This is a genomic window from Desulfovibrio sp. 86, from assembly GCF_902702915.1.
Taxonomy (GTDB): domain Bacteria; phylum Desulfobacterota; class Desulfovibrionia; order Desulfovibrionales; family Desulfovibrionaceae; genus Desulfovibrio.
The window spans coordinates 576,715-633,452 of sequence record NZ_LR738849.1; the positions used below are offsets into that span (position 1 = coordinate 576,715).

At 59.4% G+C, this 56,738-nt stretch carries 55 protein-coding genes and 1 tRNA gene (2 of these 56 only partly in view); 48 read left to right on the forward strand and 8 right to left on the reverse strand.

Annotated elements, in window-relative coordinates:
- The 10 genes from DESU86_RS02405 to DESU86_RS02450 form a co-directional block, all read left to right on the forward strand.
- On the forward strand, positions 1-31 hold the final stretch of the coding sequence (locus DESU86_RS02405) for an MBL fold metallo-hydrolase (RefSeq protein WP_179979588.1). Its footprint begins 596 nt before the window's first position; the window shows 31 of its 627 coding nt (coding positions 597-627); its start codon lies beyond the left edge, outside the window; its stop codon occupies positions 29-31.
- The gene (locus DESU86_RS02410; protein ID WP_179979589.1) at positions 28-723 is read left to right on the forward strand and encodes a flavodoxin family protein; all 696 of its coding nucleotides are present in this window, start codon (positions 28-30) and stop codon (positions 721-723) included. Before DESU86_RS02405 ends, DESU86_RS02410 begins: the two co-directional genes overlap by 4 nt.
- Positions 724-799: 76 nt before the next feature.
- The gene (locus DESU86_RS02415; RefSeq protein WP_179979590.1) at positions 800-1,663 is read left to right on the forward strand and encodes a ComF family protein; all 864 of its coding nucleotides are present in this window, start codon (positions 800-802) and stop codon (positions 1,661-1,663) included.
- A gap of 289 nt (positions 1,664-1,952) precedes the next feature.
- A complete protein-coding gene (locus tag DESU86_RS02420; protein ID WP_179979591.1) occupies positions 1,953-3,098 on the forward strand; it encodes a DUF4198 domain-containing protein in 1,146 nt (381 codons plus the stop codon).
- A gap of 219 nt (positions 3,099-3,317) precedes the next feature.
- The gene (locus DESU86_RS02425; RefSeq protein ID WP_179979592.1) at positions 3,318-4,244 is read left to right on the forward strand and encodes a Tim44 domain-containing protein; all 927 of its coding nucleotides are present in this window, start codon (positions 3,318-3,320) and stop codon (positions 4,242-4,244) included.
- 92 nt (positions 4,245-4,336) lie between these two features.
- Positions 4,337-4,732: a PaaI family thioesterase gene (locus DESU86_RS02430; protein WP_179979593.1), complete on the forward strand. Its 396-nt coding sequence runs from the start codon at positions 4,337-4,339 to the stop codon at positions 4,730-4,732.
- Positions 4,733-4,871: 139 nt separating this feature from the next.
- On the forward strand, positions 4,872-5,138 hold the full coding sequence (locus tag DESU86_RS02435) for a DksA/TraR family C4-type zinc finger protein (protein WP_179979594.1): 267 nt from the start codon (positions 4,872-4,874) through the stop codon (positions 5,136-5,138).
- Positions 5,139-5,236: 98 nt separating this feature from the next.
- Positions 5,237-6,631: a bifunctional folylpolyglutamate synthase/dihydrofolate synthase gene (locus DESU86_RS02440; protein WP_179979595.1), complete on the forward strand. Its 1,395-nt coding sequence runs from the start codon at positions 5,237-5,239 to the stop codon at positions 6,629-6,631.
- Positions 6,624-8,054, forward strand: a complete 1,431-nt coding sequence (gene selA / locus DESU86_RS02445) for an L-seryl-tRNA(Sec) selenium transferase (RefSeq protein WP_179979596.1) — start codon at positions 6,624-6,626, stop codon at positions 8,052-8,054. Before DESU86_RS02440 ends, selA begins: the two co-directional genes overlap by 8 nt.
- Before the next feature lie 46 nt (positions 8,055-8,100).
- Positions 8,101-9,483, forward strand: coding sequence for an aminopeptidase (locus DESU86_RS02450; protein ID WP_179979597.1), 1,383 nt, complete (start codon positions 8,101-8,103; stop codon positions 9,481-9,483).
- 251 nt (positions 9,484-9,734) lie between these two features.
- Here DESU86_RS02450 and DESU86_RS02455 read toward each other — a convergent pair whose 3' ends face one another.
- A complete protein-coding gene (locus DESU86_RS02455) occupies positions 9,735-11,186 on the reverse strand; it encodes a GNAT family N-acetyltransferase (RefSeq protein WP_232088233.1) in 1,452 nt (483 codons plus the stop codon).
- A gap of 358 nt (positions 11,187-11,544) precedes the next feature.
- Positions 11,545-12,405 carry a PHP domain-containing protein gene (locus DESU86_RS02460; protein ID WP_179979598.1) on the reverse strand — a complete coding sequence of 287 codons (861 nt, stop codon included), beginning with the start codon at positions 12,403-12,405 and terminating at the stop codon, positions 11,545-11,547.
- A 126-nt stretch (positions 12,406-12,531) separates the two neighbouring features.
- On the opposite strand from DESU86_RS02460, the gene DESU86_RS02465 reads away from it, so the two are divergent.
- The 4 genes from DESU86_RS02465 to acs all read left to right on the forward strand — a co-directional run bounded on the left by DESU86_RS02465 (position 12,532) and on the right by acs (position 16,718).
- A complete protein-coding gene (locus DESU86_RS02465; RefSeq protein WP_179979599.1) occupies positions 12,532-12,753 on the forward strand; it encodes a Trm112 family protein in 222 nt (73 codons plus the stop codon).
- Entirely contained in the window at positions 12,753-13,307 is a 555-nt protein-coding gene (gene yfcE, locus DESU86_RS02470) for a phosphodiesterase (RefSeq protein ID WP_179979600.1), read from the forward strand. Before DESU86_RS02465 ends, yfcE begins: the two co-directional genes overlap by 1 nt.
- 33 nt (positions 13,308-13,340) lie before the next feature.
- A complete protein-coding gene (locus tag DESU86_RS02475; protein WP_179979601.1) occupies positions 13,341-14,180 on the forward strand; it encodes a Maf family protein in 840 nt (279 codons plus the stop codon).
- Positions 14,181-14,672: 492 nt separating this feature from the next.
- Positions 14,673-16,718 (forward strand): acetate--CoA ligase, encoded by a 2,046-nt coding sequence (gene acs / locus DESU86_RS02480; protein WP_179979602.1) that lies wholly within the window; start codon positions 14,673-14,675, stop codon positions 16,716-16,718.
- 239 nt (positions 16,719-16,957) lie between these two features.
- On the opposite strand, the gene DESU86_RS02485 is transcribed toward acs, so the two are convergent.
- Positions 16,958-17,530 (reverse strand): hypothetical protein, encoded by a 573-nt coding sequence (locus DESU86_RS02485; protein ID WP_179979603.1) that lies wholly within the window; start codon positions 17,528-17,530, stop codon positions 16,958-16,960.
- A 232-nt stretch (positions 17,531-17,762) separates the two neighbouring features.
- Here DESU86_RS02485 and DESU86_RS02490 point away from each other — a divergent pair, with 232 nt between their 5' ends.
- The 5 genes from DESU86_RS02490 to DESU86_RS02510 all read left to right on the forward strand — a co-directional run bounded on the left by DESU86_RS02490 (position 17,763) and on the right by DESU86_RS02510 (position 22,686).
- Entirely contained in the window at positions 17,763-18,011 is a 249-nt protein-coding gene (locus DESU86_RS02490) for a FeoA family protein (RefSeq protein WP_179979604.1), read from the forward strand.
- A gap of 139 nt (positions 18,012-18,150) precedes the next feature.
- Complete coding sequence (locus DESU86_RS02495) at positions 18,151-18,405, forward strand: hypothetical protein (protein ID WP_179979605.1); 255 nt, start codon at positions 18,151-18,153, stop codon at positions 18,403-18,405.
- A gap of 294 nt (positions 18,406-18,699) precedes the next feature.
- On the forward strand, positions 18,700-20,847 hold the full coding sequence (locus tag DESU86_RS02500; RefSeq protein WP_179979606.1) for a heavy metal translocating P-type ATPase: 2,148 nt from the start codon (positions 18,700-18,702) through the stop codon (positions 20,845-20,847).
- A complete protein-coding gene (locus DESU86_RS02505; protein ID WP_179979607.1) occupies positions 20,825-21,112 on the forward strand; it encodes an HMA2 domain-containing protein in 288 nt (95 codons plus the stop codon). The genes DESU86_RS02500 and DESU86_RS02505 overlap by 23 nt, the downstream gene beginning before the upstream one ends.
- Positions 21,113-21,582: 470 nt before the next feature.
- Positions 21,583-22,686, forward strand: a complete 1,104-nt coding sequence (locus DESU86_RS02510) for a glycosyltransferase (protein ID WP_179979608.1) — start codon at positions 21,583-21,585, stop codon at positions 22,684-22,686.
- Between the two features lie 100 nt (positions 22,687-22,786).
- On the opposite strand, the gene wbaP is transcribed toward DESU86_RS02510, so the two are convergent.
- A complete protein-coding gene (gene wbaP, locus DESU86_RS02515) occupies positions 22,787-24,136 on the reverse strand; it encodes an undecaprenyl-phosphate galactose phosphotransferase WbaP (RefSeq protein ID WP_179979609.1) in 1,350 nt (449 codons plus the stop codon).
- 477 nt (positions 24,137-24,613) lie between these two features.
- Here wbaP and DESU86_RS02520 point away from each other — a divergent pair, with 477 nt between their 5' ends.
- From DESU86_RS02520 to DESU86_RS02535, 4 genes are all read left to right on the forward strand, one after another.
- The gene (locus DESU86_RS02520) at positions 24,614-25,357 is read left to right on the forward strand and encodes an ABC transporter substrate-binding protein (protein ID WP_179979610.1); all 744 of its coding nucleotides are present in this window, start codon (positions 24,614-24,616) and stop codon (positions 25,355-25,357) included.
- 90 nt (positions 25,358-25,447) lie between these two features.
- Positions 25,448-26,140, forward strand: a complete 693-nt coding sequence (locus DESU86_RS02525) for an amino acid ABC transporter permease (protein WP_179979611.1) — start codon at positions 25,448-25,450, stop codon at positions 26,138-26,140.
- Positions 26,141-26,143: 3 nt separating this feature from the next.
- Positions 26,144-26,902, forward strand: coding sequence for an amino acid ABC transporter ATP-binding protein (locus DESU86_RS02530; RefSeq protein ID WP_179979612.1), 759 nt, complete (start codon positions 26,144-26,146; stop codon positions 26,900-26,902).
- Position 26,903: 1 nt separating this feature from the next.
- Positions 26,904-27,572: an amino acid ABC transporter permease gene (locus tag DESU86_RS02535; RefSeq protein ID WP_179979613.1), complete on the forward strand. Its 669-nt coding sequence runs from the start codon at positions 26,904-26,906 to the stop codon at positions 27,570-27,572.
- Positions 27,573-27,907: 335 nt separating this feature from the next.
- On the opposite strand, the gene ilvA is transcribed toward DESU86_RS02535, so the two are convergent.
- Entirely contained in the window at positions 27,908-29,446 is a 1,539-nt protein-coding gene (gene ilvA, locus DESU86_RS02540; RefSeq protein WP_179979614.1) for a threonine ammonia-lyase, biosynthetic, read from the reverse strand.
- A gap of 310 nt (positions 29,447-29,756) precedes the next feature.
- Here ilvA and DESU86_RS02545 point away from each other — a divergent pair, with 310 nt between their 5' ends.
- The 8 genes from DESU86_RS02545 to DESU86_RS02580 all read left to right on the forward strand — a co-directional run bounded on the left by DESU86_RS02545 (position 29,757) and on the right by DESU86_RS02580 (position 35,719).
- Positions 29,757-30,455 carry a class I SAM-dependent methyltransferase gene (locus DESU86_RS02545; protein ID WP_179979615.1) on the forward strand — a complete coding sequence of 233 codons (699 nt, stop codon included), beginning with the start codon at positions 29,757-29,759 and terminating at the stop codon, positions 30,453-30,455.
- Positions 30,456-30,516: 61 nt separating this feature from the next.
- Entirely contained in the window at positions 30,517-30,933 is a 417-nt protein-coding gene (gene nikR, locus DESU86_RS02550; protein ID WP_179979616.1) for a nickel-responsive transcriptional regulator NikR, read from the forward strand.
- Positions 30,933-31,709, forward strand: a complete 777-nt coding sequence (gene folE2, locus DESU86_RS02555) for a GTP cyclohydrolase FolE2 (RefSeq protein ID WP_179979617.1) — start codon at positions 30,933-30,935, stop codon at positions 31,707-31,709. The genes nikR and folE2 overlap by 1 nt, the downstream gene beginning before the upstream one ends.
- A gap of 238 nt (positions 31,710-31,947) precedes the next feature.
- A complete protein-coding gene (locus DESU86_RS02560) occupies positions 31,948-32,349 on the forward strand; it encodes a flagellar basal body rod C-terminal domain-containing protein (RefSeq protein ID WP_179979618.1) in 402 nt (133 codons plus the stop codon).
- Between the two features lie 143 nt (positions 32,350-32,492).
- A complete protein-coding gene (locus DESU86_RS02565) occupies positions 32,493-33,662 on the forward strand; it encodes a C40 family peptidase (RefSeq protein ID WP_179979619.1) in 1,170 nt (389 codons plus the stop codon).
- A gap of 203 nt (positions 33,663-33,865) precedes the next feature.
- Positions 33,866-34,840: a tRNA glutamyl-Q(34) synthetase GluQRS gene (gluQRS, locus tag DESU86_RS02570; protein WP_179979620.1), complete on the forward strand. Its 975-nt coding sequence runs from the start codon at positions 33,866-33,868 to the stop codon at positions 34,838-34,840.
- A gap of 224 nt (positions 34,841-35,064) precedes the next feature.
- Positions 35,065-35,445 carry a hypothetical protein gene (locus DESU86_RS02575; protein ID WP_179979621.1) on the forward strand — a complete coding sequence of 127 codons (381 nt, stop codon included), beginning with the start codon at positions 35,065-35,067 and terminating at the stop codon, positions 35,443-35,445.
- 198 nt (positions 35,446-35,643) lie between these two features.
- Positions 35,644-35,719: transfer RNA gene (locus DESU86_RS02580), tRNA-Thr, on the forward strand.
- A gap of 184 nt (positions 35,720-35,903) precedes the next feature.
- Here DESU86_RS02580 and DESU86_RS02585 read toward each other — a convergent pair.
- Positions 35,904-37,079, reverse strand: coding sequence for a hypothetical protein (locus DESU86_RS02585; RefSeq protein ID WP_179979622.1), 1,176 nt, complete (start codon positions 37,077-37,079; stop codon positions 35,904-35,906).
- Positions 37,080-37,418: 339 nt separating this feature from the next.
- Between DESU86_RS02585 and DESU86_RS02590 the strand changes: the two genes are divergently transcribed.
- The 8 genes from DESU86_RS02590 (at position 37,419) to DESU86_RS02625 (ending at position 44,832) form a co-directional block, all read left to right on the forward strand.
- On the forward strand, positions 37,419-38,063 hold the full coding sequence (locus DESU86_RS02590; protein WP_179979623.1) for a GntR family transcriptional regulator: 645 nt from the start codon (positions 37,419-37,421) through the stop codon (positions 38,061-38,063).
- Positions 38,060-38,332 (forward strand): hypothetical protein, encoded by a 273-nt coding sequence (locus DESU86_RS02595; RefSeq protein WP_179979624.1) that lies wholly within the window; start codon positions 38,060-38,062, stop codon positions 38,330-38,332. The genes DESU86_RS02590 and DESU86_RS02595 overlap by 4 nt, the downstream gene beginning before the upstream one ends.
- Before the next feature lie 10 nt (positions 38,333-38,342).
- The gene (locus DESU86_RS02600; RefSeq protein WP_179979625.1) at positions 38,343-39,746 is read left to right on the forward strand and encodes a hypothetical protein; all 1,404 of its coding nucleotides are present in this window, start codon (positions 38,343-38,345) and stop codon (positions 39,744-39,746) included.
- A gap of 10 nt (positions 39,747-39,756) precedes the next feature.
- Positions 39,757-40,905, forward strand: coding sequence for a twin-arginine translocation signal domain-containing protein (locus DESU86_RS02605; RefSeq protein ID WP_179979626.1), 1,149 nt, complete (start codon positions 39,757-39,759; stop codon positions 40,903-40,905).
- Between the two features lie 77 nt (positions 40,906-40,982).
- Positions 40,983-42,824 carry a CobW family GTP-binding protein gene (locus DESU86_RS02610; RefSeq protein ID WP_179979627.1) on the forward strand — a complete coding sequence of 614 codons (1,842 nt, stop codon included), beginning with the start codon at positions 40,983-40,985 and terminating at the stop codon, positions 42,822-42,824.
- Between the two features lie 256 nt (positions 42,825-43,080).
- On the forward strand, positions 43,081-43,677 hold the full coding sequence (locus DESU86_RS02615; protein ID WP_179979628.1) for a MotA/TolQ/ExbB proton channel family protein: 597 nt from the start codon (positions 43,081-43,083) through the stop codon (positions 43,675-43,677).
- A 214-nt stretch (positions 43,678-43,891) separates the two neighbouring features.
- Positions 43,892-44,320 carry an ExbD/TolR family protein gene (locus DESU86_RS02620; RefSeq protein ID WP_232088235.1) on the forward strand — a complete coding sequence of 143 codons (429 nt, stop codon included), beginning with the start codon at positions 43,892-43,894 and terminating at the stop codon, positions 44,318-44,320.
- The gene (locus DESU86_RS02625; protein ID WP_179979629.1) at positions 44,317-44,832 is read left to right on the forward strand and encodes a TonB family protein; all 516 of its coding nucleotides are present in this window, start codon (positions 44,317-44,319) and stop codon (positions 44,830-44,832) included. Before DESU86_RS02620 ends, DESU86_RS02625 begins: the two co-directional genes overlap by 4 nt.
- A gap of 117 nt (positions 44,833-44,949) precedes the next feature.
- Here the strand turns inward: DESU86_RS02625 and DESU86_RS02630 are convergent, their stop codons facing one another.
- The gene (locus tag DESU86_RS02630) at positions 44,950-45,912 is read right to left on the reverse strand and encodes a hypothetical protein (protein WP_179979630.1); all 963 of its coding nucleotides are present in this window, start codon (positions 45,910-45,912) and stop codon (positions 44,950-44,952) included.
- A gap of 334 nt (positions 45,913-46,246) precedes the next feature.
- On the opposite strand from DESU86_RS02630, the gene DESU86_RS02635 reads away from it, so the two are divergent.
- The 7 genes from DESU86_RS02635 to DESU86_RS02665 all read left to right on the forward strand — a co-directional run bounded on the left by DESU86_RS02635 (position 46,247) and on the right by DESU86_RS02665 (position 53,126).
- Positions 46,247-47,569, forward strand: coding sequence for a 2-hydroxycarboxylate transporter family protein (locus tag DESU86_RS02635; protein WP_179979631.1), 1,323 nt, complete (start codon positions 46,247-46,249; stop codon positions 47,567-47,569).
- A gap of 117 nt (positions 47,570-47,686) precedes the next feature.
- Complete coding sequence (locus DESU86_RS02640; RefSeq protein WP_179979632.1) at positions 47,687-48,775, forward strand: hypothetical protein; 1,089 nt, start codon at positions 47,687-47,689, stop codon at positions 48,773-48,775.
- A gap of 192 nt (positions 48,776-48,967) precedes the next feature.
- Positions 48,968-49,240, forward strand: a complete 273-nt coding sequence (citD, locus tag DESU86_RS02645; protein WP_179979633.1) for a citrate lyase acyl carrier protein — start codon at positions 48,968-48,970, stop codon at positions 49,238-49,240.
- Positions 49,240-50,094, forward strand: a complete 855-nt coding sequence (locus DESU86_RS02650) for an HpcH/HpaI aldolase/citrate lyase family protein (protein ID WP_179981691.1) — start codon at positions 49,240-49,242, stop codon at positions 50,092-50,094. The genes citD and DESU86_RS02650 overlap by 1 nt, the downstream gene beginning before the upstream one ends.
- A gap of 12 nt (positions 50,095-50,106) precedes the next feature.
- Positions 50,107-51,522 carry a citrate lyase subunit alpha gene (gene citF, locus DESU86_RS02655; protein WP_179979634.1) on the forward strand — a complete coding sequence of 472 codons (1,416 nt, stop codon included), beginning with the start codon at positions 50,107-50,109 and terminating at the stop codon, positions 51,520-51,522.
- 57 nt (positions 51,523-51,579) lie between these two features.
- Positions 51,580-52,131: a citrate lyase holo-[acyl-carrier protein] synthase gene (gene citX / locus DESU86_RS02660; RefSeq protein WP_179979635.1), complete on the forward strand. Its 552-nt coding sequence runs from the start codon at positions 51,580-51,582 to the stop codon at positions 52,129-52,131.
- A complete protein-coding gene (locus DESU86_RS02665) occupies positions 52,131-53,126 on the forward strand; it encodes a triphosphoribosyl-dephospho-CoA synthase (RefSeq protein WP_179979636.1) in 996 nt (331 codons plus the stop codon). The genes citX and DESU86_RS02665 overlap by 1 nt, the downstream gene beginning before the upstream one ends.
- A gap of 214 nt (positions 53,127-53,340) precedes the next feature.
- Here DESU86_RS02665 and DESU86_RS02670 read toward each other — a convergent pair whose 3' ends face one another.
- The gene (locus DESU86_RS02670) at positions 53,341-54,381 is read right to left on the reverse strand and encodes an IS481 family transposase (protein WP_072312028.1); all 1,041 of its coding nucleotides are present in this window, start codon (positions 54,379-54,381) and stop codon (positions 53,341-53,343) included.
- Positions 54,382-55,062: 681 nt separating this feature from the next.
- On the opposite strand from DESU86_RS02670, the gene DESU86_RS02675 reads away from it, so the two are divergent.
- The gene (locus DESU86_RS02675; RefSeq protein ID WP_179979637.1) at positions 55,063-56,337 is read left to right on the forward strand and encodes a molybdopterin molybdotransferase MoeA; all 1,275 of its coding nucleotides are present in this window, start codon (positions 55,063-55,065) and stop codon (positions 56,335-56,337) included.
- A gap of 38 nt (positions 56,338-56,375) precedes the next feature.
- Positions 56,376-56,738: the 5' portion of a molybdopterin biosynthesis protein gene (locus tag DESU86_RS02680; RefSeq protein ID WP_179979638.1), read on the forward strand. 1,656 nt of this gene lie beyond the right edge of the window; 363 of the gene's 2,019 nt are visible here — the first part of the coding sequence; it begins with the start codon at positions 56,376-56,378; its stop codon lies off the right edge, out of view.

Genomic DNA, 56,738 nt, shown 5'->3' on the forward strand with positions numbered 1-56,738 from the left:
TAATCCCTTTTGTGGCGAGTTCAGACCATGAGCAGACCACTAGCCCTTCTTTGCAGTCCGCACCCTGATGGCGTGTCGGACACTGTGGCCCGACTTGTGGCCGAAGGGGCAGCCGAAGCCGGGGCCGACTGGCAGATTGTGGCCTTGCGAGACTACGCGTTTGAGGGTTGTGTCGATTGTGGCGGCTGTAGCAGGCCGCCGCACAGGTGCACGCTGGCGGACCGGGATTACGGCGGCATGAAAGACAGGGCTGATGAAATATTTTCGCTTATTGAAGCCGCGCCCCTGCTCTTCATATCCGCGCCCATCTATTTCTATTCCCTGCCCGCGCATTTCAAGGCGCTCATTGACCGCTCCCAGCGTTTCTGGGCCGCCCAAAACCACGCCTCGGCAACCAAGCCCCTGCTTCCCCGTCCGCCAATCAAGCCCACACTGGTGAGCCTGGTGGCCGGAAGACCGCGCGGCAATCTGCTGTTCTCGGGCTCCCTGCTGACCCTGCGCTATTTTCTTTCCCCGCTGAACGCTACCATCAGCGAAACACGGCTGCTGCGCGGCCTCGAAAAGGTGAAAGACCTGGAAGAACGCCCCGCTGTCCGCGCCGCGCTGCATGCCTGGGGACACGATTGGGGGTGCAGGCTCATGGCGGGCAAGATACCGGGATATGATCCGGCCGCCAGCCCCGGCACGGAGTGCGCCAAGAACGGCCCGACTGCCGCGCGCTGACCGTGCCCATCCGGGGCACTGACCTTTTTGACCTGCCTGCTGACCAGACGGCAACTACAATTGTCAGGTAGCCCGGATGAATGTGCAGTTCGCCCACAAACTCTCCACAGCCGCCCGCTTTCTGGGACTTGCCCAGGCCCGGTGCTTTCACTGCCTGCGCCCTTTCAGCCCTGACGCCGAAAATTTTTCCGCCAGCACCACTTCGCCGCCTGCGGGGTTTTTTGACCCTGCCGCTTCCCTGTGCCCATCTTGCCGCGACCTGCTTGCCCCCTACAGAGGGCCACGCTGCCCATTGTGCGGTCTGCCCTCCCCCATGCCCAACGGTCTTCCCGCTCCTGTGCCAGTTGGCGGCTACGACTCTTCACGGGAAGCTTACCAAGGCAGCCTGTGCGGGCGTTGCCTTACAGACCCGCCGCCCTGGACGCGAGCCGCCTTTTACGGGCTGTACCGCCAATCCCTGCGCCATACGCTTTTGCGGCTCAAGTTTGACGGGCACCTCTATCTGGCCCCGCTGCTTGGCGCGTTTCTTCTGGAGGCCGCACACTGTCTGCCCGGTCCCGACGCCCTGCTGGCTGTGCCGCAGTATCCGGATCATCTGCGGCACAGGGGCTACAATCAGGCGCATGAGCTTGCGAAGGCCCTGCACGCGCAGACCGGCCTTGCGCTTGTTCCCGGCCTGCTCAGCCGCACCCGCCCTGGCCCTGCCCAGGTTGGCCTCAGTGCCCGCTCGCGGCCGGAAAACGTGCGCCACAGCTTTGCTGCCTCCCCTGGGGTTAAAGGGTTGCGCCTGTGGCTGGTGGACGACGTCATGACCACGGGCAGCACCCTCCGCGCGGCGGGTCTGGCGCTGCTCAAGGCAGGGGCCAGCAGTGTGGATGTGCTGGTGGTGGCCCGCACGCCCAAAGAAGATATGGACTTCACTGGCAACAGCGCGCCATAGAGCATTTTACCTTTGAAAAAGTGTAGATGCTCTAAAGCTGCACGAAAGTGCAGCGCGCCGCAACGTGCGTAGATTCAGCCGCAAATCACATTTTTCGGCTGAATGAAAACTCTGAAATGTGTTGCAGTTCAAAGTTAATCTGGTCCAGTGGCAAACGGGCCAAAAAGTCACAGGTCTGCCACATGACAATGTGAAAACGTTCTGCTATGTTCTCGCAAACAGGACGTTCCGCCCTGGCTTCGGCATACCCGGGGCTACAGGGCTCACATCCGGCATTGCAGGAGCCTTCATGCCGCGCCTTTCTTTTTCATACAGCCTGCCGCACGCGGTGGGCGCCATTGTGTCCACAGCCCTGTGGGCTTTTGTGTGCTGCGCCTTTACAGCGGTTTCAGCCAACGCCCAGGTAACTTTGCTGGTGCCGAGTCAGCCCAGCATCGAGGCTCCGGCCAAAACCGACAAGGCAGACGCTTCCAGCAAGCGTGACGACAAAAAGCAGGAGAGCAAACAGCCTGCGTCCAAACCGGAAAAAAGCGCTGACACCGGCAAGACCGCTACCAGCGCCCGCAAGCCGGAAGCAGGCGCGCCCACGGCCAAAGCCGCTCCCGCCGCCGAGCAGGGGGCCGTAAAAGCGCCCGCTGCGCAGGGAACTCAGTCACAGGGGACTCAGCCACAGGGGACTCAGCCAGTCGCGGAGGCCCCCGCGCCGCCGCCGCCCCCGGAGCTTCCCGTCATCGACGAGCAGGTTGATGTGCTCATCACCATGATGCGCCCCTTCCAGTATCAGAGCCTTGTCATGGATATGCCGCAACTGTTCGCTGTTTTGCGCTATGACAACGCCAGCCCGGTCAAGGACGGCCTCATTCAGCCAATACGCCGCGATCTTCTGGGCGATGTGGAAGAAATCGGCTACCTTGATCAGAAGGCCTGGGGAGCCAACGTAGAGCTGACCACTCCGGGCCTTTACCAGTTCATCATTGAAGGCCGCCCCTGGTGGGACGCCGCCCGTGGACAGTTTTTGCAGCACTACGTAAAGACCATGCTGCCCGTACACGGCGTGGAACGCGGGTGGGAGCAGCCCGTGGGCCAGGTGTTTGAAATCCAGGCCCTTACCCGTCCCTTCGGGCTTACCGCGCCCGCCATTTTCTCTGGCGTCGCCCTGCTGCACGGCAAGGCCCTGCCCAACGCTCCCGTGCGCATGGTGCGCATCAACACGGAAAAACGCCCCGTCCCCACGCCCTGGCATGAGGAGATGGAGGCCCGCACCGACAAGGCTGGCCAGTTCTCCTTCATACTCAATCAGCCCGGCTGGTGGTGCTGTATGGCAGTAACGCCTGGCGATCCCCTCAAAGGGCCGGATGGCCAGCCAAAACCCCTGAATCTGGGCGCGCTTTTCTGGCTGTATGTGGATGGCGCCGCCGATGCCCGCAAGCGCTGATCCAAGGCGGGGGTAAGGGCGGCACTTTTTCAAAAGCAAAATGCTCTCATGAAATTGCCCCATGCCTCCATACAAAATATTTTTTGACGTTTCACTGCAGGGCCGGGCGAAAATCCGGCCCCTTGCCTTTTTCGGCACAATGTTTATGGTAAGTAAGGCTGAACAGAATGTGCGACTATCGCACCCTGCAACCCAACAACCCCCTCCTGGGAGCTGTTCATGAAATTGAGTGCCTTTCTGACTATTGTCCTCTTTCTTTGCTGTTCCATCATGCTTGCCGTGCCCGACGCCACTGAAGCCGCCCGCCTGGGTGGCGGCAGTTCCTTTGGCAGCAAGCCCTTTATGAGCACCCCTGCGCCGCGACCCACCATGCGCCAGGACGCCCCGCAAGCTCCACGGTCGTCCATGAACCAGCCCCAGGCTGCGCCTCAGGCTTCCCGACCCGGCATGTTCGGCGGTATGGGCGGCCTTTTCGGCGGCCTCCTGGCCGGCACGCTGCTGGGCTCGTTGCTGGGCGGTCACGGTTTTGCCGGCGGCGGCTTTATGGATATCATCATCATTGGCCTTCTGGTCTTTTTTGGGCTCAAGCTCTTTGCCCGGTTTCGCGGTCAGCAGTCTCCAGCGGGCGCGAGCGCACGAAGCGGGCAAGACGGCGCGTATGACGACCGCATGCAGGGCATGCAGCGCGAATCCACAGGCAGCAATGGATGGGATGTGCTGCGCGGCGACGGCTCTGGCCCGTCATCGCAGACAGCCGCTGGTCCCAATATTCCCATGCCCGATGGATTTGATGCTGAAGAATTTCTGCGCGGAGCCAAGATGGCGTACACCCGGCTGCAAAACGCCTGGGACAAGCGCGACATGGACGACATCGCCCAGTTCACCAGCTCTGCCGTGCAGCACGCCGTGCGCGAGCAGATGGAAGCCGACCCCAAGCCAAGCAACACCGAACTCCTTTTGGTCAATGCCCAGCTGCTTGGTGTGGAAAATGAAGGCAATGAGCAGTACGCCCAGGTCTTCTTTGATGTGCTGATGCGCGAAAGTCCTGACCAGCAGGCTCCGTCCACCGTGCGCGAAGTATGGCATTTCATGCGCCCTGTGCAGGGCGGCAGCTGGAAACTGGACGGCATCCAGCAGGTAGAGTAACATAGGCAGTCCGCATTGGCGGAAATGCTCCAGCATACACTATGCCGGAAGCCCTTGGCTTCCGGCTTGTTTTTGGCAACCTTGGAGAACATATGAAAAATTATGTCGAAAAACACGACAAGCTGCTACGGCACCTGCAAATGACCATTGAAACCGCCACTCCGGATTACGCCAGAGTGACCATGCCCCTTACCGAAAACCACAAGAACGGCATGGGCTGCGCCCACGGCGGAGCCATTTTTTCGCTGGCCGACGTGGCGTTTGGGGCTGCGGCCAACGCGGGCAAGGATATGGGGGTGGTGAGCCTTTCGACCACCATCGAATTTCTGCGCCCCGGCACATGCGGCCCCCTGGCTGCCGAATCCTATGTGGTACGCAAGGGCCAGCGCATACAAAGCTTTACCGTAAAGGTTTTTGACGGCACTGGAGAGCTTATCGCCCAGTGCATGGCCTCCGGATACCAGACTGACATCTTGCTGCCAGACTGACATACGTCAGCGACAAGATGTTTTTTTCAGCCCGGCGGACTTCAAGGTTTGCCGGGCTGCTTCCTTTTCATGCCGCCCGGACTTATATTCACCATACTGGCTGCCGACAACGCGGCCAAAAAAACACCAGGAGGACGCCATGGCAAGCGGTTGGGCCGGAGACGGCGCGGTACAGGACCAGATTCAAGACTCCATCAATGACGAAGTCGCCCGCGCGCGGCGCAATCTTCCCAGCGGTGAAAGCCTGAGCCATTGCGAGGAGTGCGGGGAGTCCATCCCGCAGGCCCGGCGTGAGGCCCTGCCGGGCGTGCGCCTGTGCGTCGCCTGCCAGCAGGAGGCGGACAGGGAACAGCAGGCGGTTTCTCTTTACAACCGGCGCGGCAGCAAGGACAGCCAGCTGCGGTAGGCCTTCGCGCCCCCGGCGCTGCCCTGCCGCAAATTCGTGCGACAGGAACTGGCTATAGAACGCTGACAGCCGTCCGGCTTTAAGGTACCGTGCTGCCCATGAGACAGCACTTCAGTGATTTCACCCATATTGAACAGCATCTGGACAGTCTGGGACTTTTTCACATGGACATGGGCCTGGACCGCATGCGGCGCGCCCTGTCGGCCCTGGGCCTTGCCCGGCCCTCCTTTGTGACTGTGCAGGTGCTCGGCACCAATGGCAAAGGGTCCACCGCCTCCTTTCTTTCATCCCTGTGCGCTGCCCACGGCCTGCGCACGGGCCTGTATACCTCCCCACACTTTGTCAGCCCAACGGAGCGCATCCGCATTGACGGCAGGCCCTGGCCGCAGGAATTATGGACCAGCCAGGCCAACAAGGTCATGGATGCCGCCCCGGAGCTGACGTATTTTGAATTCCTTACCGTGCTCGCCTTGCTGGCCTTTGCCGAAGAGCGGGTAGATGTGGCCATTCTTGAGGCTGGGCTTGGCGGCAGCCACGACGCCACCACCGCCGTCAGCGCCGACGTGCTCTGCTTTGCCCCCATAGCGATGGATCACAAGGACGTGCTCGGCGACAGTCTTGCGGCCATCGCCACGGACAAGGCCGGGGCCATCCGTTCGGCGGCTCCCGTGTGCTCAACCTCTCAGTTCCCGCAAGCCGCGCGGGTCATTGAAGCCGCCGCGCGCAAGCACAAGGCTCCGCTGATCTGGGCTGACGCGGCCGACGCATCCCTGGAATTGGGACTCCCCGGGCCGCATCAGAAAAGCAACGCTGGCCTCGCGCTGGCCGCGTGGCATATCCTGGCCCCCATGCTCGGCAAAGACCCGCAGGACGCGCAGGCGCAAAAGCGCGGCCTTGCCCTGGCATTTATTCCCGGCCGCCTGCAGTACGTGCCCGCCACGAGCGCCATGCCGCCCTTTCTGCTGGACGGTGCGCATAACCCCCACGGCATGACCGCACTCATGGCGGCCATGCGGCAGGCAAACATACAGCCCGCCGCCATTGTGTTTTCCTGCCTGGGCGACAAGGACTGGCAGACAGCGGCCGCCATGCTGAAAAAGCAGGCTGGCGACGCCCCCATCTTCGTGCCCCCGCTGGACAACCCCAGAGCGGCCAACGCGCAAGACGTGGCACGCTTTTTCAACGCCACGCCTCCGGCAACCGCTCAGGCCATTCCTGACGCGCAGGGCGGCCCGACCAGCACGTCTCCCGGCGCTTCACCGCTGGCGCAGGCCCTGGCCCATGCCGCGGCAGTGGCGCGAGCCTGCCCGGGCTGCTCTGGCCGCCCGGTGCTGGTCACGGGTTCGCTCTATCTGCTGGCAGAATTTTTCAGCCTCTACCCCGCATACCTTTCGTCCCAGAACGCGATTCACCCGGACGTAATCCGCCAGGATGCAACTCATCAGGACGCAAATCATCAGGACGCAACTCAAGGGAGAACAGCCCATGAATAAACTCTTTCGCGCCATCCCTGCCGTGGACCTTTGCCTTGCGGCCCTTCACGAGGCCGACCCTCATCTGGCCGACGCCCCGCGCACCTTTGTGCGGGATCTTGTGACCGCATTCTGGGATCAGCAACGGCAGGCCATCCGGGAAGGCCAGTACGGCTCCGCCCATGAACTGGGGCTTGAAGCCCGCCTGCAAGACCTTGCGGCCTATGTGCGGGCGGGCCTGCGAAGCCGCTTCAGCGCGGCGCTCAACGCCACCGGGGTGGTGGTGCATACCAATATGGGCCGCTCGGTGCTGGCAAAAGAAGCGCGTGAGGCGGTCATCACCGCCGCCACAGGCTACTGCAACCTTGAACTGAACATGGCCACCGGCGGTCGCGGCAGCCGTCACGCCCTGGTGGAAGACCTGCTCTGCCGTCTCACAGGGGCCGAAGCGGCTCTTGTGGTCAACAACAATGCCGCCGCCGTGCTGCTTGTGCTGGACACCTTTTGCAAGGGCGGCGAAGTGGTGGTCTCGCGTGGCGAACTGGTGGAAATCGGCGGCAGCTTCCGCATCCCTGAAGTTATGGAAAAAAGCGGCGCAACCCTGCGCGAAGTGGGAGCCACCAACCGTACCCATCTGCGCGACTACAGGGCGGCCATCAATGAAAACACCCGCGCTCTCATGCGCGTGCACACGTCAAACTACCGCATTGTGGGCTTCCACTCCGCCGTGTCCCTGCCAGAGCTGGCAGACCTGGCAAAAGAGCATGGCCTGCCGCTTATTGAGGATCTGGGCAGCGGCAGCCTGACGGACTTTTCTACCGTTGGTCTGCCCAACGAACCCACGGTTCCTTCAGTGCTGGCCCAGGGCGCTGATATTGCCACATTTTCCGGCGACAAGGTGCTGGGCGGCCCGCAGGCCGGCATCATTACGGGCCGCAAAAGCATGGTGGACAAGCTCAAGAGCAATCCGCTCACCCGCGCCCTGCGCTGCGACAAGCTCTGCCTTGCCGCCCTTGAAGCCACCCTGCGCCTCTATCTTGACCCGGACAAGGCCCGGCAAAGCGTGCCCACCCTGCGCATGATCTGCCGCACCGCCGACGAACTCCACAAGGACGCCCGCTCCCTGGCAACCGCCTTGCGCAGGGGCCTCAATGCCAGCCCGCAAACGTCCTGCCACATAAGTCTGCAGGCCGATGTTTCCCGCGTGGGCGGCGGGGCCTTCCCCCAGTATGATTTGCCCACCACCCTGGTGTGCCTCAAGCCCGCCGCATGCAGTCCCACGGCGCTCAAGGCCGCCCTGCTGCGCACTGAACCGCCCCTCATAGGACGGCTGGAAGACGACAGCTTCTGCCTTGACCCCCGTACCCTGGATACTGCGGACAGGCCCGTGCTGCTGCGGGTATTGCGCGAGGCACTGGCCCTTGCCGCCACAGGTCTTATATAGGTATCAAGATTGATTGCCGCTTAGCGCGGCCATAAAGGAACACATCATGGAAAAAACGCTGACCTACAAGCCCAGAAACGCCTGGGAGGATGCGGACGCCAAAACCCGCAAGCAGATGGAATCTCTGGCTCTTCGCTATATGGACTTTATCACGCGCTGCAAAACCGAGCGTGAAACCGTGGAATACGTGCGCGAGCGCCTGGCCGCCCAGGGCTATGGCGAAGATTTCGGCGGCGACCGCGTCATGCGCCCCATGCGCGGCAAAGCCATTTTTGCCGCCCGTCGCGGCACGCTGCCTCTGGATCAGGGGCTTGCCCTTGTGGCTGCCCACGCCGACACGCCGCGCCTTGACTTCAAGCAGCGCCCCCTTATCGAGCAGCCCGGCGTGGCGCAGGCCAAAACCCACTATTACGGCGGCATACGCAAATACCAGTGGCTGGCGCGCCCCCTGGCGCTGCACGGCGTGATCATACGTGCCGATGGTTCACCGCTTGAGGTCACCATTGGCGAAAAGCCCGGCGAGCCTGTTTTCTGCATTGCGGACCTTTTGCCCCATCTGGCGCAAAAACAGGTGACGCAGACCGTCAGCGACGCCTTTGAGGGCGAAAAACTCAATATCATTCTGGGGCACAGCCCCAAGGCCGCCAAGGGCAAAAAAGACGAAGCGCCCAAGGAGCCCATCAAGGCCCAGCTGCTTGAAATCCTCAATAAAAAATACGGCATCACCGAAGAAGACCTTATCACTGCCGAGCTTCAGGCCGTGCCCGCCGGACCAGCGCGCTTTGTGGGTTTTGACAAGGCCCTGGTGGGCGGCTACGGGCAGGACGACCGCATCTGCGTGTTCGCAGCTCTTGAGGCCCTGCTGGAAGCCGAGGCCACCGGGCGCAGCATGGCGGTGATGTTCTGGGACAAGGAAGAAATCGGTTCGGACGGCGCAACCGGCGCGGCGTCGCGCTTTCTGCAGTACTGCATTGAAGACCTGACCCAGGCGTGGGCTCCGGGCCTGTCCGCGTCGCGCGTCTTTATGGAAACCCGTGCCCTTTCCGCCGACGTTCAGGCCGCTCTGGACCCGGATTTTCAGGAAGTGCACGAAAAGCAGAACGCCGCCCAGATGGGCTACGGGCCCTGCTTCTCCAAGTTCACGGGTTCGCGCGGCAAATACGGCGCCAGTGAAGCCGATGCCGAATTTTTCGGCGCGCTGCGCAACCTGTTCAACAGCAAGAACATCCCCTGGCAGGCGGCGGAACTGGGCCGCGTGGACCACGGCGGCGGCGGCACGGTGGCGCTCTTTCTGGCGGCCTACGGCATGCACGTCATTGACCTTGGCCCGGCCGTGCTTTCCATGCACAGCCCCTTTGAACTGGCAAGCTGCGCGGACCTGCACACCACGGTTCAGGCGTACCGGGCTTTTCTTGAGTCAAGCATCTAACTGACCAGGGCGGTTTTGTCGGGGCAGACAGACCTTGTGATACGGTGATGCCTGCTCCAGCTCTAGAGCATTTTCGCATTGTAAATATCTGTCCTCAATGCTTCCAAGCCGCCCGCGTCGGCGCGTAACAGCGCAAATAAATAGCGCATACGCCTCTGCGGCGGGCGTCTGCTTCCACATCCGCCAGAGCATTAGCAAAGTGAAATTGCTTTAAATGCAAAGAGGCGCGCCAATGGCGCGCCTCTTTGGCATCAAAAATAGTCTGAAAAATAGGGCCTGTCAGGGGGAATCAGCGCTTCCAGCGTTTTGAGCAGATGGTAGTCCATATCAATGCGGTCATTGTTATAGAGATAGGTTGGCCGCTTGTAGCCCATAAGCATGGTGGTCAGCGTCTGTATGTCCAGCGCTATGCGGTGGCCCGAATGGCATGTGGTCACCTGCTCGCAGACAGCCTCATCGTCCTCCCACCGCACGTGGAATATGCCGTTGTTCCACGGCGCAATGGGGTCTTTTACCTCAAAATCCAGCGTGAGTCTGGGGTCGCTGAACTGGAAGGGATAAAACTCCATAAAACGCTGCACATCCACAATGCGGGCCATGCCGTAAGGCTGTATGGTCTCGTCGATCTCGCTGTCCTCAAGCTGAAAAGCCATGGCCTCGCCCGTGTAGTTGGCTCCTTCCACCTTGGTGATCATCGAAAAATGCGCGGTGATGTAATTCCAGATGCCGTACTTGGCCTCCTGGTTCAGGTAGACCATCTCCTTGATGCTGAAAACTTCATTCTCAATGTAGTAGATCACATAACCCAAGGGCTTGCGGTCAGCGCTGTAGTACACCGCCGCCATGACGTCATCCGAATCCCAGCGCCAGTACTCCTCCCACTCCAGCGCGCCGCGTATGAGCGCGCCGTGTTCCTGCAGCGCAAAATATTTGTAAACCTTGTGCAGATCCTCATTTTCAATGTCCACACGCTCTATCTGCCCCTCCACCGGGTGCCGCGCCGGAAGCTGCGTATCCTTGATGGCGAAGGTCATCTTGTCCGACATGATTTCCCAGCCGTGCTTGCGGTAAAGCGGTATGGAATAGGGGCACAGGTAGGAGATGATCTGCTGCTGGCTGCGCATGTACTCAAGGCTTTTTGCCAGCAGTGAATGGATAAGCCCCCGGCCGGTATATTCCGGATAGGTCGCCACTCCGGTAATGCCGCCCATTTTGCAAATTTCGCCCTGGATGTTCACTTCCATAGGGTAGATGACCACTTGCGAAGCCAGCCTGCCCTTGTAAAACCAGCCCATGACGTGCGATGCCTCGAAAATGGGCTTCTTGGACTGCTTCATCTCCTTGTCGGACCAGCCGATGCGGGCCATTTCAGACGAGCTTACCTGAAAGGCATACCGCAGCAGGGCTTCAAACTGCTCAAAATCGTCCTTGCCAAGCTGGCGGAATTCAAAGGCGTCGTGAACGCCGTTGGACGGTTGTCGGTCCTCGTCCTTGTGCTCGCTGTTCACGGCTTCTCCTTCACCGCGTTCCTCTGCGGCCATGGCCGTCCGGCGGGCCTCAAGGCCACGTTCCCGGCGGTTCACGGGCACAAGCGGCGCGCCGTTGCATTTGTCTGGCGGCGTGCCTGCGGCGCGAAATGGGTGGGGTTCCAGTCGTGGACCATCAAGAGGCGGCAAATGCTGTTGCTTATGTAGAATGCGCATGCCTGTTTATTCCGGTAGCTGCTCGTAAAAGAAAAATGCCTGATTATGACCAGTACGCCCGGCGCGGATCGCGTGTCTGCGCCCTGGCGGCCCGCAGTGCGGGGCAGGGAGTAAAAGTACCCCCCACAAGGCCGCTGTACCGCGCTGGGCCGTTTTACGCAAGGCATGAAGCCGTGGTAAAATGAAGAAAAAATAGATAACGATACTGCATGGTTGAAAAATAGCCTTGTAGCGCGACACCATGAGGGAGCTTTTGCCGGCGCTTTGTCGGATGGCAAACTATGGGTAAAAATTGAAGAAAAGGCCAGGCAGTCACAAGAGGAAATAAAAAAATGGCACAGCTGCGCCGCAACCCCTATCAGACAGGCAGGCCCGCTGCCATTCGCCTTTGGCGCAGACTTTCCAGCACGTCCACGCCGACGCGAAGTTTGCCGTAACCCGTGCCAAGGCAAATGGACGGCTTGTTGTCGCCATGATAATCCGAACCGCCGCTGATGCCCAGGTCAAACCGTTTGGCCAGGGAGAGGCAGGCGCGAACGTCCGCTTCGGAATGCTCACTGTGCCACGCTTCAATGGCATTGAGTCCGCAGTCTTTCAGGCGCGCCACCTGCGTGTCCAGCCAGCCCGACGGGCCCTTCCACAGCATGGGGTGGGCCAGGCTGACAGTCGCGCCAAGATCGGCCAGAAGGCGCACGCTTTCTTCCGGTTCCAGCACTTCCTTGGGCAAATAGGCCTTGCCGTGGCAACCGAGATACTCCTTGAAAACTTCACGGGAGTTTTTGGCATATCCCTTACGCAACAGCACTTCGGCGATGTGGGGTCTGCCCACGCTTTCGCCCGTGGCCGTGGCAAGCACCTCTTCCATGGTGATGTCCAGCCCAAGCTCCTGAAGCTTGCGCACGATGCCCTCGTTGCGCTCCGCGCGTTTGCGACGCAGAAAAGCCAGTTTTTCCTGCAACTGTACGGGATTATCCGGGAGCCACAGCCCCAGGATGTGCAATTCTCCCAGTTCCGTAGCCGTGGATATTTCGCACCCGCGTATGAGTTCGACACCGTATTTGCGCCCGGCGTCAGCGGCTTCATCCAGACCAGAAAGCGTATCATGGTCAGTCACGGCCACGGCCTCAAGCCCCGCCTCGGCGGCCTTGGCCATGAGAAGCGCCGGAGAATCCGTGCCATCGGAAGCAGTAGTGTGCGTATGCAGATCAACCAGTTTCATGCGGTGTAAGCCTTACTAAAAATGAGTTTTTATTAGTAGCGCAAAATATCAATAGGGTGCAAGCCTTGAACTGCCCCCTGCATCTCTGTATACTCGTTGCCCATGACGATATAAGAGGAAGGATATATGCCCATCAACACTGACGAACTTTTGCGGATACTGGCCTGCCCCAAATGCCTGGGCAGCCTTGCCGCCATGGTAGAAAATAATACTGCGGCAGGTTTTGCCTGCGCGGCCTGTCAGGTTATCTACCCCATTCGGGAAGATATACCTGTCATGCTGGTGGAAGAAGCTGTGGATATGCCCACCTGGAACGCCCAGCATCCTCAGGCAAAGGAACGCGCCTGATGCGCATGCTTATTGCCTCCGATCTGCACGGTTCCATTGAAAGCCTGCGCTTTCTGGTGGAAAAGGCGCGGCAGATGGAACCCGATATGCTGGTGCTGCTGGGCGACCTTGTCTATCACGGCCCCCGCAATCCCCTGCCTCAAGGCTATGACACGAGGCTGGTGATGCGTGAAATGCCCGACCTCACCGTCCTGCCCTGCCCGGTTGCCGCCGTGCGCGGCAACTGCGACGCCGAGGTGGATCTGGGATTGCTGCCCTTTCCTGTGGTTAATACCACATGGCTTGAGGCCGATGGACTGCGCATCTTCGTAAGCCACGGCCACCACCTGCCCGAAAATCCGCCATGCCCCGGCTTCAAGCCTGGCACTGTCTTTCTGCGCGGGCATACCCATATTCCGCGCGGCGAAACTCTTGATGGCCTGCACTTCTGGAATCCCGGTTCCCTTTCGCTGCCCAAGAGCGGCTTTCCCCGCAGCTACGGGCTGTATGAAAACGGCCTCTTCCGCGTGCTGGACATGCAGGACAAAGAAGTTCTGCGCCACACCCCGGCCTGATCGCCCCGTGCCCGTGCCTGGCAGTACTCTCCTATGACCGCTCAACCCACATCACGGCAGCCGCTGTTCTCCCTGACTGACGGATTCAGACTGGTGCTGGCCTCCGGCTCCCCGCGCCGTCGCCTGTTCCTGTCCGAATGGGGCCTGCCCTTTGAACTGGCCCGCCCGGACGGGGCAGAGCCTTTGCCCCTGCCCGGCGAGCAACCCGACGCCTACACCCGCCGGGCGGCGGCGGCCAAGGCATACGCCGTTGCCGCCAGTCTGGACAGAACAGGCGCGCAAACTTCCGTATCCACGCAGGACAAGGCCATCATCCTTTCCGCCGACACGGTGGTGGCCGTGGATGGCGACATTCTGGGCAAGCCGCAGGACGCCGCCCACGCCCTCGCCATGCTGCAACGCCTCACAGGACGCGGCCATGAGGTCATCAGCGCCGTGTGCCTGCTCTTGCCCCCTCCGGCTGGCGCGGCTGAGAAAACATCCGGCAACGCATCGGGTAACGCATCCGGCAACATCCTTGGCAACATACTTGGCAACACATCTGGCGCCACACCAGGCAGTGTACCAGATACGGCGCACGGCACTGACAAAAATACCGCATGCCAGGGCTGTGGCGCAGAAGAACTGATTTTCAGCGACGTAAGCCGTGTGTACTTTCATCCCTGGCCGGAAAGCGTTTTGCGGGCCTACGTGGATACGGGCGAACCCCACGACAAGGCCGGAGCCTACGCCATTCAGGGGCAGGGGGCTTTTCTGGTGGACAGGATAGAAGGGTCGTGGAGCACCGTGGTGGGGCTGCCCGTCACGCAACTGGCCCACCTGCTGCTGAACCGGGGCTTCATGAGGCCCTGCGCCTCCTCCCGTTTGCCCTAGAGCAGATTTGCTTTGAGAATGTGCATTCTCAAAGTTTAAGGCACGCTCACTACGGCGTTTAACCGCGCAGATAAACTGCGCGTTCCATAAGTATCCTCACCATGCCCCGGGTCTTCGGTGTTGCCCAGACCGCCGCATGCCGACGTCAGGTCAAAATCCCTGCCTCCCAAAAAACCTTCCCAGGCACGCAAAAAATGGGCAAACAGCCCATTTTTGCCCTCAGTTCTGCCTGTCGCCATAAAATTTAAGAAATTTCTATATTTTTTTACACCTTGATTGTGAAAATTTTCTTCAATTGTAATGGCGTTACAATCCGCGCTGCGTGGTGGAATCCACCCATTTTTTATGCTCTTGACCTTTTTTTCACAACTATGACTGAAAGCACAAACAAGAATCTGCCTCTTGACTGTTATTTAAAATCTCTTTACTCGAGTACCATGGCCAATTCTCAACTTTTCAATTTACAGTTTAGACAGGATGGAGGTCTGGATCATGTCTCAGGAACGGATCACGACACTGTTGAATGAAAATCGCAGCTATCTTCCACCAGAGCACGGCAAAACTTCTGCCTGGGTATGCGGCCCAGAAGAATACGATGCACTGTGCCGCCGTGCCGTGGAAGACCCCAGTGACTTTTGGGGTGCTCGAGCTTCGCAGTTAGTCCATTGGTTCAAGCGCTGGGACAAAGTGCTAGAAGCAGATGAAGTAAACCACAAATACAGGTGGTTTACTGGAGGCAAACTCAATGCCTCGTTCAACTGCATTGACAGGCACCTTATTTCAGGCCGGCGCAACAAGGCAGCCCTCATTTGGCAGGGCGAGAAAGAAACGGACGTTCGCTGCTATACCTACCAGATGCTCTATACCGAGGTCTGCCGGGTGGCTCATGCCCTGAGTTCACTGCGCATCCGCAAGGGCGATCACGTGGCCCTGTATATGCCAATGATCCCGGAGCTGTTTATCGCCATGCTGGCCTGCGCCCGCATCGGGGCCATACACACGGCCATTTTTTCCGGCTATGCCGAAGGCGGCGTGCGCAGCCGCATCCAGGGCTGCAAGGCGCGCGTGGTCATCACGGCCGACGCTGCCGTGCGTGGCGGCAAGTTCAAGCCCCTCAAGGCCAACCTTGACCCCATTCTTGAAAAATGCCCTTCCGTGGCGCATGTGGTGGTGGTCAAGCACGCCGGGATTGAAAATGTCCACATGCAGCGCAACCGTGACATCTGGTGGCACGACCTTATTGACGACTTCACCCTCAACCCCGACTTTCCCTGCGAGCCAATGGACGCCAACGACACGCTCTTTCTGCTGCACACCAGCGGCAGCACGGGCAAACCCACGGGCGTCATGCACTCCACGGGCGGGTATCTTACCTATGCGGCCCACACTACCCAGTGGTGCTTCGACATGCGCGACGACGACGTATACTGGTGCACGGCCGACGCAGGCTGGATCACCGGGCATACCTACGGCGTTTACGGCCCCCTGTCTCTGGGGGCGACCACCCTCATGTTCGAAGGCATACCCACATGGCCCTATCCTGACCGCTACTGGCGCATTGTCGAGAATTTTCGCGTCAACATTCTCTACACGGCCCCCACGGTCATACGTTCGCTCATGCGCATGAACGAAGCCTGGACAGAACGCTACGACCTGCGCAGCCTGCGCATCCTGGGCAGCGTGGGCGAACCCATCAACCCCGAAGCCTGGCAGTGGTACCACAAACACATCGGCAGCGGCGAACTGCCCATTGTCGATACATGGTGGCAGACGGAAACCGGCGGGGCCATGATTGCGCCCATGCCCTATGCAACCAAGCTCAAGCCCGGTTCGGCCTCCAAACCCCTGCCCGGCATTGACGCCACGGTTATGGGTTCGGCGGCGCGCGACGGCGAGGAGCCCGAAGTGGGATGCAAGGCCGGGCATCTGGTCATACGCCGCCCCTGGCCCGGCATGATGCAGGGCGTCTTCAATGACGAAGAGAAGTACCAGTCCTATTTCACGCGCTTTGGCTGTTACGCTTCGGGTGACGCAGCCGAAATTGATCAGGACGGCTACTTCTGGATTCTGGGCCGTATCGACGACTCCATCAACGTATCGGGGCACCGCCTCTCCACTGCGGAAATTGAGGCCGTGCTGGCCACCTGCCCCGAAGTGGGCGAGGCCGCCGTTGTGCCCATGCCCCATGCCCTCAAGGGCGAGGCCATTTACGCATACGTCGTCACGCGCGACGAGGTGCCCTGGAGCGCCGATCTGCGCACCAAGCTGCGTGAGGCAGTGCGGCGTGATATCGGCGCTCTGGCCACACCGGAATTCATACAGTTTGTGGACGGCATGCCCAAAACGACCTCTGGCAAGATTATCCGGCGCATGCTGCGCAAGATAGCCGGCGACAACTATGAAGATATTGGCGACACTACCTCATTGGCCGAACCTGAAGTCATACCCAAGATTATTGAAGGGCACCGCAATCTTGTGGCCGGGCGGCATGAGACAGAAAACGGCCCCGAAGGGGGCGACAACGCCAAAGCGGAGTAATAGCCGCAGGCAGAGCAACAGTGCCCCCAGGAACTGAGACCCTGCAAACGCGCCTGACCGCAGTGCAGCGTCCACGGACCAAACACCTTCCAGCAACAGACAGAGGCCGGGGCAAACCGCCCCGGCCTCTGCTACAAAACAACATGCCTTTGAAAACAGGTATTCTCAGTGCGTGAAGTCGTCCACGCAGCCGCCGGGCAGCTGTAATGCGAGCTTGCTCCCGGTAAAAAACGCCAGCCCTACAGCGCTTTGCGGCGCACCCACACGTGGCGGCTCGCCAGTGTGGCCCAGGCCAGACCCGCTGCCACATGCAGCCCCTTGCCGCCAGCAAGGCCGGCAAGCAGGCAAAGACTGCCCGCGCCGAGCAGTGAGCGTACCTCGAACTTGCGCGGGCTAATGCCCATAATTTTCCCCTTGCCATTGCCAGACACAAAGGGCCGCAAAAAAGACGGTATTTGCATATCGCCAAGCATGTCGCCAAAGCCCGTGCCGCGAACGGCCCCCTTACCCTTGTGCCCTGCCTGCTTTGCGCCGAACTGCGACCGCCGTTCGGCCTTGTGCGCTGACGCAACCTCGGCTTTGGGCTTGAGAAGATCCGGTATTTTTTCTTCCAGCCGCTGACAGATGGCGGCAAAGTCCGTGCCTGGGTTCATGAGCAATAAAAGTGATTCCGAGCCAAAGCGCACTTCGTTGACGCCTTTTTCATCCCGCAGCAAGGCCTGTGCCTCACCACGCGCCCTGACGTCTGCCAAAGCGGGATGGCGCAAACGCGCTCTGCCCTCAATGGCATGCACAACATAGGAAGGTTGCATGGGGCCTCCTTGCCAAAATACGGGTCGTCTAGGGCCCGGTTTGAAATTGACTTTCTTTTCTCTTGACACATCTTTTTATTGACGGCAAGGTGTTCATCAAGCCTGAAGAAAAAATTGGCACCCATGCTGAAGCTACGCCGTTGCAACACGGCTACGGTGGCGACTTTGGCTTGGGCCGGAACCCATAATTTCACTATGTCACAGCCGCAAGGCTAAAAAAGAGAGAACACGCATGAGCCAGATTGTCAATCTGCGTCAGATGCAGGTAGGCCAGCAGGGCAAGATTGCCGCTGTGGAAGCCCTTGGTGAAATGAACCGCCGCATTCGCGACATGGGGCTCATCCCCGGCACAACGGTTTCCATCGTTGGGCGTGCGCCTCTTAAAGACCCTGTCGCTTTGCGCCTGTCCGGCGTCACGATCTCTCTTCGCAACAGCGAAGCCGATTTCATCAAGGTCGATCTGGCGGCTTCCGGCAGCTAGACTTCTCAATTTACCCCAAGTACCATATTCTCGCCATTCCTCTGCCACGTTCGCGTGGCAGGGGGGCTGGATTTTTCTCTGCCGCTTTGCACGATTTACCGTACGAACGGCTGACAACACGATCAGTAAGGAGACGCTTATGAATAATGGACTGAAATGCGGCTTGTGGTTTTTGGGCGGGCTGATTGTCGGCGCTGTGGGTGTTGCGGCTGCGAGCCGCGCCAAATTCGACTTCAAACCGCTGGCCACCGACCTCATCAGCCGTGGCATTGACGTTAAAGATGCCCTGCTGACCAAGGTTGAAGCCCTCAAGGAAGATGTGGAAGACCTCACCGCCGAAGCCCGCATGGCCTCTGACAAGCGCAAGACCACCAAGGGCAAGGCTGAAGCCTAAAAAGTCCCGCATTGGTACGACCAGCCGTCGGAACAGGCCAGACTGAAAAACACGGTCGGTTCCGGCGGCATGGCTGTTTTGCCCTGCCCTGCCGAAATCTGCGCAGACCTGGGCATGGACTTGCAAATGGGCCTGGGCATGGGCCTATACTTGAAATGGACAGGAGGGCGTATCCGCCCCCAACCGCATAAAAATCTGACGGCCACCGCCGAAGCGGGCTGACGCCCGCATCCTCCCCGGACAAACGCCGTATCTCACATATTCAATCGTTATATATGGAACAGGAGCGCGCGCATGCGTTTTTACATTGTTCATGAGCTGCGTGGCATCTCCACGCCCCATTCAGGCAGAATGCGCGTGCGCGCCTCTTGCCCCCTCGGCCTTGCCCAGGCCGAAGCTCTGGCAGGAGCGCTGGCCACAGTGCCCGGCATAAGCGAGATACGCGTAAATCCCCGCCTGGGCAGCCTGCTTTTTCATTATGAAGACGCCGAAAGCCGCGAAACAGCCCTGACCCTCTTTGTGGGCGCTGGCGGCGTGGATGGCCCCCTGGCGGGCATGGTGGACGATCCCGCCCCAGGGCCCGGCGAAGCCACGCTCACTGAAGGGCTCATGCCCGTGTTCCAGTACGTTTTGGTTCGTCCCCTGCTGCCCATGGCCTTGCGCATCGTCAACAGCGTGGTCAGCGCAGTGCCCTTTCTTTTCAAGGGCGTCCGCGCCGTGCTGCGCGGCGCGCTCAACGTGGACGTTCTGGATGCCGCCGCCATTGGCGCGTCCCTTATCATGCGCGACTTCCGTACTGTCAGCCTGCTCACCCTGCTGCTGGGGCTCGGCGAAACGCTGGAATACTGGACGCGCCGCCGCTCCATGGCCACGCTCACCGAAAGTCTGGCCCTTAATGTTGAAAACGTCTGGCTGCTGGCCGACGGCACGGAAATATCCGTTCCTCTGGCGCAGGTGAAGGAAGGGGACCTCGTCGTTGTGCGCGACGGGGGCAGCATCCCCGTTGACGGCGTGGTGGAGGAAGGCTACGCCATGGTCAACCAGTCGTCCATGACAGGGGAGCCTCTTGGGGTTCGCCGCACCACAGGCGCGTCGGTCTTTGCCGGCACCGTGGTGGAAGAAGGCCGCCTGGTCATCCGCGCCCGCCATGTGGGCGACGGCACCCGCCTGCGGCAGGTTGTGAAATTTATTGAAGAATCAGAGTCGCTCAAAGCTGGCATCCAGGGCAAGTATGAGCGTCTGGCCGACATGGCCGTGCCCTTTACCTTCGGCCTGGCCGCTCTTGTCTGGCTGCTCACGCGGGACTTCCGCCGCGCGGCCTCGGTGCTGCTTGTGGACTACTCGTGCGCGCTCAAACTGGCGACCCCCCTGGCGGTGCTGGCCTCCATGCGCGAAGGCGCGCGCCACGGCATGGCCATCAAGGGCGGACGTTACCTTGAGGCCCTTAATGAGGCCGACACTGTCGTTTTCGACAAGACCGGCACGCTCACACAGGCCAGCCCTGAAGTCGTGGAAGTCTTTCCCGCGCCGGGCTTTGAACGCACTGAAGTGCTGCGCGTCATGGCCTGTCTTGAGGAGCATTTTCCCCATCCCGTGGCCCGCGCCGTTGTTCGCAAGGCCGATGAAGAAGGCCTCAAGCATGCCGAGGAACATGCCCACGTGGAATACGTGGTGGCGCACGGCGTGGCCTCATCGCTGTACGGCAAAAAAATGCGCGTGGGCAGCCGCCACTACATCGAGCATGATGAAGACGTTGACCTTTCGCCCCTGGAAGCTGTGATCGAAGAGCAGACCGGCATGGGCCGCTCCCTACTCTTCATGAGCGAAGACGGCAGGGTGGCGGGCATGGTCTCCATTGAGGATCCCATGCGTCCTGAAGCGCCCCGCGTGGTGGAAGAACTCCGCAGCCTGGGCTTCAACCGCGTTCTCATGCTGACGGGCGACGACGAGCGCACGGCCCGGGCCGTGGCTGCCCGTGTGGGCATCAGCGAATACCGCGCGCAGGTGCTGCCCACCGACAAGGCCCGTATTGTCCAGGAACTGACCGAACAGGGATGCAGGGTGCTTATGGTGGGAGACGGCATTAACGATGCTCCCGCGCTTTCCGCCTCGCATGTGGGCGTGGCCATGAGCGACGGCACGGATCTGGCCCGCGAGGTGGCCAACGTGCTGTTGACCCACCCCAATCTGGAAGGTCTTGTCAACGCCCGCCTGCTGGGTACACGCACCTTGCGGCGCATCCATTTCAATTTTGTGGCCACACTGACGCTCAACAGCGCCTTTTTGCTGGGCGGCCTTTTCATGTTTATGGGGCCTGGCGTCGCGGCCCTGCTGCACAATGTCACCACGCTGGGCGTGGCCCTTAACGCCATGCGCCCCCACCTGCCCACAAAGGCCCTGCCGGGCGAGGAGAGCCATTTTGAAAGCCCTGCATCTTCTTAAATATGTACGCAGTTTCGTGGACGGCCGGGTTCGCATACGTCACCCGGCACTGCACGACGCATCCGTGGCGGCCCTTGCCGAGGCCCGCATGAAGACCATTGCCGGGGTCGCCTCAGTGGAGTGCAACCCCGTGAGCGGCTCCGTGCTCATCACCTACGACAGCAAGATCATTCCCAAAGACCGCCTCTTCGCCATCGGCGAAGCCTGGGCTGTTTATCTCGACAAGGTCAAAACCGGAAAGGCCGCTGACGTGCCGGAATTTTAAGTCAAGGTTTACGCTAGGGGCTGTTTCTAAATTAATGATTTTGCGCCAAGGGCAAGGAAAAAGGCTTTTTTACGAAAGGAGTGTACTTTTGCGGTACATGACGAGAGTAAAAAATGGCCTTTTGAAGCAGCCACTTGGACAAAAGAATTATTTAGAAACAGTCCCTAGCGCGTTTTACCTTTGAAAAATGCTGACTTCGCCGACGCTGTACGAGAGTATAGCGCTCGCGCGTAGCATATATTTTGACGAAAATTGCATTTTTTGACAGAATGACAACGCTGAAATGCTTTGCATTTCAGCGTTGTCATTCTGTCTGGCGCTGTTGCACCGGCAGCGAGTTTAATCTTTTTTTTGTGAACCAAGTCGATTATGGTCAGAAAAAATGATGCCGGGCTCCTTTGGCGAGGAGCGACCCTGCCGATCGACCATCGACATCCTGCCGTGATGCGGCCCAATACCAAGGAGCAAGAGTGCGCGTAGCCATAGTCCATTATTGGCTTGTTAATATGGGCGGGGGCGAAAAAGTGCTGGAAGCGCTTTGCCGCCTGTACCCTGAAGCCCATATCTATACGCATGTGCTTGACCGTGCAAACGTGTCGCCTGGCATTGCCCGCCACCCTATTACCACGACCTTCATTGACAAACTGCCGTTCAGCAAAAAAAACTATCCGCGCTATCTGCCGCTCATGCCCTTTGCCCTGGAGCAACTTGATCTCACTGGCTATGATCTTGTCATTTCCAGTGAGTCCGGCCCAGCAAAAGGTGTCGTAACAAGGGCGGATACGCCGCATATCTGCTACTGCCATACGCCCATGCGTTACCTCTGGGACAACTGGGCGGAGTATCTTGCCGCTTCCGGTCTTTTGACGCGATGCGCCATGCGTTTGCTGCTGCCTGGCCTGCGCAGATGGGATGTCGCCAGTGCGTTTCGCGTGGACCGTTTTGTGGCAAACTCCCACAATGTGGCCCGCAGAATCCGCAAACATTGGCGCAGAGAAGCCTCGGTGGTGCCGCCTCCGGTTAATATCGAGACGTTTACAGCCAAAAAGAGCCCCGGCGGCGACCACTATGTTTGCTTTGGCCGACTGACGGCATACAAAAGGATGGACATTGCCGTTCAGGCATGCACCCGCCTGAATCGCCCGCTTCTCGTTCTGGGTGAAGGCGAGGAAATGGACAGGCTCAAGGCCATGGCCGGTCCCACGGTGCGCTTTCTCGGCCGCCTGAGCGACAAAGACGTTGCATCCGTGCTGACAGCGAGCAGAGCCCTTCTTTTCCCCGGTGAAGAAGATTTCGGGATTGTTCCCCTGGAAGCGGCGGCCAGCGGTGTGCCCGTGCTGGCTTACGCGCGCGGAGGAGCCCTGGAAACGGTTCGCCCGGAAGAAACAGGGGGGCTCTTCGACGAGCAGACACCCGAGGCCTTGGCAGCCGCGATTTTGAAATTTGAAGAAGATGAACTGCGCTTCAATCCTGCCGCTATCCGCGCCCATGCGGAAAAATTCTCAGAACAGCAATTTCGTTCCCGATTTATGCATGAGGTAGAGCAGGCGTTTCAGGCGGTGGCGGGAGTATAATTTTTGTCTGCCGTCAGATGATGCGCGGGCGGCCTATGGTGCTCCCGCATCAGTAGGCTCCGTACCCGAAGATCACCACAGGCACCGTTTTGATCAGTATCTACAAATCCATCCATACAGACCAGTTACTGATATAGTATTGATCAAAGTTCACGCGTTCCTGATAGGTGGTGTTATTGCGCCCCGAAACCTGCCATAATCCCGTAATGCCGGGTTTGACCATGCAATATTCCTCAAAAACCTGACCGTACTTGTTCACCTCGGACCGCACAATGGGGCGCGGCCCCACAAGGCTCATGTCGCCCATGACAACATTGAGAAGCTGCGGCAGTTCATCAAGGCTGAGTTTGCGCAGCATGCGGCCCACGCGGGTAATGCGGGGATCGCATTTGAGCTTGCGGTCGCAGGCCCATTCCTTGTGTAGTGCTTCGTCGCAGGCCAGCATGTTCTTGAGAACCTTGTCCGCGTCATTGACCATGGTACGAAATTTAAAGATACGGATCTCTTTGCCGTGCTGGCCGATACGCTTCTGGCGATAAAAGACCGGGCCGGGGCTGTCCGCCTTGATGACAAGGGCCAGGGCCGCCCCCAGCGGCAAGAGTATCACCGAACCCAGAAGGCATAACACAAGATCAAGGCCGCGTTTGACGAAAAGCCGCCTTTTGTCGCGCAGATTCTGCCGCACCAGCAGGCCCACGGCAGTGCCAAGATCTCGCGGCGTCAGCCAGTGCGCCCTGAAGCCCCCGCCAAAAGACGGCACCACCAGGGTATTGCTGAAATAACGGCAAGCCTCGGTAATGACATCCGTCGTCTGCGCCTGCCCTATTTTTTGCAGCAGCAAAGCCATGGCCTTGGGATAGCGCGCTGATACCGAAGCAAACAGCAAGCGCATGTCTTCAGCAGTATGGGGCAGGTCAAAAATGGCTACCGGATTCAGCCCCCTTTCAGGGTGCCGTTTGAGATACCGCCATAATTCGCGCCCTTCGGCACAGTGGTCGAAAATGACCAGAGGCTTGCCCCACCAGCGCCTGCGGGCATAAAGACGCCTGCACAGATGCCGCGCGAGGGGCATGGTGACCAGCGTTGCCGCCCAACTGCCCACAATGACGATGCGCGAGTACGCCTCAACTGTTTTTGAAAGAAAAGGCAAGACCAGGATAATGGCGTACAGCAGACTCACCAGTTGAAACAGAGCTTTGAGCTCACGGTGCGGCGCGGGACTGATGCGTTGATAAAGCCCCATACCGGCCCCGAAAATAGGGCCGAGTAAAAGTATGGGCACGACCCAGTGGTACAGCACAGGGTCAACACCGCCAAAGGCCGCGCGCGCCAAAAAAACAAGCATGGCCGTCCCCAGGAGGGCCAGCATGTCAAAAAAACAGAGTAAGAGTTTTTGCGTTGAAATGCCGATAAACGCGGAAAGCGTTTCCCAGCAAGAGGTTTTCGTCATAGTCAACAAACCCAAAAAAACGTTATGGATAAAAATTGGGCGAGGCGTCCAGGATGTTCATGGGCACAATTTGCATGCATTGCCAGACGGTACGTTATTGTAATACGTACTGTTGTATAAATACATCATATTTGTTCCTCCTGCAAATACTAACATGGCCGCCTGCCCACCCTTGCGTCGCGGCCAAGCACCTGCCCTTGCGTCGTGGTCGAGCATCTGCCCTTGCGTCGCGGCCAAGCATCTGCCCTTGCGTCGCGGCCAAGCATCTGCCCTTGCGTCGCGGCCAAGCATCTGGTAGATAAATTCCTTGTTTTGCCGTAGACCGCGCGGCGGCAGCCCACAATCTGCCAACTGACGCGCCTGTGCGTTTCGTGGTTTTGTCCGCGATACGCATGTCCATCCTTAGACGGTTGCCGCCATGCCCGGCATGGCTCAACCGCCAACGGCCACCGCCATATTCCGAGGGGGAAACTGAGCATGAAAAAACTTCTTGTCTGCGCCCTGCTGGCTGCCGTTATGGCCGCCGTGCCCGCTTTTGCCAAAAAAAGCTATGTCAACGGCATTGACCCCAACTATCCGCCTTTCGCCTATGTGGACGAAAAAACCGGCCAGCCTGCCGGTTTTGACGTGGACTCCCTCAACTGGATAGCCAAAACAATGGGCTTTGAGATAACCCACAAGCCCATGGCCTGGGACGGCATCATCCCCGCTCTTGTGGCCAAACAAATCGACATGGTGGATTCGGGTATGAGCATCACCCCCGAACGCGCCAAGGTCGTGGAATTTTCCGACCCGTACTGGACGGTTTCGCGCGTGTTTCTTGTGCCCGCAAACTCCACGCTGACCCCGCAGGACGTGCTGACCAAGAAGGTCAAGCTCGGCGTGCAGCGCGGCACCTCCGAAGCCAACGCCATCAAGCAGGAACAGCAGGAAAAGGGCTACCCCTTTGAACTGCGTTTCTATGAATCCGCCCCTCTGGCGGTGGAAGACCTGCTCAACGGCCGCATCGACGTGGCCCTGATGGATGACCTGCCCGCTGACGACGCCATCTCTAAGGGCCGGGCCGTCAAGAAGGCCGGCACGCACGGCGAACCCGACAAGTTCGGCGTTGCCATGCGCAAGGGCGACAAGGATCTGCACAAGCTCATCAATGACGGTTACAAGAAGCTCATGGCCGATCCCTATTGGCAGGAGCTTCAGAAAAAGTATCTGAGCAAGTAAGCAGCGCAAAAGCGCTGACCGGCAGACGCGGACCGTTGGATGTTCCCGACGGTCCGCGCTGTTCTGCCCAACCTACGGCAAACTCCACATATGGATTCACTTCTTGTAGTTTATAACGCTCTTCCCTCCATACTGGGCGGCGGTCTGGTCACAATTGGCAATGTGACCATTTCTCTGGCCATGGGGCTCGTGCTCGGCGTGCCTCTGGCTGTCGCGCAGGTATACGGCGGCCCCTGGCTGCGCCGGATGGTGGCGCTGTATGTATGGTTTTTCCGTGGCGTGCCCATACTTGTGCTGCTCTTTCTGTGCTACGGATTCTTCATCAGCCTGGGCCTTCCCGCAGATCCTTTTATGATCTGCTGTTTTGTGCTCGGCTGTACCAGCACGGCCTACCAGTCCCAGATTTTTCGCGGCGCCATTGAAAGCCTGCCCCAGGGACAACTTAACGCGGCCCGCGCGCTTGGCATGGGCGAAGGCACGGGCATTTGCAGCATCATCCTGCCCCAGGCCATGCGCCTTTCTATACCCGGATGGGCCAACGAGTTTTCCATCCTGCTCAAGGATTCGGCCATCTGCTACGTTCTCGGCACGCAGGATATCATGGCCAGAACGTCCTTCGTAGCCGCGCGCACGCACGAACATCTGGCCCTTTACGCGGCGGCGGGCTGCATTTATTTTCTGCTGACACTGGTGGTGCTCAAGCTTTTGCGCCGCCTGGAAGACAAAGTCCATGTGCCGGGCTATTCCTCAGGAATGAGCATGGAAGGCATGGGTGTGGGATAAGCCATGAATGTGGACGAACAAGCTATTCTGCGCGTTGAGGGCATCTCGAAGATGCTGGGCGGCAAGCCCATTCTGAACGACTGCAGCCTCTCGGTGCGCCGCAGCGAACTCAAGGTGCTCATCGGGCCTTCAGGCGCGGGTAAAAGCACCCTGCTGCAGAGCATCAACTGCCTCATCCCGCCCGACACGGGCGACATCTACCTTGAGGGGCAGCGGCTCGACCGCACCAACAAACCTGCCCTGTGCGCCTTTCGCGCCCAGGTAGGCATGATCTTTCAGGATTTCAACCTGTTTGACCACCTCACGGCTGAAGAAAACGTGGCCATAGCCCTGCGCAAGGTGCGCGGCATGAGCCACAAGGACGCCAAGGCCCGCGCGCACGACGAACTCGCCCGCGTCGGCCTTGCACGCCGCGCCCTGCTCTATCCCGCGCAGCTCTCGGGCGGCCAGAAACAGCGTGTGGCCATGGCCCGCGCTCTGGCCATGGACCCCAAGGTCATTTTGCTGGACGAGCCCACCTCGGCCCTGGACCCCGAACTGGTGGGCGAAGTGCTGGCCGTCATACGTGACCTTGCCGACGGCGGGATGACCATGATCATGGCCACCCATCAGATGGATTTTGCCCGCGCCCTGGCCACGGAAATCATCTTTATGGAGCAAGGCAGGCTTATCGAACAGGGTGCGCCCGAGGTGCTCCTGGCCGAAGGCTCCACCACGCGCACGCGCGACTTCTGCCAACGCCTGCTGGAGATGGGGGGCTAGAGTGCTGGACACGGCCTTTTTCGGCAATGAGCTCATCCCTGCCCTCAACAGGGGCCTGCTCGTTTCCCTGGCTCTCATCATCCCCGCTGGTAGCCTGGGGTTTGTGGGCGGGGTGCTTCTCGGCTGCGCCCGCTCTTTCGGCCCGCGCTGGCTGCGCCGCATGGGCGACTGGTTTACGGCCATAGTACGCGGCGTGCCCTTGGTCGTGCAGCTGATGATGATCTACTACGCCCTGCCCAAACTCGGCATATTCTTTCCGCCCTATGGGGCCGCGCTCACAAGTTTTACCCTGTGCACCGCAGCCTACCAGAGTGAATATGTGCGCGGGGCGCTGCTTTCCATCCGCCAGGGACAGATCCGCGCCGCCGAGGCGCTGGGGTTCAGCACATGGCAGACCGTGGCCTGGATCATCATTCCCCAGGCCGCCCGCCGCGCCCTGCCTGGCTGCGGCAACGAAATCATCTACCTCATCAAGTACAGCTCCCTGGCCTACCTCGTCACCTGTATGGAACTTATGGGCGAAGGCAAGGTCGTGGCCTCGGACACCTTCCGCTTTACCGAGGTTTTTGTCACGGTTGGAGCCTATTATCTCGGCATGGTCACTCTGGCCACCTTCTTTCTGCGCTGGCTTGAACACCGCTTCCACGTGCCGGGCTTTGGCGCGCGCTGACACGCTAACACGAATTCATTTTGAAATACTTTGTGGGGGAGGGCCCCTTTTGCAAAAGGGTCTCCTCCCCCACACCCCCACCCCCTAAAACTCTTTTCGTATCTTGCTATATTGCAAAGTTTTTTATGGTCTGAAGCGTAGTTCCAGCCACAACGCCCTCCAGGCATAACCTCATCTCAGCGTTTATCCGCACCGAGTTTTTCACTTTTGCGCTTTGGCCGCACTGCCGGAACAAAAAAACTGAAAGGGCGCACGTTGTACGTGCGCCCTTTCAGTTTTCAAATTTCTGCCAGTGGCAGGCAGCCCCGCTCAAACGGGTTTAAAACAAAATCGCCCTAACCTTCGTGCCACCCCAGAAACATCTTGTAGGCGGAGTTGTCCGTCTCTTCCACATGGGGGTAGCCCATGCGCTCCACACGCTGCAAAAAGTCCTCAAATGCCTCACGCTTTTCTTCCGGGGCCTCAAAACCCACCAGCACCCGGCCGAAATCCGCGCCGTGATAGCGGTACTGGAACAGGGTGATGCTGAAATCCACGCGCATGGCGTCCATAAAGTCCAGCAACGCGCCGGGCCGCTCAGGAAAGGTAAAGCGCAGCAGCCGCTCGTGCAGGATCTGGGGCGCATTGCCGCCCACCAGGTGCCGCAGATGCATCTTGACCAGTTCGTTGTCCGTGAGATCAATGGCTTCAAAGCCCTTGCTGCGCAGTTCAGTCAGGACTTCGGCCACATCGTCGCTCCCGCTGACCTTGATGCCCACCAGCACACGCGCTTTTTCCGGATCAGAAAAGCGGGTGCACAGTTCGGTGATGTTGCGGCTGCCGAACGAGGCGCACAGCGCGCGGAAGCTGCCCACGGTCTCGGGAATGGTCACTGCCAGAAGGGCCTCGCGGTGCGCGCCGATTTCGGAACGGTCAACCACGTGGCTCAGCCGGTCAAAGTTCATGTTGGCGCCGCTGACCACGGCCACAAGGGTGGCGTCGCGCAGGCCGCTCTCCGCCGCATAGGCGCGCAGGCCAGCCAGGGCCAGGGCGCCTGCCGGTTCGGCCACCAGGCGCGTGTCCTCAAAAATATCCTTTATGGCGCCGCAGATGGCATCGGTACTCACCACAATGATGTCGTCCAGAAGATCGCGGCACAGGGCAAAGGTATGCTCGCCCACAAGCTTTACGGCCACACCGTCGGCAAAAAGGCCCACATCGTGCAGTTCGACCCTGTGTCCGGCCATGACGGAACGACGCATGGCGTCGGAGTCCACAGGCTCCACACCGATGACCCGGATTTCCGGGCGCAGGTTCTTGATGTAGGCGGCCACGCCAGCCGCCAGGCCGCCGCCGCCGATGGGAACAAACACGGCATGGATGTCGCCGGGATGCTGGCGCAGAATTTCCATGCCAATGGTGCCCTGTCCTGCGATGACGTCGGGGTCGTCAAACGGCGGAATATAAATGCAGCCGCTCTCCTTGATGAGATCAAGCGTGTGCTGCCAGGCATCACTGAAAGACTCGCCCGAGAGCACCACCTGTCCGCCAAGACGGCGTACCGCGTCCACCTTGATGGCGGGCGTGGTTACGGGCATGACGATGGTGGCTTCGCAACCGAGGCGGCGGGCCGCAAGAGCCACGCCCTGGGCATGGTTTCCTGCCGAGGCGGCAATAACGCCGCGCCGCAGATCCTCCGGCGACAGGCGGGCCATCTTGTTGTATGCGCCGCGCAGCTTGAAGGAGAAAACAGGCTGGTGGTCCTCGCGCTTGAGCAAAATTCGGTTGCCAAGACGCCGGGAAAGGGTTTTGGCTTCATCAAGGGGAGTTTCCACCGCCACGTCGTAGACGCGGCTCAACAGTATGCGGTTCAGGTACTCGCTGTGCTTTTGCATGCATATATCCTTGGCAGCAAAAAATGATACGGCCGCTATGCAGCCGTTCGGGAAGGGGTATTTCACCCGTTTCATTTCCTATATACCTGCCGCCGCCACACCTCAAGCCCCGAACAGTGTGATGACGCTGAATTTTGCCGCCAAAGCGACGCCGCACCAGACGCGCCCACGCAGCAACCACGGCAAGGGCGCACTCGCACTGTGGGCAGATTCGCGGAACATGCCGTAATCATACGGTGAAGCAGCCGGGTGCCCCGTGTACGCTCTGTACACGCTCAACCCATTAGGCTATGCTTTGCAAGAGAAACATATGTCATCAGAACATCCGCACAATGAAGATAAAAGTCTCCAGGCATATCAGCCGCACATAACAGTGCGCGCCGCCGGACGGCTGTGGCAGCTCAGCCGCGCCGCCGACCTTGAACAGCTTTGGGAGGCCATGACCGCCGACTCCCGTGACTTCGAGGATGAGCGCCTGCCCTACTGGACGGAGCTCTGGCCCTCCAGCGTGGCTTTGGCTTCCTGGCTTCAGGACCGCAAAGAAGAAATCGCGGGGCAGGATTGCCTTGACCTTGGCTGCGGCCTGGGGCTCACGGCCATGGTCGGCCAATGGCTTGGCGCGCGCGTGACCGCTATGGACTATGAAGAACAAGCCCTGTACTTTGCCGCGCGCAACGCCAAAATCAATGACGTTCCCCAGCCCCTGTGGGCTGTTATGGACTGGCGGAGTCCGGCCCTGAAGGCCGGAAGCATGCACCGCGTCTGGGGCGGCGACATCATGTATGAAAAGCGCTTTGTGGCCCCGGTTCTGCGTTTTTTACACCACGCGCTCGCGCCGAACGGTGCGGCCTGGGTGGCCGAACCGGGCCGCTCCGTATACGAAACCTTTCTGCACGCCCTGCAAAGCGGCGGCTGGCAGGGCAGGCGCGTATACGGCCAGAAAGTGGAAGCCCTTTACGCCCAGCCCGTGCCTGTCACCGTGCAGGTATGGGAAATCCGCCGCGGCTGACGCGGCCGCAACACAAACAACGCACCCGTTTTCCGTAAAGGAAGCGGCGCAGGATACTATTATGGGAAATCTGGCACGCTTTGGGGTTTCGCTGGATGAAGACCTGCTGGAACCTTTTGACGAACTTTGCCGCCGCAAAAGCTATCCCAACCGTTCAGAGGCCATACGCGACCTCATCCGCAAGGCTCTGGTGGAAGAAAAGTGGAACAGCGACGCCTGTGGCGCGGGCACGTTGACCCTTGTTTACGATCATCACAAAAACGACCTTTCGCGTCGTCTCATGCAGATACAGCACGACGATCACGATTTGATAGTCACCACGCTGCATGTGCACCTTGACCATTACAACTGCCTTGAGGTTCTGGTGCTCAAAGGGGAGCCCAACCGCATGCGCGCCCTGGCCGACAAGCTCATCGCCTGCCGCGGCGTCAAGCACGGCACCTTTACCGGCACGACCACAGGAGAGGACCTGGCATAATGGAAGACGTGCAAAGCCATGCCCCGCTGGTGGCCCTGAACATAGACCGCGTGGGGGTGCGCGAGCTTCGCCTGCCCCTGCTGGTGCGCGACCGTACCAAGGGCACGCAGCAGACTGTTGCCAGCGTGGATCTTGGCGTGGATCTGCCCTCCGCATTCAAGGGCACCCACATGAGCCGCTTTGTTGAGACCCTGGAAGAATGGAACGCTGAAATAAGCTATCAGTCGGTGCGCCGACTGTTGCTGGACATCAAGCAACGCCTTGAGGCCAGACGGGCCTATGCGCGTTTCTGCTTCCCCTATTTCATAAAAAAATGCGCTCCGGCGTCGGGCATCCCGGCCCTGGTCAGCTATCAGTGCCGCCTCACCGGAGAACTGGACGATGAGGGCCAGCACTTCTGCCTTGAGGTTGACGTGCCGGTCATGACCGTCTGCCCCTGCTCCAAGGCCATCAGCGACGAAGGCGCGCACAGCCAGCGGGCAATGGTGCGCATGAGCCTGCGCATGAAGGTTTTTTCATGGCTTGAAGATTTTATCGACATAGCCGAAGCCTCCGGTTCGTCAGCCGTGTACACCCTGCTCAAGCGCGAGGATGAAAAATTCGTCACCGAGCATGCCTTTGCCCATCCCACTTTTGTGGAGGACGTGGTGCGCAATGTGGCGCAGCGGCTTTCGGAGCATGGACAGGTCGAATGGTTCAGTGTTGAGGTGGAAAGTATGGAGTCAATCCATAACCACAATGCTTTCGCCAGGATAGAGCGGTGCATGAGCGACTAGAGCAGAGCAGCGTTGAAGTGCTTCACATTTCAACGTTTTCATGCAACCGAAAAATGCGATTTGCGGCTGAATCCACACCACGGTATGTCGCGCTGCACTTTCGTACAGCATTAGAGCATTTACGCTTTTTCAAAGTCTGAATGCTCTAAAGACCGGCCTGACACCCCGGCGCTGCCCACAAAAAAAGTTTTTTGCATTCATCTGATGGTTGTGCTAATCCTGCCGTAAGGTACAAGTGATGAGCAGTATCAGCACCAGCATGCAATTGGGCGCATCAGCCATGAACACCCATTCCTGGGGGATGGCTGTGGCGTCTCATAACGTGGCCAATGTCAGCACAGCTGGCTTTGAACCGCAGCGTGCCGTCTATGCTACCGGCCCTGCGGGACAGGGAGTACGCCTTGATGCAGTGCTTCAGGGCGGCGTTCCTTCTGGCCCCGGCGGCACGTCATTCAGCGCGGCCCAAGCCGTTTATGACGTGACCTCAGGCCTGCCCCTTGAGGCTGCAAGCCCCAGCGGCACGGACCTCGGCCGTGAAATGGTTGCAATGATCACCACCCAGCACGCGTATAAGGCCAATGCAGCGGTCGTTCACACCGGTGACGCCATGCTTGGCACCTTGCTGGATATCAAGGCCTAGCGCCACAAACACAAATGCTCCGGCCTCACGGGACCGGGCCAGACACCAAAGGGCAAAGCCCTGAACGTTGACGCCGGGCTTGCCCGCATTCTGACTGACTAGCCGCCGCTTTCAGCGGGCGGCACAACATTTGTGGAGCGCTGATGGGAAAATGTCTTAAACTATGCGTGTTGATGTTGGCCTGCATGCTGGCTTTCGGCTGCGCCTCCAAAAACGGCTCGCGAGATAATGGCATCAATACCCCGCATGCGGAGCGGTTCCGCCGCTCTTATGAAGCTGCTTTTGACTCCAACCAACAAGAATCCAGCCAACAGTTGCTGCGCAAGGCCAGATCCGCCATCGGCACCCCTTATGTGCGCGGAGGAACGACCCCGGACGGTTTCGACTGTTCGGGTTTTGTCTGCTGGACGTATAAAAGCGTTGGCGTGCAATTGCCCCGCACTGCCCGTGAACAGTCCGTCATCGGGCAACGCATCAACAATGTGGACGAAATGCGTGCAGGGGACATCGTGGCCTTCCGTCATCCCCGCCGCGGCTATCATACCGGCATCTACGTCGGCGACGGCAAATTCATCCACAGTCCCCACAAGCGTACACGCGTGCGCATCAATTCCCTTGACGATCCCTACTTCAAGAGCACCTTTCTTGGAGCGCGCCGCATAAAGGTTGAGGGCGGCGAAACCATGATCGCCCAGGCAGAAAGCCGCCTCAACGACTTTACGGAAGAACGGGTGGTGCGCGAACTGTCCCGCGACAAGAAAAAGGCTGGCAAAACAAGCGCGCGCGACGCCAAACGCGACGCCAAACGCGATGACAATCGTGATGACGGCAGGAGCAAGAAAAAGGACAAGGTCGTGCAGGTCGCCAGCAACGATAAAAAAAGCGGCGCTACCTCACGGCAGCAGACCTCCGCTCTGGAAAAATCCAGCAAAGCTTCTGGCTCTGAAAAGTCCAGCAAAGCTTCAAGCTCGGAAAAATCCAGCAAGTCTTCAGCTTCGGAGAAATCTAGCAAGGCTTCAAGCTCGGAGAAATCCAGCAAGGCTTCTGCCCAGGCCAGTTCAAGCAAGTCCAGCGCCCAGGCCAGTTCTGGCAAGTCTTCCGCACAAGCCGGTTCGGGCAAGTCCAGCGCTCAGGCAACGTCAAGCAAGGGTTCGGCAGACAAAGACAAGGCCTCAAAATCTTCCAAGCCTTCCAGCCAGAAAGCCGAAACCAAAAAAAGCGAAAGCAAAAAGTCTGCTCCTGACAAGGTGGCTACCAAGGCCGAACCCAAGAGCAAAAAAGACCAGCCCAAGGGCAAGGGCGACAATTCTTAACGGCAGTGATTGATGGCGTGGCGGGCCCTGGCCCGCCAGCGCGTACAGGGCTGAAATCTGTGAAACCGCCCAGCCCCGCAGGCAAAACGCTCTTGGTACAGCCTGCTTGCGCGGCATCAAGACAAATGCGCCGCCATCTTTCATAGCGGCATATTTTTGCTGACAGCGGCAGCCCTGCTGCCCACCAAGCCACCCCAGCAGCCATGCACCAATCATCGCGCCCATGCGGCAGGCTTGCGCCAAGCCCTACCGGCCACATCCATATGGGCAATGCCTGGGCCTTTTTGCTGGCCTGGCTGGCTGCGCGGTCGCAAGGCGGGCGGCTGATTCTGCGTCTTGAAGACATAGACCCGCAGCGGTCACGGCCCGAGTATGCGTCCGCCCTTCTGGAGGACCTGCATTGGCTTGGGCTGGATTGGGATTATGGCCCCGATGTGGGTGGGCCTTGCGGCCCATACGTGCAGAGCGAACGCGGATCAATATATGACGGGGTTCTGGCGCAGCTGGCAAAGGCGGGAGCGACCTACCCCTGCTTTTGCACCCGCAAGGAATTGCGCCAGCTTGCTGCGGCCCCGCATGTTGACGACGCGGGCGCGCCCTACCCTGGGACCTGCCGCAATCTGGATGAAGGACGCATTGAGGCGCTGATCCGCAGCGGACGTCGCGCCAGCATACGCCTGCGCTGCCCGGAAGCTCCCATATCTTTCACCGACCTGCTGCTTGGGCCGCAAACCATTTTTCTTACCGACTGCGGGGGCGATTTCGCGCTGCGCCGCTCTGACGGCGTTGTGGCGTATCAGCTTGCCGTCGCTGTTGATGACGCTCTCATGGGCGTGACGCAGGTCGTGCGTGGGAGAGACATCCTGTCCTCCACGCCACGCCAGATTGCGCTTCTTCAGCTCTTGGGCTATGGTGCGCCTCCTTACGCCCATGTGCCTCTGCTTCTTGACGAAGAAGGAGAGCGTCTGGCCAAGCGCCACAACAGCCTGTCTCTGCGGTATCTGCGGGAACAGGGGGTTGATCCGCGCCGTATCGTGGGCTTGCTTGGCATGTTGGCCGGTCTTGAAACTTCCGCGCGCGCCGTCAGCCCGGCGGAGCTTTTGCCAGCCTTTGACTGGAGCCGTCTGCCAAGGCAGGACGTACGACTGCGAAACAGTCATCTGCGTGATCTGCTGTAACAGGCCGTCACGGGTGCGAACCGGCACGGGGCAAAAGCCCCCCGCTTTGCAGGAGTGAACGGCCATGAGCAGAGCGCCCATGGGAATACCCTTCTCAAGGGGCACGTCGCGCCGGTTGCAATGCTTAACCACACACATACATTACGCTAACGCCTTCACGGCGGGCGTCTGATCCGCGGTCTTTTTTTCAACGACAGCGAATCCCGTAACCTATGGGGGAGTGCATGACTTCGCAAAATCTGAATCAAATTTTTCTGGATGAAATATTTCCTGCTTCGCGGGCGGATGATTTTTTCGAAGCGCTGTTTGGCGGCGCTGAAGAAGGCGCCTACGACATTGGCCTTGTCTGCCGCGAGGTAAGCCCCCAAAAAGCCCACCTGGCTTTTGAGCTGCGCCAGCGGCCCGGCAAATGCCTTGTCTGCAACCTGACGTATGGCCTGCCGCAGGTATTCCAGCGCCATCCCATCCTTAACGTGGCCGGGGTAGCGAGCGCTGTGGCCCAGGAACTGGGTTGGCCATCTGACCGCGTCAACTGGAAGCTGGGCCATACTGAAGAAGTCAGCCGCGAACTGCACGCCATTCCCTTGATTCTTGAAAGGGCATGATCTTGCGCGCCTGCTTGCCTTGACAAGCGGGAGTTTTTTTGGCAATAGTTCCCGGTCGTCGGTTTCGGTTTACGGACTGAACCGCTGAAACGCCACATGGGGCGCGGCAGCAGTTTTGTCGCGCAGACATGATGGAATGATAGCGCCACGAGCATGATGCAATGGCCCTTTCGCCCGACACAAAAGAATATTTTTCATGCCGCCTTGGCTCAGTTGGTAGAGCGACTGATTCGTAATCAGTAGATCATCAGTTCAAATCTGATAGGCGGCTCCATAAAATTAAAGGGTTTACGCACAGCGTAAGCCCTTTTTTTGTGGAAAAATCCGCACCAGGTTGCACCAAATCAATTTTATTCATTGCCACCGTCCAAGGTTGGCGTCGCTTCTGCTGCATGAGCCTGCCCCACCGATGTGGATGGGCATATGTGGTCCCTGTGTTCGTCCCCTGCTGCACCTGATCAAAAAGATCTCCAGCGCAGCATCAACTGACCGAAAGCCGCCGCCACATCCGCATACATGGCTTCTGCGTCCGCACCAAAGCCGCGCTGTCGTTTGGCTGCGAGAATGAGCACCGCATGCAGCCCATATTCGGCGTAAAACGGCTTGGCAAAATACGAACGGATGCCCAGAGGGGCAAAAAGGGCCCAGTCAATGGATTTAACACTGTCGAGAGTATCTTCCACAATAAGCGAGCTGAGGCTGTAGCGCTGAATATCCTGTGCTATTGTGCCTTCATAGGCATGCAGCATCCCCCACTCAAGGCTGTCGAACACCGAACCGACACCGTATACGGCCACACGCCCGCTGCCCATCTGAATATGCGACAGCATCAACCCGTCAACTTCCGGCTCGCAGAGATTGTGCAGCTTTTCGAGCGCCGGGCGCAGTTCTTCAGTACAGATCGCCAACGCGCCGTCTTCTTCAAGCTTCGGGGGCCTTGCATCAACGTTGACCAATGCAACCCGCACCACTTCCTTGCCCGACTCTCCCCACAAGGTGAGCCGCACATGGGCCGAAAACAAGCCCCGCTCGCCATTGCCGAGCAGCAGCTTTCCCGACCATGCGTCCCGCTCCACGGCCTTTTCCATTGCCGCTGAAAAACCTTTCATCAACGACTGCGGCACCACATCATCCAGCACCAGCGCCCGCTCTGACTGTTCCTCGCCCAAAAAGAGCGTCTGCGCCGCCTTGTTGGCGTCATACAGCGTCTGATTTTCCAGATCCACGGTAAATACCGGATAATCTGCATCCCCCAGACGCATCTTCAACTGCGCGTTATAACAGGCGGAATTATATCCTCCAGGCAAATAGGCCTCTTTGAGAAGCCCGCTGTAGACGTCCTGCTCCGGTTGTGGCCAGCCCTGAAGGATCAGCGGCTTGCGTCCATCGTCATGCTTCAGCCGAAAGATTACGGCGGCTGGCCGCCCGGCATGGATCATGTCCCAGAACTCCACAAGCAGAGGATAATCCTGTTCCATTACCGCGTTCTTTCTGAACGCGGCGTTTTTCAGCAACTGCGGGGCGTCAAAGCCTGCGTCGCGCCAGCGGGTAAACACCTTGATCCGGGATTCACGCTGGCAGATGCTCCATAATAATCCGGGGAAGCCCTTTCGCCACTGCAGGAAACTTGCCATGCCATCTCCATGTATTGAAAATAAAAATCACCGTCGATGCATTGGCAGTAAAATAGACGCAAGCCATGAGCAAGCCTTTTTTATGCTGGTCTGTGGTCTGACCACTGATACGCAACCCCGCGCTCCAGAGCATATTTGCCTCTATAATCTGCTTTTTTTCTGCAGTATTTTACAGCATGTTATACGGTGGTCATACCAAAAAATAAAAAATATTTCATCTTTTTCACTATATTAATCGATTGAGTACTTTTTTTTACAAGTCTGTTGTCAAAAAAATCGCAGACGCGCAGTATGAAGGTACACAAACGCATTTGAACACGCTTTGTCTGGAGGACGCCCGTGATCGCGCCAGCAAACGCTGAAAACCAGTTGGAACACGCCCTGTTGCAGGGGCGCTGGACGCTCTTTGAGCGGTTGCCCGCCGAACGGCACCTGGCCGAAGAACTGGGCGTCAGCCGCGCAACGCTGCGCACCGCCCTGAGCACCCTGGTGGGCAAGGGAATTCTTGAAACGCGCCGCAGCAAGGGCACCTTTGTGCGCGCCCTCCCCTGCAACCCCAACGCAGCCAGCCTGGCCGACAGTCTGAAAGCCATGCGTATAGTCATGACGCCCCTGCTTGCCGCGGCCTCAGGTTCATATGCGCCTTCTGTCATGCTGAAGCTCGAACGCCACCTGCCTTCCATTGGCATGGCGCTTCACAGTGGCGACATGCGCCTTCTGGCGCAGCATCACCTGCGGTTTTTCTCCATACTTTTGCAGGCAATCAGCAACGACTGCCTTGCTCAGGCAGGAGCGGTCACCCTGCCCGATGCCTGCGCCCTTGCCCGGCTGTTGCAGGAATGCAGCCAGCCCCGGCTTGAGGAAATATTCAAGCATCTTGCCCGCACCCTGCATGGCCTGCGGCATGCGGACTCACAAGCCTGCGCTTCTTCTGTATCGGCCTATGTCACCTGCCTTTTGCAGTGCCTGGGGGAAGATGAATGATGAACCGGCGGAGGCGCGATTTTTTACGGGGAAACTGGCGCGCGGTTTCCCCATGCAGACTCGGCGAAAACACCAATGCAGACGCGCTGGCCAGCGGCGACGAGGCGCTGCTGCCGCCAGAGTTTTCGCCGGGTATGCTGCGGCTTGAAGGGCAGCGACTGGGGCTGCCCGTGGATACGATGAGCGAGGAGGCGCTGATTCGGGCCGTTGCACAGGCCCTGCACACGCAAGCGCGTCCCCCTGTGGAGATGGAAACCCCGCAACTTTGAGGAGGGTTCGATGGCTGACCACGACATTCCCTATCTTGAGGAGCGCAAGCTTACCAAGCGGTGGCAGGGGCCCTGGCCTATATTGGCCAATATGGCGTTCACACTTTCCATATTTGCCGTAACCTGGTGGATTTTTCAGGATCCGCGCGGCATCATGCGTTTTTACACACCCTATGTGGGGTATAACTATTGCCGCTGGTGGCTCATCATCCTCATCTGGATGGCCTATATTTTCGACTTCTGGCCATTCAAGCGCAACTGGATACGCAATGCGCATCCCCTGCAAAAGGGCCTTGTGCTTTCGCTTGTATCTGTTGGTTTGATGGTGGTGATGATCCACGGCTTTTTTGAAAGCGTCCTTGGCAATTTTGCATTTACCTATTTCAGCCCGCGCCAGTTGCAAAAGCTGCCAGGGCTCACCGAATTCTATTCCACCGAGTATGCGGCCCAGGCATGCATGATGTTCGCCGTCATCGCTTCATGGATCAGCCCGGCCTGGATCGTGGCGCTTGAGGGCCGCCCCTGGCAGAATGAAGCCCAACCCGTCAAAGGTTTCAGCATATGGCTGGGCACGTTCTGCCTGAGCCTTATCATCTACTTTATGACCATGCACAACCACATGGGCATCCTGTATTACCCCTGGCAGTATTTTACGGCAATTACCCCGCCTTACTGGGAATCCTTTGCGCAAACAGTTTCCGCGAACTTTCATGTAGCCTGGATCATGTGCTGCACCGTTGTGGTGTGGTTTATGGAAGGCATCTGGGAGCGTTACCCCTTCTGCCTCATCAAAAGGCCGGGCTTGCGCCGTTTTGCCCTGTTCTTCGGCATTATCGCCATTTCCCTCGCCCTGTGCTTCTTCTTCTGGTACATGCAGGAACTGGTCTGGGGCGACGCCATCCGTGGTCACCGGCGTGACGCGGCCCCCGACTGGCGCTGGCTGCATGTGGGCGAAACCGCCATCTTCTTCCTGGTTCCCGCCCTGTTCCTCCAGTTCTACGGCGGCAATTGGCCCAACAAGTTCAGCACGCCGGTCAATGTGCTTATCCGTACCGTGCTTGTGGCCATCGGCGGCATTGCGGTCTACTGCCTGTACTACAAGTACGCACACTTCGCGCTCGGCACGCAAAAAGGCTTTTCACATCCGCAACAGTTCCCGATGATTCCCATGATCTGGCTCATCGATATCTGGCTGATCAACTGGTGGTTTATGGACGGCTGGCCCGGCTGGAAGCGCGAATTCCGCACCAGCGAAGAACTTGTGGCCGAAGAACACGCCTTCGCCGCTCGAAGCGCCTGGAGCCCCGCCATGATTCCGGGTCTTGCGGTGGGGATTCTCGCTGGCGTTATGCTGTACTTTGCCATAGTGGCCGCGCTGCCATGGTTCAGCGCGCACTTCACCCTTGTGCAGTAAGGAGAGCAACATGGACAGACGAGACTTTATCAAGGGTGCGGCATTAGGGGTCGGCGTGGGCGCCATCGGCGCCATGGGCGCGTATTCATACTCCCCCATGCGCAGGACTTTTCTCAAGGACGTAAAACGCGGCACGGAAAATATCGGCGTTTGCAAGGCCGTCAAAATTACCAACATCTCCGAGACAAGCTGGTTCGACAACGGCGCCTTCATGCAGGATGTGACCGGCGCTGGCGGCCTGCTGGTAGACCAGTACACCTTCAACTGGCCTCCTTTCGGCAACGGCAAGGGCGTCGGCAAGGGCAGCTATGCCGACGGCATAAAGCTGATCAAGCATCTGCTGCCCCACAAGCTGGACGAAGCCTGGCAGATCGCGCGCGAAAACAGCGTACACCCCGACAATGCCGGCGGCTTTTCCTGCCTTATTGAAATTGAGGGCATGGACGGCAAGGTGACAAAATACCTTTTTGACACCGGCTGGAATTATCAGTGGATGGAAACCTGCTATAAGCGGGAAGGCATCGACACCATGCTGGCCAATAATGAAATTGCCGCCATGATCCAGACGCACGAGCATATGGACCACTTTTTTGGCCTGCCCGCCGTGACAAAATACAACCCCGATATTCACATCTACACGCCCAACACCTTTTACCCCAGCGGCAAACAGTACCTCAAGGACTGCGGACACGTGGGCAAGTGGACCGAAGTGCCCAAGGGCCTGCACAAGATTCAGGACGGCGTGGCCCTGTACGGCTTCGACTGCCCCATCATTTTCAAGGTATTCGGAGAAATCTCGCTGTACTGCAACGTCAAGGACATTGGCCTCGTGAGCATCACCGGGTGCTGCCACCAGGGCATCATTCTTTTTGCCGACACGGCCTACAAAACCCTGACCTATGAAAACGACCAGTTTTACGGCCTCTACGGCGGCCTGCACATCTCGCCCTTTGACGACTGGGACCCCAAGTATGACGACCTCGTTATCGGTCTCAAAAAATGGGATCTGCAAAAGGTGGGCTGCAACCACTGCACAGGGCTCATTACCGCCCAGAAGTTTGTGGACGCGGGCTACCCGGTTGTGAAAGGCACGGCGCGTTTCCGCTCCAAGACGACCAACTATCTTGGCAATGGAGACGTCATAAAGTTTCCCTCGTAAACGGCGCTGCCGGAAGGGGGCAGGTCTGCCCCCTTCCGGCTGGATTTCAAAAACCGCCACAACGATGGAGTATCCCCATGCGCCTTGATGCCCTGCTGCCGCGCCCCCTTTCGCCTGAAACAGACGCCGAGAGCCCTTCCATACTCAACTGTCTGCTCACAGGCATACATCTTGACCGCAAGCGGGCGCGGAGGCTGGGGTGGCGGGGGGTGCACCCTTCCAACCAGCTTTATGCGGCCTGGACCTGCCGGGTGGCCGGTTCTCCACACGTGTACGGCTTGGTTTTTCTTAACGAAAGCACAGAGCGATCCTTTCTCCACGGCACGTTTACGGCGCACGTGTTCCCCCATGCGGCGGATTCCATTCTCGACAAATTCCCCTTGCAGGCTCTTTCCATTGCCCTTGGCGAGGACTACGAGGAGCGCATGCGCAATCTCTCGCTGCACGCCCCCGAGCTTGCCCCCTTCTGCATGGGCAGCCTGCAGCTTGTGACGGCCCTGGACGGCAAGGGGCTTGCCTTGTCCCTGTCCGCTCCGGCCAGATATTGCCACATTTCGCGTGAAGGGATCGCTGCGCGGCCCTTCCCGGATTCAGACAGTTGCGCTGCAGGCGACACGGCAGGCGACACGGCAGGCGAACGGTGGATTGTCCCCCCCGGCGGTGCGGAATGCGACGTTCCCGCATTCAGGCTGCTGCTGCCGCTCTTCACAACACTGGCGGATACGGCCGCAACAATGTTTGAGGAAAGGCCGCGCTTAAGCCTGCATATGGCCCCGCAAAAACCGCGTGGCGCCGAAGGGGACGCCTCCCCCACCCTGTCGCTGAAGGCGGAGATGGGCGCATGCCCGCAACCGCGCCCCCTGACAGCTTTTCCCGGCAATGGCAGACCCATAAAGTTTCCATCCCTGTCTTCCGAAGGCAAGGTTCTGGAGCGCCTGCCCGGCCGCCGCCGTCAAATTCCGGCGACACCTGGCGCTGATCTGCCGGTCATGCATATCCTCACCGGATTCCTTGGCGCGGGAAAGACCACATTTCTGCGCCGCTGGCTGGATTATCTCAATGGCCGCGAACAGTTCGCCGCGGTCATACAGAATGAATTCGGGCGCATCGGACTGGACGCCGTGCTCACTCGCGGTGAAACGCATGTGGAGGCCCTGGACGAAGGCTGCGTCTGCTGCTCGCTGGCGGACAGCTTGCGGCCCGGCCTGCAACGCCTTTTGGAAGCGGCCCCTGCGGAACAGATAATTCTTGAAACAACAGGATTGGCCAATCCGGCCAATGTGCTTGAATCCCTTTACGATCTTTCCGACATGGTGCGGCCGGGGCTGGTCATAACCGTGGCCGACGCCCTGGCATGGGACGAGGCAGGAGCAGGCATCAGCATGGCGCAGGTGGCGCAGGCCGACGTCATTATTGCCAACAAGGCCGACGCGGTCTCTGAACAGCGGCTTCAAACAGTGCTGTGCGACCTTCGACGCCGCAACCCCAGGGCTGTAATCTTCCCCGCTGTGGAGGGAAACATCACCTTCGCCAATCTTGAAGCGCTGCATACGGCATGGCTCGACGCCCACAGATCTCCGCCCTCACGCGCCCCCCGTCTGCAGCCATTCAGCGCTGCTGGCAATATCAACCACACCACCGAAGGATTTGGTTCATTTTGCCTCACCCTGCCGCAGGTGGTCAGCACAGAGGATATTTGGCGCATGGTGGACGGCGCTGGCCCGGGGCTTTGCCGCGCCAAGGGCATTGTCAATCTGCGCAGGGACGGAGCGGTGGTTGCCGCTGTTGCCCAGTACGCCGCCGGACGCCTGGAATTTGAGGAAGCCCCGGACGGAGCAGACGAACGGTACATGGTGTTTATCGGGGTGAACCTGTCGCCGCCTGACACGCCCGGGCAAGGAGCGTCAGCCGTGCGTTGACGGCAGAGACATCTTCCCCGGCGGCCGCGCCAGTGCCTGGAGCCCGCCCAAAACGCTTAAGGAAACGCTGAGTTATTCCGTTTGGCGGCGTTGCTTCACTTTTTTTGAAACAGCCGGGGATGGAAGAGTCCACTCCTGCTTCAAAAAAATCGCGCCTTGCCAAACAAAACAACTGCGTGTTTCCAACAGGCTCTTTAATCAATGTTTTCTTAACCTGCCGGTTTCGTATGCCGGTTGTTGCAGCAAGGAGGCAGACATGAACATCATTGCTTTAGGGGGATGGATGATGTGGCCCCTGCTGGCAGTATCCATCCTGACCCTGACGGTGATTGTGGAGCGCCTGCTGCTGTACGCGTCGTGCTCCCTGCCCGACGACGCCCTGCGGGGAGATCTGCTCAAAGCCACGAGCAGCGGCGATGTGGAAACGGTGGCGGAGCGCATGGCCACAGTGCCCCTGCTGCAGGCCTTTGCCCAGCAACTCACAGCGGCAAGCCCCAACCGCGAATCATCCCTGCATCTGGCCGGAGGGCAGATTCTTGAACAGCTGGAGCGGCGGCTCGGTCTGCTCGGCGCCATTGCCAGGCTGGCCCCGCTCATGGGCCTGCTGGGAACGGTAAGCGGAATGATTTCCATTTTTTCCAGCATTGCGCACGCCTCCAGCGGCGTGGATATGAGCATGCTGGCGGACGGCATCTGGCAGGCCTTGCTCAACACGGCTTCCGGCCTGTGCATTGCCATTGTCGCCCAGTTTTCGCTGGCATTTTTTAGCGCCCGTCTCAAAAACATCTCCAGCATGCTTGATGCGGCAGGCAACGCGGCATTGCTGCAGCCTGACGCAGGCACTGCGTGCTGATTTTTATGCCATGACCAGCAGACGCAGTTTATCCAACGGGTTTCCTCTAGAGCGATTTCACTTTGAAATTGCTCTGGCGGCTGCGCGAGTAGACGCCCGCCGCGGAGGCGCAAGCGCAATTTATTTGCGCTGTCACACGCCGAAGTGGGCGTCTTGGAAGCATTGAGAATGGATATTCTCAATGCGAAAATGCTATAGTTGCGCCAAGGAGACAATGCCGATGCTTCGCCTGACCCGTCCACTGAATACGGCCTGTGATTACGACCTCATACCGCTCATTGATATGCTGTTTATTCTGCTTATATTTTTTGTCATTGCGGCGGCCTTTGCCGTCCGTGGGCTGGAAGTCGATCTGCCCACCGCCCACAGCAGCAAAACCCTGTCGGGCCGGGTAATTGAACTGCGCCTCACGGCTGACGGCGGCATTCTTTGCGAAGGGGCGCCCCTGCCCCGGCAGGAGGTCAGAGACAAATTGCACGATCTTGTGCTCGGCTTCAGGAGCAGGCCGGGAAGGCTCGTTCTGGTGGCTGACCCCAAGGCTCCTGTGGAAGGACTCATCTTTCTTGTGGATGAAGTGCGCATGCAGGGCGGGGAAAAGCTGCTTATCGCCACATCGGGGCAACCCGCGACGGACGCGCCATGACTGCGACCGAGCGGCTCTACGCCGCACTGGCCATCTCATGCCTCGTGCACTGGGGCCTTTTTCACCTGCTCGGCGCATCGGCAGAGTTGACCCCCGTGGGGACGCTCACGGTGATCAGCATGGATTCCCTGGGCTTGGGAGCATCCCCGGAGGGCGGCGCAGGCATCAGTATGGAGGCTGCCCCACCCCGCACCGAACCGCAAAATACTGCGGACAAAAGGCGTCAGGCATTTTTCGCCTTTCTTGACGATCTTGACGCGGCAGTGCATGCCCACCGCATGGACGGCGGCGAGGCACATTTTGTCGGAGTTGCGGCCTATGCCTTCACCGTGCGCGCCGACGGCAGTTTTACAGCCCCGGTGCTGCGCCAGTCGTCAGGTTCACCAGAGCTTGATGCGGCGGCGCGCCGTGCGATCCTTGCGGCAAGCGGCAGTGTGAAACGCCCGGACATTCTGGGCGCTGCCGATATTCCAGTGCTATTGCACGTAAAATACCAGTACGAACTGCGGTAAGCATACGGCAGCATCTGTTCACGTCTGTCAGCAGGGCATACGTGCAATTATAACCATGCCCACAGATGCGCTGTTGCGCCGTTCCAGCAGATTGGCCCGCATGTCCCTTGAAGCGCCCTACTGCCTGTCGCGCAGCATCTTCAGTTTGGAGCCGCTGAACCTGTCGCCGTCAGGCAGCTTCATGTGGTCAAGGCCCCGTACCACCACCTTGCGGTAAAACTCGTTGCCCGCAGCGACAACCTCGGGGATGGAGTAATAGTCCTGTTTGTCAATGCGGAAAGAAAGTTCCAGCGCCAAGGGCGCACCGCCCCAGGAGTCCGTCCAGGCCTCAAACGTGATCTCTGCCGCAATCCCCGCCAGTTTCACTGAACCCATCATGGCCGAATAGGTGCAGACGCTCACGGGCGTAAGCACTGTGTCGGCGGCAAGACCGCTCCTGGCCAGCGCAGGCACAAAACGCGAGAACTGCCGCAGGCGCGGGCGGCCAAGATCGCCGAAAGTCTTTGCATCGCCCCGGATGTTGACGCTTTTCTCCAGCCTTGAGGCTATGTTGCCCTGCGCGTCCATATAGGGGTTGTCTTCAGCGGAGATTTCCCCCTTGATGCCCACCGGATCCAGGGGCGTTCCCAGAATAAAGGCCGGATCCTTGCCGGAGGTTTTCACCGTAAGCTTTATGCCTTCTTTGGCGCTGCCGTCCTTTTTATGATTTGTGGTGCTGCGCACCACAAATCCCGCATCCCGCAGGGCAAGACCGTCTGTATCATAATAGCTTCGCGTGCGCAGGCGCACCTTGCTCTTTTCGGACTTGGCCAGAAGAAAACCGTTTTTTGCGGCCGAAGCAGAAAGGGCGTCCCAGAGGGCATTGAACGATGCTGCCGGCCTGTCTGCGGCAAAGAGCGCCGGATTTAGCGCCATCTTGTACTCAAGACCGTTCACCGCCCCGTGGGGCTTCCAGGCCGCTACATTATCCTCATATGTCGATGGCCCGGCCGCCAGCGCGGGCAGCCCGGGCAGGGCAAACAGGGCGGACATGGCGGACAACAACACGCACGCAGCACAGGCAAGCATGATTTTACGCATAGCACTTCCTTGCGGTATTAGTGCAGATTAACTGTGGAATGCTTCATTTTTCACTTTGTCGTCCTGCCCAAAATGCGCTTTCCTGCAGAATCACCGCCATAGTACGGCGCGCAGCAGGCCCCAAATCAGCCTGCCATCCGCGCCCCAAAACCTGGCGCGCGCCAGCCGGCATGCGGCACAAGCAGGGCGGCCGCCTGCCCTGCCGAAGACATGCCGGGCTTACATAAGTTACATAACTTTCAAAACTTCAGAAAGTTATTATAAAGTTACATAAAAAGATTTTGCGCCATTGCCGGAGTAAACAGAAGACAAATTCTGTCAGGAGGGTTTACTCATGCAACGCGCAGAAACAACGTCCGGCGGCCTGCTGGGCAAATTTTGCAGCTTCAAGATCGGGCCGGTTCCCCTGCCCCTGTACATCTGTTTTGCCATCATCATCTTTGCGGCCTCATACTATGGCAAGCTGCCCAAGGACATGATCGGCGGCTTCGCCGTCACGCTGGTTCTGGGCATACTCCTTGGCGACATGGGACTGCGCATTCCCGTTCTCAAGGACATCGGCGGCCCGGCCATCCTCTCCATCTTCATCCCCTCGGTTCTTGTGTATTACAGCCTGCTTGACGGTCCCGCCAAGGAGGCCATCATGCACTTTACCGCTGGCAAGAACGGAGGAGCCAACTTTCTGTATTTCTACATAGCCTGTCTCGTGACGGGCAGCATACTTGGCATGCTGCGGCAGGTGCTCATCCAGGGATTTTTGCGCATGTTTGTGCCGCTTATCCTGGGCACCATAGCCTGCTGCCTGATCGGCACGGCCGTGGGCACCCTGCTGGGGCACGGCCTGTTTGAAACCTTCTTTTATATTGTCGTGCCCATCATTTCCGGCGGCGTGGGTGAAGGCATTCTGCCCCTGTCTGCCGGTTATGCCGAAATTCAGGGCACCGACCCCGGCAGCTTCATCGCCATGGTAGCCCCGGCCGCCATGCTTGGCAACGTCACCGCCATTATCTGCGCAGGCATCCTCAAGCGCTACGCGGTGAAAAATCCTCACCAGACCGGCAACGGCAAGCTGGTGCGCGTGGGCGACGACAACCTGAACCTCACCAAGGAAGAAGAGCCCATCGACGTGACCATTCTGGGCATGGGCCTGCTGACCGCCTGCTGCTTTTACCTGTTCGGCCTGCTGGTCAACCTTGTCATCCCCATTCCCGCGCCCATTATCATGATTCTCTCGGCCGCCATTGCCAAGGCCACGGGCATCATGCCCAAGGTGGCGGAAAAAGCCGCGTACCAGTTTTACCTCTTCGTTTCCAAAAACCTCACCTGGGCGCTCCTTGTGGGCGTGGGCGTCTGCTACACGCCGTGGAAGGACGTTGTGGCGGTCATTCAGCCGAGCTACATCATCACTGTGGTCTGCACGGTGCTGGCCATGGTGGGCACAGGATTTTTCAGCGCCAAGTACCTTAACATGTACCCCGTGGAAGCGGCTCTGGTTACCGCATGCCACAGCGGCCTCGGCGGCACGGGCGACGTGGCCATTCTCTCCGCCTCCGGACGTATGGAACTCATGCCCTTTGCCCAGATATCCACGCGCATTGGCGGTGCGGCCATGGTAGTCATGGCTGTTATCCTCATGCGTATGTTCTACGTGGGCTAAAGGTGATATTCTCCGGCTGAAGCTGCCGCGCTTGCATGGCGCTCACCTTTTTCCGCCGCCCCGGCCATACAACCATATGACCGTGACCGGGGCGGCGGAAAGAACGCAGGAAGGCATATGCAGGGCTATTTTGAAATCATTACAGATCAGGACCTCGCCCAGGCTCAAGCACTGCTTGCAGCGTCCGGACTGAGCCTGCCCACTGGGCGCACCTATGGCCTCGGTTTTTACGAAGACGGCCATCTGGCGGCCTGCGGATTTCTTGCGGACACGGTTCTTTGCGGCATCTGCGTGGCCCCGCACGCCCGCGAGGGAGGCCTTGCCACCTCCATTCTGAGCCGTCTTGTTCTGCACGGCAGGCAGGAGGGCGCAAGCCACTTCTTCATCTTCACCAAGGCCTCGGAAGCGCAAAAATTCGAGGCTTCCGGCTTTGACCTTGTGGCGGCGACGCAAGACGCGGCCCTGCTGGAACAGGGACGGCCCAGCTATGCCGACTGGCTCACTGCCACACGGACGGCCATACGCGGTCACGGATGGGAACCTGCTGCTGCGGATGCGCATCCCGCCACGGGGCTTTCCCCGCATGCACGGCTGGGAGCCATTGTCATGAACGCCAATCCCTTCACGCGGGGGCATGAGTATCTGGCCCGCACGGCTGCTGCGGCCTGTGAAAAACTGCTGGTCTTTGTGGTGGAAGAGGACGCTTCCGTTTTTCCCTTTGCCGTGCGCCTTGAACTTGTGCGCAAGGGCCTTGCCAATGTGGACAATATTCTTGTGCTGCCCGCCGGGCCGTACATGGTCTCGCGCGCCAGCTTTCCGGCCTACTTCACGGCGGATGCCAGGGTGGGCGCAGTTCACGCCGCCCTTGACTGCGCCATATTCGCCACGCGCATTGCCAGGGATCTGGGCATAGGCCTGCGCTTTGTGGGCACAGAGCCGTTTGATCCCGTCACTGCCGCCTACAATGCCGCCATGGCGGCCGTGTTTGAAAGGTACGGCATTGAACTACGTGAAATTCCACGTTTGCAAACTGACGGCCAGGCCATCAGCGCTTCAAAAGTGCGGGCGCTCCTTAAGGGCGACGTCTCTGGGGCGGATTGGCAGGAGGTGGCGCACTTGCTGCCTCCAGTGACCCTGGACTTCTTGCGCTCCGCCGACAGCGCGCAGATACGGCAAAAGCTCAGGGATCATGTGGGACGGCACTGATATTTTCAGGGCATTACAACGTTAAAAGTTACACGCACCAACATTGCACGAGCGTGCAGCGCGCCACAACGTGACGTGGATTCTGCCGCAAATCGCATGTAGAGGCAGAATGACAACTCACAACAAGAAGCATTTCAAAGATAATCTGGTCCAGTTCCCAAATGGCGACCCTGGCCGCCGCAGGAGACATCAATGAACAAACAGTGCAGTGCCATGGCAGGCACATTGGAATCCAACGACATTTTCATCACCATCACTGCCGTGGGCGGAACAGACACGTCCATCAGCCTTTCCAGCATCGTCATGAACCAGTTTGGCGAGGCCATACGCGCGGTTGTGGCGCAGTGCATGGCGCAGTCCGGCCTCAAGGGCGTTGACGTCACGGTTCAGGACAAGGGCGCGCTGGAATGCACCATCAAGGCCCGTATGGAAACGGTCATTGCCCGCTTTAAGGAGAAAATGTGATGCGCAACAGAACCTTTCTTTTCATGCCGGGCAACAACCCCGGCATGCTTGCCAGCGCGCAGTGTCTGGGAGCGGATGTGGTCATTTTTGACCTTGAGGACGCCGTGGCCCAGCTGGAAAAAGACGCCGCCCGCACCCTGGTGAGCCATGCCCTCACAGAACTGCGCCCGCAGGGCGTCGGAGTGACGGTGCGCATCAACGGCCTGGACACGCCCTACTGGCAGGCTGACATGCAAGCCGTGGTCGCCGCCGGAACGGATTTTGTCATGGTGCCCAAAATAGAAAGCGCGGCGCAGGTGCTGCAAGTGGCCGAAGCCATAGAAAGCGCGCGGCAACAATGCGACAGCACGGCAACCGTCAAGGCGCTTGCCATTATTGAAACCCCCCTGGGCATTGAAAACGCCTATGCCATAGCCTCGGCCAGCAAGACCCTGCACGGCATCCTTCTTGGCGCTGAGGATTTTACCGCCTCAATGGGCGCTCAGCGCACAGCCCAAGGAGCCGAGATCGCCTATGCGCGCTCGCGCCTGCTCACGGCCTGCAAGGCTGCGGGCGTTCTGGCCATTGATACGCCCTTTCCTTTTGTGTCTGACCTTGAAGGGCTGGAAAAAGACGCCGCCTTCGCCGTGCAGTTGGGTTTTGACGGCAAGGCCGTCATTTCGCCCCACCACGTGCACAGGGTCAACCAGGCATTCATGCCCGCGCCGGACAAGGTCAACTGGGCCAGGCGCGTCATGGCGGCGGCCCGCAAAGCCAGCGAAGAAGGCAAGGGAGCCGTTTCACTGGACGGAATGATGATTGACCTGCCCATTATCAAAAGGGCGGAACGCATCCTGCTTCTGGCTGATGCATAAGGGGGCGCTGTAATGAAACGCAAATATATCTCCACCATTACCGCCGCGCTGCGTGAATGCGGCCTCAAGGACGGCATGACCCTGTCTTTTCACCACCACCTGCGCAATGGCGACCATGTGGTCAACATGACCATGGACGCTGTGGCCGCCCTCGGGGTCAAGGACATCACCGTGGCCTGCTCTTCGCTTTTTCCCGTGCACGAGCATCTCATCGAGCATATCAAGACCGGCGTCATCACCGGGCTTGATACGGACTACATGAGCGGTCCCCTGGCCAAAGCCGTCACAGGCGGCATTTTGCCCACGCCCGTCATATTCCGCTCGCACGGCGGACGGCCCCGCGCCATCGGTGAAGGCTCGCTCAAGATTGACATCGCCGTGGTCGCCGCGCCCGCCGTGGACGCCATGGGCAACATCACCGGCACCGAAGGCCCGTCCGCCTGCGGCTCGCTGGGCTATATCATCCCAGACACGCAGCATGCCGCCAAGGTCATCGCCGTCACCGACCATGTGGTTGAAGGCGGCCTTGGCCGCATAAGCATACCCCACGACGTGGTGGATCATGTGGTTGTTGTGGACAAAATCGGCGATCCCGCAGGCATTGTCTCCGGCTCCATCAGCCTCACGCGCGATCCTGTGGCCCTGGCCATTGCCCGCAACGCCCAGGCCGTCATCAAGGCCTCCGGCCTGCTGCAGGACGGCTTCTGCTATCAGACGGGCGCAGGCGGCGCTTCGCTGGCGGCATCGCTCTTTCTGCGCGAAGACATGCGCGCCATGAAGGTGCACGGCGGTTTTCTGCTCGGCGGCATCACCAAGTACATGGTCGAAATGCTTGAAGAAGGCCTGTTCGACAACGTGTTTGACGTGCAGTGCTTTGACCTGAGCAGCGTCAAATCCATTGCCCAGAACCCGCGCCACGTTGAAATATCCGCCGACACCTACGCAAACCCCAACAGAAAAAGCAATTGCGTGGACTTCCTCGACGCCGTCCTCCTGGGCGGCACGGAAATCGACCTTGATTTCAACGTCAACGTCACCACGGATTCCAACGGCAATATCATCGGCGGTTCCGGCGGCCACAACGATGCGGCGGCAGGAGCCAAGCTGACCATCATTGTGGCCCCCCTGGTGCGCGCCCGCCTGCCCATTGTGGTGGAAAAATGCACCACTCTGACAACCATAGGCTCCACGGTGGACGTGCTGGTGACGGAACGCGGCATTGCCGTAAACCCTGCCCGCAAGGAACTGGCCGACAGACTGCGCGACGCGCGCCTGCCCGTGTGCGGCATTGAAGACCTGCACGACCAGGCAGTACGCATGACCGGCAAGCCCCTTGCCTACGAGCGCGGCGACAAGGTCGTGGGCACGATGGAATACCGTGACGGAACCATTGTGGACCATATCTACGCCACAAAACAGCGGACGTAGGCCTCACATTCCGGCGCGGCGGAAGCCATAACACGCCGCGCCGGAAACGGAGTTTTCATGAGCTTGAACGACACCCTTGCCGCCCCCCTTGCCGCCATCCTTGCTGAAAGGGAAGCGCGCTGGAACATGCGCCGCGAGCTTGCCGCAGAGCACGGGCACCCCGTACTTTCGCTCACGCTCAACATCCCTGGCGCGGATAAAAATCCGGCTGGTTCGGCCCAGGCATTCGACAGCCTGCGGCAGGCCCTTGGCCGCGCCATTGCGCGCCATTGTGGGCACACAGCCTGTTTTGCGGCCGAAACAGAACGCGCCGGAGTGGACGGTCCCTGCTGGATAGCCTCCGTGAACCTTGATCCGGCACTGCTCAAGGCCCTTTGCGTGGCCATGGAAGAGGAGCACCCCCTGGGCAGACTGGCTGATGCAGACGTGCTCAACGCGCAGGGGCAGCCTGTGAACCGGGCGGACATGGGTCTTCCGGCACGGCGCTGTTTTTTGTGCGAGGCCCCGGCAAGCCTCTGCCGCAGACAGGGCAAACATGCCCCGGAAGAAATCATGGCCCATGTACGCAATCTGCTGGCCCTTGCCCGCAGCGCGGACGCCTCGTCCTGATGTCCTGCCTGAAAAACCTGTGCGCATGCGCCCCCGCGCGGCATGGGGATGTATCCATTTCCTCGGCCCGCGTCGGTGAACTGGCCGCACGGGCCGCCATCCTTGAAGCCGCCGCCGGGCCAAAGCCGGGGCTGGTCTGCCGTGACAGCCAAGGCGCGCATAAGGACATGGACTACGCCACCTTTGTGCGCAGCGCCCTTTCCCTGCAAGGCTATTTCACCCAGGGCCACGCCCTGGGCTCGGCCACCACCACGCTGGAACCGCAGGCTGTCTTCCCACGCCTGCGGTCACTGGGCCTCAAGGCCGAACAGGACATGTTCGCGGCCACCAATGGCGTCAATACCCACAAAGGACTGATTTTCTCCCTGGGCCTCTTCTGCGCCGCCCTGGGCAGACTGGACAGGCTGGGCAATGCCGCCAACGTGCAGGCGCTCTGCCGCACGGCGGGCTCCTTTGTGAGGGGCATTACCGGATCTGACATGGCCGCCCTGCCCTGCGGCCCCCACGCGGCACAACTGGCCATTCCGGGCTTCCGCCCCCACAAGGCGCGGCATGCCCGGCCCAAGGCCATGCGCCCCCTGCTGGAAAAAACTCTGGGCCGCAGCCTGACCCCCGGCGAGGTCATCTATGTCATGTACGGCATGCGCGGCGTGCGCGGTGAGGCGGAACAGGGTTTTCCCGGCGTGGCCCTTGCCTGCCACAGCCTGCGGCGGCATGGCGTGGCCGTGAACCTGAACAGGGCCATGGTCCATACCCTGCTGGAACTGCTGGCCCGCGTCGAGGACACGAGCCTGCTCTGGCGCGGAGGCGGCAGAGGCTTTGCCCTGGCCAGAGCCTATGCGGCCGCGACCCTTGACGCTGGCGGGCTGGACACAGCCCACGGCCGCCGCACCCTTGACCGCATGGGCGCGGCCTTTGTGCGCCGCAGACTCAGCCCCGGCGGCTGCGCCGATATGCTCGCCACAAGCGTTTTTCTGCACCTGCTCGGCCGCTAGCAGCAATGTCATATTGAAATGCTTTGTGGGGGAGGAAACGCTTTGTGGGGGAGGGACCCTTTTGTAAAAGGGTCGCCTCCCCCACGCTCCCACCCCCTAAAACTTTTATTGTAGTTCACTGCCCGACCGCACAGGGCCAGAGCGCTTTCATAATGTGTAGTAGTTCAGACTTGATCTGACAGTCGGTTCCGTTTTGATGGTTCCGATTGTCAGGTTAGTTGAGTTGTCCGACCTTTTCCTTCCAGATCTGTTTTCCGTCAAGGAGTGTTTGCAATGGCGTTCTGCCGCAACACTTTTTCCCTTGATGTGTCCTTTCGATGTTGTAATGTTCCATCCAGACATCCAGATCGGCCTGCAGTTCCTCCAGAGAGTTATACAGTTTCCGCCGGAAGGCAACCTGGTAAAACTCGTGCAGGATGGTCTTGTGGAAACGTTCGCAGATGCCGTTTGTCTGCGGATGCCGCGCCTTGGCCTTGGTGTGTTCTATGTTGTTTATGCCCAGATAAAGCTGGTAGTCATGCGTTTCCAGTCTGCCGCAGTACTCTGTGCCCCTGTCCGTCAGCATGCGGATAATGCCCATTTCCATTGAAGTGAAGAATGGCAAAACCCGGTCATTGAGCAGGTCGGCTCCGGTGATGGGTGTTTTGGTAGTGTAGAGCTTGGCAGCCGCCCACTTAGAGTAGGTATCCACAAAGGTTTGCTGATAAATACGGCCGACGCCCTTGATGGTGCCGACGTAAAATGTGTCCTGACTGCCGAGATATCCGGGATGATGGCTTTCTATTTCGCCGCAAGCCTCATCGTCGTGTTTTTTACGCTCCAGAGCTTGTACCTGGGCTTCGGTGAGCACAATGCCCTCTTCAGCGGACTTCTTCTCCAGGGCGTTCAGGCGCTGCTTCATTGAGGCCAGGTCATGGCGCAACCAGATGGAACGCACCCCTGACGGCGACACAAATACGCCGGTTTTGCGCAGTTCGTTGCTGGCCCGCACTTGCCCATGAGCAGGGAAGGCTATCGCAAAATCCAACACCGCCAGTTCCGTGGCCTCTTCCACGCGATTTTTCAGGTTGGGCTTTTTGCGGCTGACCTCAAACAGCGCTTCAACGCCTCCGGCGTCTCGTGCTGTTTGATACCGGTAGAAGGTATCTCTGGAAAAGCCCATGATGCGGCAGGCTCTGGAGACATTGCCGAGTTCGGCAGCAAGGTTGAGAAGTCCGGTCTTGTGTTTGATGACGTTTTGATTGAAACTTTCCATGGGGAAACTCCGTGGGCGCTGTGCCCGGTTGATGGTACGTTTACACTTCCATCAAAACGGAGTTCCCCTCGCTTTTCAAGGGACAACTGTCAGATCAAATCGCGACTACTTCACATAATGAAACTGGCTGGCTGGCGGCGCACATAGTATACAGCTCCCCCACGCTCCCCTCCTCCTACAGTGCTTGCTGCGCCAAAAACCTTGCTCTTGTCCCCACTTCTGAACGCATGAAACAACTCGGCGAGCGCCACGCAAGGCACATGCGGCGCGCCTCCGGCTCGGTGCCATCCCGCCCCCCCCTTGCCCCTGGTGCGGCTTTTGTCGAGCGGCATTCACGTATTGCCCTTTGGCAAGGTTTACTGCTAAATTTAAAGGGTTATTCATTTTGTCGGAGCAGGCTGGCCTTGGGGATACGCGTTCCCAATGGCAAGCCACGCCAGTTACGGCGCGTACTCACGCAAACGGGTTGCGTTTGCGGTTTTTCGGCGGGCGCTGCCCACGCGCCACCCGCGTTTCACGGTGAAAACGCTTTAGAGCAGTTTACAAATGAAAGGAGTTAACTGCTCTGCAAGGATTTTTCCTGACAATCCTTGCCACAAAATGCGAATAGGCAGGCTTTTGCCTGCCGGACATGAGCATTTCACGTGTTAAATGCTCCCAAAAACCACCCGGAGGCCCGGCGTGAAATCCTTTTTGACCTTGCAGCCCGTGGAAACGGTTATCGGGCATATCCGCACCTTTCCCGTGCTGTGCGCCGAGCGCATCCCGCTGGACGCGGCCTCTGGCCGCCGCCTTGCGGATGATTTTACGGCCCCCGCCGATCTGCCCGGATTCGACCGCGCCACTGTGGACGGCTACGCCGTGCGGGCACGCGATATTTTCGGCGCGCAAGAGGGCAATCCGGCCCTTGTGGAATGCGTGGGCGACTGCCCCATGGGGGCGGCTCCCTCCGTCATTCTCCACGAGGGGCAGACTGCGCGCATACTTACGGGCGGCATGCTGCCGCAGGGTGCGGACTGCGCCGTCATGGTGGAGTATTCCCGCCCTGCCGGGGGCAACCTTGTGGAGCTGACCCGCAGTCAGGCCCCTGGCGACAACGTCGTTCTGCGTGATGACGACGCCGCCACCGGAGCGCGGCTCCTTGCCGCCGGACGCCGCCTGCGCCCGCAGGACATCGGCCTTCTGGCGGCCTTTGGCCAGACCGATGTGGTGGTGCGGCGCAGCCCGCGCGTGGCCATTGTGTCCACCGGGGATGAAGTGGTGCCCATTGAAGAAACGCCGCCGCCCGGAAAAGTCCGCGACGTCAACGCCCACAGCATCGCCGCCCTGTGCCGCGAGGCAGGAGCGCAGGCAGTGCGGGCCGGGCTTGTGCGCGACGATGCCGGTGAACTTGAGGCATGCCTTACAAGGCTTGCCGACGAATACGATGTGGTGGTGGTGTCGGGCGGCTCGTCGGCGGGCATGCGCGACCACACGGTTGACGTGTTCACCGCAGTGCCCGGTGGCGAGATTCTCACTCACGGCGTAGCCCTCAGCCCCGGCAAGCCCTTCATTCTGGGCCGCGCCGCCGCTGCCGGGCGCACACGCTGCCTCATGGGGCTGCCGGGGCATACCGCCAGCGCCCTCATCTGCGCGCGGGTCTTTCTGCTGCCCCTGCTCCACCATCTTCAGGGGCAGACAGAGCCGGAAATTGCCCCCCGCGTTCCGGCGCGCCTGACGCGCTCCATAGCCTCGGCACAGGGCCGCCGCGACTACCTGCGCGTACGCCTGACGCCGCTTGAGCAAACAGCGCCCACCGGCGGCGACGCGCTGTGCCCGCTGTATGAGGCCGACCCCCTCACGGGAACCTCCGGCATCATTACCGGCATGACGGCGGCAGACGGCCTGCTGGTCTGCCCGGAAAACCGCGAAGGATTCAATGCGGGAGACATGGTCATGGTGGAGCTGTTTCAGTAAAACCGCCACACATACCCGCACCAGCACGGAGAACGCCCTTGAAACGCAATACCTACCTGACCCTGCTGCCGCCCGATGAAGCCAGAAGCCTCTGGTTTACAAAGCTCAACGCCCACGTGCACAGCCTGGCGGAAGAAACCGTTCCCCTGACTCAGGCGCTTCGCCGCGTGCTCAGCCGCCCTGTGGCAGCCCTGCGGTCTTCCCCGGCATTTCACGGAGCGGCCATGGACGGCATTGCCGTCAATGCCGAAGACACCTTTGCCGCTTCCGCGCGCAATCCCCTGCGCCTTGAGCTCGGCAAGGCCGCCCACTGGATCAATACAGGGCATCCCCTGCCCGACGGTTGTAACGCCGTCATCATGGTTGAAAACGTCAATACCGAAACGGTTGAAGGCGTTCAA

Excerpts from the sequence above, each read along its gene's own strand:
- DESU86_RS02410 (WP_179979589.1), top strand. The coding sequence starts at position 28 with ATGAGCAGACCACTAGCCCTTCTTTGCAGTCCGCACCCTGATGGCGTG.
- DESU86_RS02415 (WP_179979590.1), top strand. The coding sequence starts at position 800 with ATGAATGTGCAGTTCGCCCACAAACTCTCCACAGCCGCCCGCTTTCTG.
- DESU86_RS02420 (WP_179979591.1), top strand. The coding sequence starts at position 1,953 with ATGCCGCGCCTTTCTTTTTCATACAGCCTGCCGCACGCGGTGGGCGCC.
- DESU86_RS02425 (WP_179979592.1), top strand. The coding sequence starts at position 3,318 with ATGAAATTGAGTGCCTTTCTGACTATTGTCCTCTTTCTTTGCTGTTCC.
- DESU86_RS02430 (WP_179979593.1), top strand. The coding sequence starts at position 4,337 with ATGAAAAATTATGTCGAAAAACACGACAAGCTGCTACGGCACCTGCAA.
- DESU86_RS02435 (WP_179979594.1), top strand. The coding sequence starts at position 4,872 with ATGGCAAGCGGTTGGGCCGGAGACGGCGCGGTACAGGACCAGATTCAA.
- DESU86_RS02440 (WP_179979595.1), top strand. The coding sequence starts at position 5,237 with ATGAGACAGCACTTCAGTGATTTCACCCATATTGAACAGCATCTGGAC.
- selA (WP_179979596.1), top strand. The coding sequence starts at position 6,624 with ATGAATAAACTCTTTCGCGCCATCCCTGCCGTGGACCTTTGCCTTGCG.
- DESU86_RS02450 (WP_179979597.1), top strand. The coding sequence starts at position 8,101 with ATGGAAAAAACGCTGACCTACAAGCCCAGAAACGCCTGGGAGGATGCG.
- DESU86_RS02455 (WP_232088233.1), bottom strand. The coding sequence starts at position 11,186 with ATGCGCATTCTACATAAGCAACAGCATTTGCCGCCTCTTGATGGTCCA.
- DESU86_RS02460 (WP_179979598.1), bottom strand. The coding sequence starts at position 12,405 with ATGAAACTGGTTGATCTGCATACGCACACTACTGCTTCCGATGGCACG.
- DESU86_RS02465 (WP_179979599.1), top strand. The coding sequence starts at position 12,532 with ATGCCCATCAACACTGACGAACTTTTGCGGATACTGGCCTGCCCCAAA.
- yfcE (WP_179979600.1), top strand. The coding sequence starts at position 12,753 with ATGCGCATGCTTATTGCCTCCGATCTGCACGGTTCCATTGAAAGCCTG.
- DESU86_RS02475 (WP_179979601.1), top strand. The coding sequence starts at position 13,341 with ATGACCGCTCAACCCACATCACGGCAGCCGCTGTTCTCCCTGACTGAC.
- acs (WP_179979602.1), top strand. The coding sequence starts at position 14,673 with ATGTCTCAGGAACGGATCACGACACTGTTGAATGAAAATCGCAGCTAT.
- DESU86_RS02485 (WP_179979603.1), bottom strand. The coding sequence starts at position 17,530 with ATGCAACCTTCCTATGTTGTGCATGCCATTGAGGGCAGAGCGCGTTTG.
- DESU86_RS02490 (WP_179979604.1), top strand. The coding sequence starts at position 17,763 with ATGAGCCAGATTGTCAATCTGCGTCAGATGCAGGTAGGCCAGCAGGGC.
- DESU86_RS02495 (WP_179979605.1), top strand. The coding sequence starts at position 18,151 with ATGAATAATGGACTGAAATGCGGCTTGTGGTTTTTGGGCGGGCTGATT.
- DESU86_RS02500 (WP_179979606.1), top strand. The coding sequence starts at position 18,700 with ATGCGTTTTTACATTGTTCATGAGCTGCGTGGCATCTCCACGCCCCAT.
- wbaP (WP_179979609.1), bottom strand. The coding sequence starts at position 24,136 with ATGACGAAAACCTCTTGCTGGGAAACGCTTTCCGCGTTTATCGGCATT.
- DESU86_RS02520 (WP_179979610.1), top strand. The coding sequence starts at position 24,614 with ATGAAAAAACTTCTTGTCTGCGCCCTGCTGGCTGCCGTTATGGCCGCC.
- DESU86_RS02525 (WP_179979611.1), top strand. The coding sequence starts at position 25,448 with ATGGATTCACTTCTTGTAGTTTATAACGCTCTTCCCTCCATACTGGGC.
- DESU86_RS02530 (WP_179979612.1), top strand. The coding sequence starts at position 26,144 with ATGAATGTGGACGAACAAGCTATTCTGCGCGTTGAGGGCATCTCGAAG.
- ilvA (WP_179979614.1), bottom strand. The coding sequence starts at position 29,446 with ATGCAAAAGCACAGCGAGTACCTGAACCGCATACTGTTGAGCCGCGTC.
- DESU86_RS02545 (WP_179979615.1), top strand. The coding sequence starts at position 29,757 with ATGTCATCAGAACATCCGCACAATGAAGATAAAAGTCTCCAGGCATAT.
- nikR (WP_179979616.1), top strand. The coding sequence starts at position 30,517 with ATGGGAAATCTGGCACGCTTTGGGGTTTCGCTGGATGAAGACCTGCTG.
- folE2 (WP_179979617.1), top strand. The coding sequence starts at position 30,933 with ATGGAAGACGTGCAAAGCCATGCCCCGCTGGTGGCCCTGAACATAGAC.
- DESU86_RS02560 (WP_179979618.1), top strand. The coding sequence starts at position 31,948 with ATGAGCAGTATCAGCACCAGCATGCAATTGGGCGCATCAGCCATGAAC.
- DESU86_RS02565 (WP_179979619.1), top strand. The coding sequence starts at position 32,493 with ATGGGAAAATGTCTTAAACTATGCGTGTTGATGTTGGCCTGCATGCTG.
- gluQRS (WP_179979620.1), top strand. The coding sequence starts at position 33,866 with ATGCACCAATCATCGCGCCCATGCGGCAGGCTTGCGCCAAGCCCTACC.
- DESU86_RS02575 (WP_179979621.1), top strand. The coding sequence starts at position 35,065 with ATGACTTCGCAAAATCTGAATCAAATTTTTCTGGATGAAATATTTCCT.
- DESU86_RS02585 (WP_179979622.1), bottom strand. The coding sequence starts at position 37,079 with ATGGCAAGTTTCCTGCAGTGGCGAAAGGGCTTCCCCGGATTATTATGG.
- DESU86_RS02595 (WP_179979624.1), top strand. The coding sequence starts at position 38,060 with ATGATGAACCGGCGGAGGCGCGATTTTTTACGGGGAAACTGGCGCGCG.
- DESU86_RS02600 (WP_179979625.1), top strand. The coding sequence starts at position 38,343 with ATGGCTGACCACGACATTCCCTATCTTGAGGAGCGCAAGCTTACCAAG.
- DESU86_RS02605 (WP_179979626.1), top strand. The coding sequence starts at position 39,757 with ATGGACAGACGAGACTTTATCAAGGGTGCGGCATTAGGGGTCGGCGTG.
- DESU86_RS02610 (WP_179979627.1), top strand. The coding sequence starts at position 40,983 with ATGCGCCTTGATGCCCTGCTGCCGCGCCCCCTTTCGCCTGAAACAGAC.
- DESU86_RS02615 (WP_179979628.1), top strand. The coding sequence starts at position 43,081 with ATGAACATCATTGCTTTAGGGGGATGGATGATGTGGCCCCTGCTGGCA.
- DESU86_RS02620 (WP_232088235.1), top strand. The coding sequence starts at position 43,892 with ATGCCGATGCTTCGCCTGACCCGTCCACTGAATACGGCCTGTGATTAC.
- DESU86_RS02625 (WP_179979629.1), top strand. The coding sequence starts at position 44,317 with ATGACTGCGACCGAGCGGCTCTACGCCGCACTGGCCATCTCATGCCTC.
- DESU86_RS02630 (WP_179979630.1), bottom strand. The coding sequence starts at position 45,912 with ATGCGTAAAATCATGCTTGCCTGTGCTGCGTGCGTGTTGTTGTCCGCC.
- DESU86_RS02635 (WP_179979631.1), top strand. The coding sequence starts at position 46,247 with ATGCAACGCGCAGAAACAACGTCCGGCGGCCTGCTGGGCAAATTTTGC.
- DESU86_RS02640 (WP_179979632.1), top strand. The coding sequence starts at position 47,687 with ATGCAGGGCTATTTTGAAATCATTACAGATCAGGACCTCGCCCAGGCT.
- citD (WP_179979633.1), top strand. The coding sequence starts at position 48,968 with ATGAACAAACAGTGCAGTGCCATGGCAGGCACATTGGAATCCAACGAC.
- DESU86_RS02650 (WP_179981691.1), top strand. The coding sequence starts at position 49,240 with ATGCGCAACAGAACCTTTCTTTTCATGCCGGGCAACAACCCCGGCATG.
- citF (WP_179979634.1), top strand. The coding sequence starts at position 50,107 with ATGAAACGCAAATATATCTCCACCATTACCGCCGCGCTGCGTGAATGC.
- citX (WP_179979635.1), top strand. The coding sequence starts at position 51,580 with ATGAGCTTGAACGACACCCTTGCCGCCCCCCTTGCCGCCATCCTTGCT.
- DESU86_RS02665 (WP_179979636.1), top strand. The coding sequence starts at position 52,131 with ATGTCCTGCCTGAAAAACCTGTGCGCATGCGCCCCCGCGCGGCATGGG.
- DESU86_RS02670 (WP_072312028.1), bottom strand. The coding sequence starts at position 54,381 with ATGGAAAGTTTCAATCAAAACGTCATCAAACACAAGACCGGACTTCTC.